Genomic DNA, 57,524 nt, shown 5'->3' with positions numbered 1-57,524 from the left:
ACAAAGATTATGCTGTTCTCGGTTACTTTGCCGGCCGGATAGCGGGAAGGGATGTTCCCGTCTTTGAGGGGATCAAATGGCGACCCACGTTGGAAAACCTCAAGGCCTTGAGTGCAGCCATCGCTTCATCTGGTGCAGTAGCCCTTTATCACATAGTGGGAGTCACACCGGAAGCACCGACTGCGGATGCGGTTATCGGGAAGCAGGAGCCCATTATATTCGGGCGCAAGGAATATCGAGAAGTCGTTGAAAAATTCACCATTAACGGTGATGTGGACTTTGTGGTTATCGGTTGCCCTCACTGTTCGATAGTGGAAATCGGTAAGGTGGCCCGGCTCCTTGAGGGGAAAAAAGTGAAGGCGGAGTTCTGGGTTTGTACGGCCAGGCAGACCAAGGTCCTGGCAGACAAAATGGGGTTGACGGAGATAATTGAAAAAGCCGGAGCGAGAATTATTTGCGATACCTGTCCGGTGCTGGCGCCGACGAGCACCAAAGGCTATAAGAAGCTGCTGACGAATTCTGGAAAGCTTGCCCATTACGCTCCGGGGCTTTGGAACTTGAAGACGGGGCTTCTGGAGATCGAAGAGTGTGTTGATGCGGCGATTAAGGGATACTGGAGTGGTAAGGCATGATCACAAAGGTCTTGACAGGTCGTAAAATCGTTGAAGGCACAGCCGAAGGTGAAGCGCTGGTGACCAGAGATCCCATCTCCTTCATGGGCAGTATCAACCCCAAAACCGGTTATGTGATTGAGAGAGGCCATGAAATTGAGGGGCAGTGCCTGAAAGGGAAGATCCTGGTCTTTCCGTCGGCGAAGGGTTCCACAGGCGGTTCCTATATGCTCTATGACCTTGTCAGAAACGGGGTTGGTCCTACAGGTATCGTTAATGCCGAAGCTGATTCGGTCGTGGTGATCGGGGCTATAGTTGCCGATTTGCCGATGGTCGATCGCATCAACATCGCAGAAATAGAGACCGGAGACCACCTGATAATTGACGGAGAAAGGGGTATTGTGAAGGTTATCAGAGAGAAATGAGGCAATAAAGCTATTTGTTGGGCCAGGTTGCCGGGTAGCGGTAAGCTTGTGGCAATTGGAAAATGACGCTTGAGATGGCGACCGGCCGGATGTAACAGCCTGTTGGGGGGAGCTCAATATGGGTTAAAAGTGAGTTTGCTGAGCAGGAAATTAATAAAAAACGATGTAAATCATTAAATGATAATCACTTATTAACAATTTTTCATGAGTTATGCCTACTCGGCAGTAACAAGCTTAAGGCTTGTCATTACGTCACAAGCGCAGGTGAAAGAGGATGGTTGTTAGAGATACTCGGCAGCAGAAGGCTTATGAATACCTGTACAACGCCATCGTTACCAACAAGTTGCCACCGGGGGTGGCGATAGCCGAACAGGAGATCTCCAATGTACTGGGGATCAGCAGGACTCCCGTACGGGAGGCCCTGAAGCAGTTGGAGGCGGAGGGATTGGTCCGGCACATTCCGCTGCGGGGTACTTTTGTTGAGGAAATTACCACACAGGACCTGGAGGAGATCTTTGCGCTGCGGGAGACGCTGGAAGTCCTGGCGTTGAAGACGGCGATCAACGATATTACCGACGAGGAGCTATATGAAATAGAGATCCTGTTGCGTTCATTAGAGTACGATAGTTCCAATGAAAAGTTTTACGACAGCGATCGCAGACTGCATGACCTGATCGTCAAGCACGGAGGCAACCGCCGCCTGGCTCAAATTCTCAATAACCTTAATTCCCAAATGGAAAGGCTGCGCCATATCGCCGCCATGAAACCGCACAGGCTCCAGCAGTCCAAGCAGGAGCACCTAGAAATTGTAGCTGCTCTCAAGATGCGTGATCTCGAAGAGGCCGAGCGGCTGTTGAGGCAGCACCTTAGGAATGTTAAGGAGAGCACAATTGAGGTGTGTAGAAAGACGTCGGAGGTATTCCGCTAGGGGGCAGGATTTTTTACTTCCAATTGTATACAAGGGGTATGTTGGCAGTATATACATAGTATAACTGCTGTATTATTGTCGTACCCCTGCAGATAAATTCAGCTGTGGAGGTGGTAGCAGGAGAGCAAAGGGTCGTCGGAGGGATGAGTTCTTATTACAAAGCTATCCAATTTTAAGTTTAGATTTTTAATAAGGAGGAAGAGACATGGCGGATCTGAGTGTAGAAGTAGCGGGAGTAAAGTTTAAGAATCCGGTGATATTGGCATCGGCGACACCGACGATGGACAGGTATGGGATGAAGAGGGGTATTGACGGAGGTGCGGCGGGAGCCATAGCGAAGTCGCTGTTTGGCGAGAGTGGTAAACTGGGGCGGAAATTTCCGCGGCCGCGGTTCAAACTGTTTGACTACAAAGATTACCCGGGGTATCCGAACGAACTGCCGCACGCCTTCACCCTGCACTCGCTGGAAGAGTGCTCGCACTATGGGTACGAAGAGTACATGGACGACATCAACAAAGCGAAGGACATGGTAGGAGACGAAGGGGTAATCATGGCCAGCCTATCGGGTGCGACCATGGACGAATGGGAGGCCATGTGCAAGATGGTCAATGAGACCAAAGCGGACTGGGTAGAACTGAACGTCTCCTGCCCCTTTGCGGCGGACATGGGAGTGAAGATGGGAGCTGGGGCGGTAGAACTCTGTCCTGAGATCACCAAACTGTGTGCCGGGATACTGAAGAAACCGTTCAGCGTGAAGATTTCGCCGCAGGCAGCGGATCCGGTAGCGATAGCGGAAGAAGTGGAGAAAGCGGGAGCGATGGCGGTCAATCTTTCGGCCCGCTTATCGGGGATCATGATTGACATTGAGACGGCCAGGCCGATTGGTCCCGGAGCCATGGGAGGCTGGGGAGGGCCCTACCTCATCGGCTACGGGCTGAAGATAGTGAGCCAGGCGGCGAGGAGGCTGAACATTCCGATCATAGCCGGATTGGGAGTATGGGACTGGCAGGACATCATCCGCTACACAATGGTAGGGGCCAGTCTGGTGCAGTCTGGTGCGGGGATCATGCTGCAGGGTTACAACATCAGCAAGAAGTGGGTAGAGAACATCAACGCCTGGCTGGACAGCAAGGGCTACAGCTCGCTGGACGAGATTCGGGGGGTGGCGCTGCCGAACATACTGAAGACGAGAGACATCGAGAGGGAGCCGGAAGGGGTACATGCGGTAGTAGACTTCAAGAAGTGCAACAAATGCGGTACCTGCATCAGGAGCTGCTTCTATGCTGCCATCAAGCTGACGAAAGCGGGAGCGATAGTCAACCCCGAGGTATGCGATGGCTGCGGAATGTGCATGGAAGTCTGCCCGCAGAACGCCGTCTCCATGAGCAAGGGCAAATAGTTAAACTGTTAATGTCGTGCAACCCAATATTAGTTAGGGTAGTACCAATTATATAAGGAGGATTAATGGATGTACGATCTCAGGTCATTTTTGAAGTCACTGGAAAATAATAGTGAGCATCTGGTCAGGGTGAAAAAAGAGGTCGCTCCGAAGTTCGAGGCTACCGGTGTGCTCCAGAAGCTGGAGGAGCAGCGGAAGTATCCTGCAGTTTTATTCGAAAAAGTTAAGGATTCAGATATCCCCGTGGTCAGCAACCTTTTTGCGGACCGTGAGCGCATTGCCATGGCCTTCGGCACGACAGGGGAAGACCTGAACAGGGTGCTGCGGGAAAGGGAAGCCAATCCCCTGGAGCCGGTAATGGTTGAAGATGCCCCTGTGCAGGAAGTCGTCTGGACCGGGGATCAGGTCGATTTGACCAAACTGCCGCTGTTCACCCATAACGAAAAGGACGCCGGGCCGTACATCACCGCCGGTATGCTGGTTGGCAAGGACCCGGAGACGGGTATCCGCAACGTGGGTATTTACAGGCATATGCTGCAGGGTAAAAACCAGATCGGCATTCACCTGGCTGAGACCGGTCATGGACGCCTGATCTTCGACAAGTACATGGACAGGGGAGAGCCGGAGCCTGTGGCCATAACCATAGGCCATCACCCCCTTGTCTACATGGGAGCGCTCAGTTTTGTGCCGTACGGTGTGGACGAGTACACCATTATGGGCGGTTATATGCAGGAGCCGCTGCGCCTGGTAAAATGCAAGACCGTTGATTTAGAGGTTCCGGCGGATGCCGAGATTGTTCTCGAGGGAATGATCTACCCGGGAGATACGGCGATGGACGGGCCCTTCGGGGAATACACCACCGTTTACGGCAAGGTCAGGGAAAACCCGTTTATCAGGATCACTGCCATAACCATGCGCAAGAACCCGATCTACCTGGATGTTTTCTCCGGCCACATCGATCACCAACTCCTCGGTGGGACGCCGCGGTTGAGCACCATCTACCGGACCGTCCGGGCCGCCTGCCCAACGGTGAAGGATGTTTATATGCCTCCGTCCGGCTGCTGCCGTTTCACCTGCTATATCAGCATCAAGAAGCGGCATGAAGGGGAAGCCAAGAACGCTATCGCCGCAGCTATCGGCGCCGATCCGTTCATTAAGTTGTGTGTGGTTGTCGACGATGATGTGGACATCTTCAATGATTCCGCCGTGCTGCTGGCGCTAAGCACCCGTTTAAGACCGCAGGGCAACGTCTTCGTCATCCCGAACGCCAAGACCAATGCTCTCGACCCGACCTGCACCAATGAGCTGCTGGTGACCAAGATCGGCATCGACGCCACCAAGCCGCTCGAGGGGTGGCCGGAAACCGTCAATGTGCCCGGAGCAAAGGATCTGGATCTGTCGCAGTATCTGTAATAAGAGCCGTTCAACCCGGGAAGAGCGACCTTTGGCCGCTGCTTCCCTCCCCTTTTATAGGGGGGCTGCAATAGGAGCACTGAGTGGGATAGGGGTGCAAGAGTTGCCTGCCAACAGGTAAAGCATTTTATAAAAATAAAAAAAGAAGGGGGTTAACCCAGTGCCGAAAAAGGTGTTTACCTGGTTCGTCTTTCCTGTCCTGTTGATCTTTGCCGTAGTTGTTTTTCTCGGCGGTTGCAGTCAGGGTCAGAACGAGTCAAAAGGCGGAACGAATGACGGCGGTAAAAAGGTTGTAATGAGGGTTGCCACTCCGACGACCAATGATCCGCAAACTCACGAGATGGAACTATTCAAGGAAGTTGTTGAGAAGAAGAGCAACGGCAGGATAGAGGTGCAGCTTTACCCGTCTTGTCAGTTGGGAAGCAACGCCCAGATGCTGCAGGGGCTGCAGGCCGGGACCATTCACGGTCTGTTGGAACCCACGGCTTTCCTGGGAGGCTTTTGTGATGTTTTGACTGTCGTCGACCTGCCCTACTTTTTCCCCGACGTCTGGACGGCGACGGAAATGCTCAACGGGCCGGCAGGCGATGATTTGCGCAGTTACCTGGAGGAACGCGGTCTGGTGGCCGCCAGTTTTTACTCCTACGGTGACCGCGTTTTACTCCTGAAATTCCCCGTCGACAGCATGGATTCGTTTAAAGGGAAAAAGGTCCGCATCATGGGAGCAAAGGTGCTGATCGATGAAATCAACAGCTGGGGTGGTACCGGGGTTCCGATGGATGTGCCGGAATTGTACACGGCACTGCAGCAGGGAGCTATTGACGGATTGGAAAGCGCTCCACAGTTCTTCTGGATGGGGAAATACTACGAAGTGGCCAAATACATCTTTTACGAACCGAAAGGTGCCGAGGTTACAATATTTATGATGAACAAGAAGTGGCTTGAAGGGCTTCCCTCCGACTTAAGGGAGATCATCCTGGAGAGCGCCAAGGAAATCCAGCCCAATGCTGAGAAGTTTGCCAGGGAGCTGCAGCAGAAAGCCCTCGATGATATGAAGGCGGCAGGAGTGCAGGTAATCGAAGCCTCTCCCCAGCTGAGAGCCCAGCTTGAAGAAGCAAGCAAGGTGGTCCACGAGACGTTTTTGAAGGATAACCCGGACGCCAAACCGATCTATGAGAGTCTCAAGAAAGCGATAGGTAGTTAATTTCAGCCGCGGGGTGGCCGGTCTCCAAAGCCGGCCACCCCGCAGGCAGTCAGCGGATGGCAATTTACTTTAAAGGAGCGAAGAAATCTGTGGTCCAGCTGCGAAAGCATCTCCGAAGGATATTAACATGCCTGGATAGCATTTCTGGCGTCTTACTGCTGGTATGTACCGCAAGCGCTTTTATTAATGTTGTCGCCCGCTATGTCTTCAGCAGGCCTTTCGTCTGGGGGGAAGAGGTCAGCGTTTTGGCCCTGGTCTGGATGGTCTATCTCTCCCAGGGGCTGCTGGAAAATGACAATGAACAGCTGGCGATGACCGCCCTATACCGGGCATTGGGGGAAAAGGTCAGACGTGCCGTTGACGTGTTGAGGTGTGCGGTAACCGTTTTTCTGAGCGGGTATCTCCTCTACGCCGGAATGGTCATCGTGATGCGCAACGGGGAATTAAATATGACCACCCAAGCGATCGGTTTCCCCTTGTGGATCGCCTACCTGGTCATCCCTCTGGCGCTCGCCTGCATGATAATGGCGAGACTGGTGCATCCCATCACTGATGCCCCTGCAGCGGAGGTCGTCGGGATGAAGGAGGATGAGGGCACATGTTCTGGGGTATAGCCATCCTCATAATCTGCATTGTTATGGGCCTGCCCATTTATGTCGGTCTTCTGGGAGCCGGGCTGTACATCCTGCTGATAGTGCAGCAGATCCCGATCGATATGGTCATCACAGGGCTGTACGACGGTGTCGCCAAGTTCACTTTGACGGCGGTCCCCTTTTTCCTGTTGGCCGGGTCCTTCATGGAAAAGAGTTCTTTTGCGGACAGGCTGGTGAAGAGTTTTACGCCCTGGCTGGTTAAGGTAAGGGGCGGGATTCCGATCGCCGCCATTCTTGCCAACGAGCTTTTCGGTGCCATGTCCGGTTCGGCTCCGGCGGCTGCGGGTACTATAGGAAGGGTTATGTTTCCTGTTGTTTCGAAGAGCAACAGCGAAAAGTTCGCGCTTGGTATGTTCGCCTCTGCAGGCGCCCTGGCCATCGTCATGCCGCCGAGCATTAATATGATCCTGTTCGCGACGGCAACCAATGCCTCCATCGGAGCCCTGTTTCTGGCCGGGGTGGTGCCCGCTATCATTATCGGCGTCTGCCTGTGCAGTTACATCTGGTTTGTGAGCAAGCCCGCAGGTCAAGATGTCAAGTTTGATCTCAAATACGCTGCCAAAATGACATTAAAGGGACTGCCGGTGTTGATACTCCCCGTTATCGTGCTGGGCGGGATCTACAAAGGGGCATTTACCCCGACCGAGGCGGGAGCGGTCTCGGCAGTTTACGCTTTCCTGCTGCCGTTCCTCTTTTACAAGGAGCTGAAACCTCCTGTGATAAAGGAATGTATCAAGGACACAACCAAACTAACCGGGCAGATCTTTATTCTGATAGCTGCCAGCACGGTCTTCTCCCAGGCGCTGGCGATGGCCCAGGTGCCGGAGATGCTGAAGCAGGCCTTAAACGGGCTGAGCCCGCTTATGTTCCTGATGCTTCTGAACGTTATTTTGATAATCGTCGGCTGCTTTTTCGATCCCACGTCGGCAGTGCTGGTCCTGGCGCCTGTCGTGGCACCGGTAGCGGCTTCACTGGGGATCGATCTCCTGCATCTCGGGATCGTCTTTACGGTGAACCTGGCCATCGGTATGTTCACGCCGCCGTTCGGCTTGAATTTGTATGTAATCCAAAGTATTTTCAAGAGGCGTTTGGAGGATATTGCCAGGGCGGTCCCGCCCTTCTTTGTCGTGTTTATTATAGCCTTGATCATCATCACATACTTCCCGCAGCTGTACCTCTGGCTGCCGAAGATGTCGATGGTGCAGTAGGGATGCTATTAGCAACCTGCTTTGAATTTGAGGTACAATAATATCTGTTTTAGGGGGTACACTCGTGGCGCCGGCTTTTGGATGTACATGATCAGCGAGATCTAGCCAGGCCCAAGTCGATTCGAGTTTTTGAGGGCGCAGATGGTAAATTCTCACTAGCTGAGTAACTTAACTAATAACAGAGGTAAAGGGGAGCTACTCGTGCTTGGTGCCTATCTCATGCTGTTGGGTGTATCCCTTATCTGGAGTACAAACTTTATTATCGGAAAGGCCCTGGCGGCATCCGTACCCCCGTTTACCATAATGGCCTGCCGTGCCTTGCTGGCGTCCATAATTTTGGGCGGCTGGCTGCTGTCCAGGCGCAGGAAGCTCCCTCCTGCAGGTAGTTTTGTGCAGTTTTTGATTTTAGGCTTAACCGGTGTGTTTTTGTTCAACAGCCTTATCTATACCAGTTTGCGCTACACCAGCGCCGTTAATGCCACAATTATCAATGCTTTTTGCCCGATTGTGACGATATTTATGGGCGTTCTTATGCTGAGCGAAAAGGTTTCTATGCAACAGTATCTGGGAGCTTTGATATCCTTAGCCGGCATTTTTTTGATAGCCAGTCACGGCTCCTGGGCAAACATCGTTAATCTGTCGTTCAACAATGGAGACCTGATCGTCCTGGCGGATACCGTTATCTGGGCGTTTTTTTCGGTTTACGGGAAAAAGGTGATGCAAACAACAGGCCCGATGGAAACCGTTGCTTACAGCACGCTGGCGGCGCTGCCATTTTGTCTGATTGCCGCTGCTCTGGAATTGAGGGACTATAATTTTGCCGCTTTAACCTGGCCTGTGGTTTCAGGGATGCTGTATCTCGGACTGTTTGCTTCTGTTATCGCTTTAATCTGGTGGTACACGGGGATCCACCGTCTCGGAGTTGCCGTTGCCGCAATTTTCTACAACCTGATACCTGTTTTCGCCATGGTTATCGCGGCTCTGTTCCTCCGGGAAGAGATTCACTATTATCAGTTGATCGGGTGTTTTTTCGTGCTCATCGGCATCGTCCTTTCCTCTCAGAATAAGAAAGAGCAATTGCCGGAGAGGGTGGATGGTGCCGGGGCAAAATCATAGTATGCCGGTATCAATGGGTGGGCAAAAGATATCACTTTCAAAAGGAGAGGCGAGATGGCAAAAAAAAGGTTGATCGTTGCCATAACCGGCGCTACCGGAGCGATCTACGGGATCAGAACGCTCGAGGCTCTGCGCGATAGCGAAGGGGTGGAGACCCATCTCGTTATGAGCCGCTGGGCCGAGAAGACGATATCCCTGGAAACGCCTTATCAACCGGAGCAGGTTATGAAGATGGCCGACTACTGCTATGATGTGGAGGATGTCGGAGCACGCATTGCAAGCGGTTCCTTTCCTGTTTCCGGAATGGTGATCGTCCCCTGCAGTATGAAAACCGTCGCCGCCGTTGCGCACGGCTATACGGATAACCTGGTGGCCCGGGCTGCCGATGTCATTTTGAAGGAGCGGCGCCGCCTTATCCTCGTAGCCAGGGAGACCCCGTTGAACGAGATCCATCTTGAGAACCTGCTCAAGCTGACCAGGGCCGGCGCGATCATTGTTCCCCCGGTGCCGGCTTTCTATAACAGGCCGCAAACCATTGATGATCTGGTCATGCATCTCGTAAGCAGGATTCTGGATCTTCTGGAGATACCCAACAACTACACGCGGCGCTGGGGTGAATTGGTGGAAATCAAGTCCGAACAGGGACTGTGATAGATTTCGGATGGAGCACCGCAGTGAGTGCAGGTTGCATGAATTAAAAAGCTCTATCTGACCCTTGTTGTTCTTCTCTATTCCAAGTACAAAGAGGTGGATTCTTTATGGATTCCAAACCTGTCGAAGGGGAGCGCAAGGTCTTTATGACCGGGAACGAGGCGGTGGCCTGGGCTGCCCTGGCCGCCGGAGCCGAGATCATGTACGGCTACCCGATCACCCCGCAAAACGAGATCATGCAGTACTGGACGAGGCTCGCCCCGCGCTACAAGAGGAAGTTTCTGCAGACTGAGGACGAGCTGTCTGCCGGGTTCACCACGATTGGCGGTGTGCTCTCGGGCAAGCGCGCCTTCACCGCCACCGCCGGGCCGGGGAACGTGCTGATGCAGGAACCGATGTCGATGGCGGAAGCCATGCGCATCCCTACAGTCGTTGTCATTCAGCAGCGCGGTGGCCCATCCACCGCTACGGTGATCTACTCCCAGCAGGAGGTTACCCTCACCTGCTACGGCGGCAACGGGGAGGGGCTGCGGGTTGTCTATTCAACATCGTCGCACCAGGAGCTTTATGACTACACGATTAAGGCCTTCAACACGGCCTGGAAGTACCGTTTTCCCACATTCGTGCTTTCCGACGGCTACCAGGCCAAGATGAGGGAATCGTTGTATATCTACGATCCCGTCGCCCGCGGCATAGAGATGGTTCCTACGGAACCCTTTCTCGGCCGATCCGGGACCCCCGGGGTGGACAGGCCCCCGGCCCATCTCCGCAACACCTACAACGTCGAGGAGGAGCTGCTGGAGGTCCTGGAACGGGATATAGAGGAGTATGAAAAAGCCGCTCCTGAGATAATGGAATATGACACCTTTAATACCGACGGTGCCGATCTGCTGGTCATAGCCCACGGCGTTGTCTTCCGTTCCGCCGCCATGGCAGTTCAAGAAATGGCTGCAGAGGGCAAGAAAATCGGCTACTTCCGGCCGATTACTTTAAGGCCTTTTCCTAAAGAGCAGCTGCGTCAGGCGGCCGCCCAGGCGAAGCAGCTGTTGGTTGTGGAATCTGCCTACGGCCAGCTCCTGAAAATCGTCCGGGATAACCTCTACGGCATGGATGTGCCCATCAAGACCCTGCTCAAGCCCGGTGTCGGCCTGACTCCCGAGGAAATCGGCGAGCTTGCCGTTGTGCTCTTGAGCGGAAAGGAGTGCGACTAGGAGTGCAGGTAACGGAGAAGCTGATCGTAGAGCCTAAGATGCCTAAAAGCTGGAACCGGGCATCCAAGCCCCACAAGTTCTGCCCCGGATGCGGCCACGGGCTGGTTCTCAAAGCGCTCGGTGAGGCAATAGACGAGCTGGGGATCCAGGACCGGGTGGTGTTTGGATGCGATATCGGATGCTCCCTTTTGTCCTGGGACTTTTTCAATGTCGATACCGTCCAGACCCATCACGGGAGAACAACACCCGTTATGGTCGGGATCAAGCGGGCCAATCCGGAGCTTATCACCATCGCCTACATGGGGGACGGAGGCGGCTACGCCATCGGTTCCCAGCACCTGGTCAACGCCGCCAACCGGAATGATCTGATAACGGTGATCCTGGTCAACAACACCGTCTACGCCATGACCGGTGGACAGATGGCACCTACCACCATGCCCGATCAGAAGACGGAGACCACTCCCTACGGGCGGGATATCAAGGATGCCGGCTACCCGATGCTCGGCCCCGAGATGGTGGCGGCCATTTCCCATGAGGGGGCGTATGTCGCCAGGGGGACCATCGCCAGGTTCCGCCAGCTGAAGAAATACATCATGAAGGCCCTGGTGAACCAGATGACCGGCAGAGGTTTCTCCTTCGTCGAGGCCCTCTCCACCTGCCCCACCAACTGGCGCACCAATGCTGAGAAGACCTGGGACTTCGTGGAAAACGTCATGCCCCGGTATTTCCCTACCGGCGAATTCCGGGTCACCGGCGGGAGGGAGGAGTAAGAGATGGGTAAGACAGTCAAGATCGTCCTTGCCGGGGAAGGCGGTCAGGGTGTGCAGTCGGTAGCCCAGATCCTCACGGATGCCGCCGCTCTGGAAGGCAAAGAGATCCTCTATATCCCCAACTTTGGAGTCGAGCAGAGGGGTGGCGTCTCCATCGCCTATGTCCAGATCGGAGATGAGAGGATCGGTGCGCCCAAGTTCAAGACCGGGGATATCGTCATCGCCCTCAGCGATCGGGCGGTGCGCCGGATCAGGATGCATTCCGGCCCCTCGACTCTCTTTGTCTATGATTCCAGCATCCAAGGCGTAGAGAACGACCTCCCCCAAAATGCCAGGAAGATCCTGGTGATCCCCGCTCTGGAGACCGCCAACAAGGAACTGCACCCGCGGGTGTTTAACGTCCTGATCATGGGCGCCGTCATCGGAGCAACGGGAGTAACCACGGTGGAGAAGGCCAAAGAGGCCATCGAGAACAGGCTCGGTTACAAGTTCGAAAAAGACCCCGACCTCCGGGAGCTCAACTTCCGCGCCCTGGAGAAGGGTGTCGCCATGGTGGCGGAAATGGGGGTGCAATAAATGGAGCAGCAGACAGCGGCCGGCTACTCGCATAAGGCTTTCAGCACCGAAGTAGGCAAGGGAAAGGCGTTGTTTACCATCTTTGCGGGGCTCTGTAAGGGGTGCGGCCTCTGCAGGGAAAAGTGCCCTGAGCGCGCCCTGGAGTGGTCGCATAACCTGGGTGTGTACGGGACGCCGACGGTTGCTCCCACTGCCGAACTCTGTAAGGCCTGCCGCATCTGTGAGCAGGTCTGCCCCGACTGTGCGATTGCTATTACGAGGTTAAAAAGGGATTGAGTTTTGACGCAGAAGACGCCGCTGAGGCGTGAGATTTTAAAAAAATTCTCCCGGGGTGTTGACCTTGAACGGTTCAAAAGATGTGGAAAAGATCATTGCCAGGCGTAAAAGCCAGCATGTAGAAATTGCTCTCCGAGAGGACGTAGAATACCGCTTTCCAGGCTCCGGTTTTGATGATTTTCAGCTTGAGCATTGTGCCCTTCCGGAGATTGCCCTCTCGGAAATCGACACCTCGGGAGTATTTCTCAACAAAACCATTTCCATGCCCCTGCTCATCTCTCCCATTACCGGAGGCACCGAGGATACCTTTCCGATCGTTAAGGCCCTGGCGGAGATCGCCCAGGAAAAGAAGTTGGCCCTTAGTGTGGGCTCCCAGCGCATCGCTCTGGAACACGCCTCCTGTGAGAATTATTTTGGCATCAGAAAATCCGCTCCCGATGTGCCTCTGCTCGCCAATCTCGGGGCGGTTCAGTTGAACTACGGCCTCAATGCCGGGCATTGCCAGAAAGCGGTGGACATGCTGGAAGCCGATGCCCTGGTCCTCCATTTGAATCCCCTTCACGAATGCCTGCAGCAGGAGGGGAACACGGATTTTGGAAACCTTCTCCCCAAAATAGAGGAGGTCGTCAAGTCGCTGTCCGTGCCGGTGATCGTCAAAGAGGTGGGTTTCGGCATCTCCGCGGAGGTTGCCCGGAAGCTGGCGGCGATTGGTGTTTACGCTGTTGACATTGCCGGATCGGGAGGAACCTGCTGGCCGCTGATCGAGGCCCGCAGGGCGCAGTCTGAAGAAGGGAAACAACTGGCCGCTGCCTTTGTTTCCTGGGGATTGCCGACCGCCCATTTGCTCCATGAGTACAGGAAGAACCGACACCTGGTGCAGGTTCCGGTTATTGCCAGCGGTGGCATCCGGAGCGGCATCGATATCGCCAAATCCATTGCCATGGGGGCCTCGCTGGCCGGTATCGGACTGCCTTTCTTGAGAGCTGCGGCGGCCGGAGTCGAGGAACTGGCTGCGCTCGTTGAGCGGCTGAGAAGGGAACTGGTTGTGGCGATGTTCTGCGCCGGGGCCAGGAATATCCGGGAATTGAGCCGCACCAGGGTTATCCCTGTCAACAGGGGACTGCGGGAGGATCCCGCGACAGGTGGTAACCCCGGCGGAGGCGGCTTAAAAGGTGATGGGGAGCTTTCATAGCTCCCCATCACCTTATATATTCTTCTCCGCTGCATCAAAGTCCACTGCATCAAAGCCCCCGTTTGTTCCTTGTCTATTGGGGCAGGGTGATCCTCTCCTTCCTTTCTTGCACGGCCAGCTCGAGCTCCTGCAGTTCCTTATCCTCGCATTCTGCGGATCGATGGTATTGAGCGGCACCAGGGGGTTGCGGTAGTTGGGGAGGCGCAGTTCCCGGTTCCCCTGGAACAATCCGCAGTCCACCACCAGCCTCAACCGCTCCGTTTCCAAAAGGAAACAGGAGCCCGTTACGGTGCAGGCTTTAACGATTTTCCGGGCCAATACCTTTAAAATCTAGGAAAAATTAATCCGGAGTTCGACAGTCCATAGACAAACAGAAGGCCGGAAGCCGCATGGGACACAGAATTCAGTGAATATGTTTTTAAAGGTGTGTTACTAGGCGTTTTTCTTAGCTGTGGGGTTAATGGAGAAGAGAAGTGGCGGTTCTTTGACGGCTAACGCCTTGAATATCTGCTTCTGAGCAGGGGTGGTTTCGGTCCGCTGCCGTACCTGACCGGCTGTTCCGCTGAACTCTCCCAGCTGCATTCTCTGCAGGGTGGCCCTGAGGCTGCACCAGGTTTGCCCCGTTCTGTTCTCGGCAATCCTGATCAGCAAGAGCGCCAGCCAGCAGAGGAGCACATGGGAGCGGATGCGGTCTTCCAGGCGGTGGTAGACCGGGCGCAGCTCCAACCGGGACTTAAGGGTACGAAAGGCGTCTTCCACCAGCAGCAGCTGTTTGTAGCCCAGGGCGACATCTTCGGCGGAGAGGGTGTCGTCCGAGGTGCGCAGCAGGTATTTGCCGTCGAGTTTTTCTTCTTCCCTGATCTTGGCCCGGTCGATCTTCGGCAGGCTGCGGGAGTCCAGCTTCAGGTAGCGGCCGTAGACCGGATGGGCCATGAGTTCGCAGACTGCTTTGGCATGTGTCTTAATATGGGGAAGCTGTTCCTCCAGTTCCTTGATAATTTTTTCCCGCCTGGCTTTGTCCCGGGCAGCCTCTTCGGGGTTGCGCACCAGGATGTAGCGCTCCCTGGCCTCGCCGTTTCCGACGACGATCTCCTTGACTTCCAGGTTGTCCCGCACCGTCTGGTAGCGGCCTCCCCGCTTTAAGGCTTGCACGGTATTTTCCTTGCCGCTGCGCAGCTTCTCCCCGGCTATGTAGTGACCTCCCGCCCGCTGCAGGCAGCGCAGGTTGTCTTCGGAGTTGAACCCCCGGTCCAGCACGGTGATGACCCGGCCCAGCTTCCAGCCTATGAGGTCCTTCTTTACCTGTTCGACCACAGAGATGTCGGCGGTGTTGCCCGGCCACACCCAGCAGCGCACCGGGATGCCGTCCCTGGTGACGGCCAGGCCGATCACGGCCTGCGGCAGATCCGGCCGGTGGTCCTTGGAGTGCCCCCGGCGCCGCAGTCCGCCATCCTCATCTTCGTCCTCGATCTCAAAGTAGGTGGAGGTGGTGTCGAAGTAAAGGATGTCTACTTCCAGGTTGAGCAGGTTGGCCACGGAGTAATAAACCTGCTTCTGCAGTTCGGCTTCGTTCTCCAGAAGAAAGTCCATCGCCCGGTAGAGCTGCTGCAGGGGTATTTCCTCTACGCCCGGGATCACGGCGTCCTCTTTCACCCATTCTTCCACTCCGCGCTTGGACATGGGATCAAGGGCGCGGTTCGCTGCCATGGCAAAGATGGCTCTTTCTACCGGGGTCTTGTACTGCCGCTTCTTGAGCAGGGTTTCAAGTACGCCTTTGATCCCCAGCTCTTCCCAGAGCCTGTCCAGGACCCAGGCTCCTCCCAGTGGACGGCTGGTGATAAATTTGAGGGGTGCTGCACCTGTTTCCGCTTCATAACGCAGGGTCTCCCCGGGCCCCAGGAACCGGTTGATGCTCTTTACTAGACGCTTTAATGCCTCCCGGTCGACCTCCTCTTCACGCCCGAAGTTGAAGAGCACTTTGGCCTTGGCGCACCTGGCCTGGGGGTCCCATTGATTATGGGCAAGCTGGATGTAGCGGACGACGGAGCCGTCTTTGTTCTTGCGCTGGATGGTTCGGATGTACATGCCCACATTATACCACACATACCATCCATACAACAAGAGATATAACACAAAACGTGTGCCTATGCATTTTTCGCTTTTTCTCCACTCCCAAACCCGCTAACCCTTGATATTAAAGGATCGCTCTTCAAAAATTTCGCTCTGAATGCCTCGGTACTGTCGAACTCCGGTAATAGAAGGGGATTTTGAGAGGCCGGTTGCCGTTAAGGGGGCGGAGCTGCTCCGGGGCAGATAAGAAAGAGGTTTCCCGCGCAAAATAAGCACAAAATAAGAGAGTTTAAGGGGGTACAGCTATGAACGCGGAGATGAACCGGAACGAAATGATCGGCAGGATCGTGGATTTTGTGAGAGAACACGGGGAATCCCAGGCCACCGTGGCCGTTTGTCGCAGGGTTCTCGGCTACTACCCGGAGCAATTCGACTCCAAGACGCTGTCTCAGCTGCGTGCAAGCCTGGCAAAAGCCGGGCAGGAGGAGGTCGAATCCTGTTATTACCTGATCATGTAGGGAAACCCATTGACAGGAAAGCCTGGTTCATGCTATAAAGGAAAAAAATGAACAGCGCAGCTTGAGACGAGGGGAGAGCAGTTGAGGAGAGCTGAGCAAAGCTTCGAGTGGAGTTTCAGCGGACGGATGAGCCGGGCTTTGCAGGCCCGGTTTTATTTTGTCAGGGGAGAGGAGGTGCCCGGGCCGGCCGCAGTTCGGTCCGGTGTCAGGATGGCCAAAAGTCTAACGGAACGTACTCTGATCGATTTTGAGAAGCTCCAGAACTCCCAGTTTCCGGCCCTGCGGAAGGTGCTGGAGCTCGTCTACGACAAGAGCAGCTTTTACAGGGATAAGCTGTCGGCGGCGGGGATCAGGCCGGAGGACATTCGCACCCCGGAGGATTTTGCCCGTGTACCCTTTACGGTGAAGCAGGAGCTGCGTCAGTACCCCATCGAGTACCTGCGGTCGGCCGACGAGGAGGAGATCGTCAGGATCCACGCCTCATCAGGTACCACCGGCAAGCCCATCATCATCCCCTATACGAGAAATGATGTGGATACCTTTGCCGAGTTGATGGCCCGCTGTCTGCGCTATGCTGGTGTGGGAAGGCGCGACCGCGTTCAGATAACCCCGGGCTACGGGCTCTGGACTGCCGGGATCGGCTTTCAGGCAGGTACGGAGAGGCTCGGGGCGATGGCCATTCCCATGGGGCCGGGGAACACCGAGAAGCAGCTGGAGATGATGGTGGACCTGAAGTCCACGGTCATCATCGGCACGGCATCTTACGGGCTCCTGCTGGCAGAGGAGATCGCCAAAAGGGGTTTAAGGGACCGCATCTCTCTGCGGATCGGCATCTTCGGTTCGGAGCGCTGGGGGGAGAAGATGCGGCAGCGCATTTCATCCATCCTGAACATCGATATCTTCGATATTTACGGGTTAACCGAGATCTACGGCCCCGGCATCGGCATCGACTGCCCCTGCCACGCCGGTATTCACTACTGGAGCGATTGCCTTTACTTTGAGATCATCGACCCGGATACCGGGGAGGTCCTCCCCCCCGGTAGGGAAGGCGAACTGGTCATCACTACCCTGACTAAAGAAGGGATGCCGTTGGTGCGTTACCGCACCAGGGATATCACCCGCATCCTCCCGGAGGCCTGCCCCTGCGGCAGCCCCTACCCCATGATCGACCGGATCCTGGGGCGCAGCGACGAGTCCTTCAAGGTCAAAGGGGTGCTGGTCTTCCCCGGGCAGATTGATGACGCCTTAAAACTCACCCCGGGAGCAAGTAGCGAGTACCAGGTGATTCTTTCCCGCCGGAACGGGAAGGATGCCATCCTCATCCGGGTGGAGGGGGAGCCGGGGGCGGACCCGGTAGAAACGGCGGCAGCCTGCAGGAGGAACATCAAGAGGGTGATCGGGATCCAGGCCGACGTCGAGATCGTTCCCTGCGGCAGCCTCCCCAGAAGTGAGAAGAAGACGAAGAGGGTCTTCGACCGGAGAGAGGTCTGATCCTTTGGGAGTTACCCTTCTTCTCTAAAGTGCCCGAGGGGGGCGAAGGGTAAGAAAAACGATTGGTTTTCCTCTCAGGACCCGGACGGGTAAGTCCGGGTCTTGATTCATTTAGGGGGAAGATACCGGTTACCCTGGCCGGCCGCTGTTAAAGCATACTTAACAAATGCTACGGGGGGCGGAGCTTTAAGGTAGAGGCGGGAGCACATTCACAAAGCGGGTTAAAGGATTCCGCCTCTTCGATGGAGAATTGGTTATTGATGAGGCAGGAAATAAGGAGGGAAGTAGTGAGTTGCAGCAGAAGGTGATTTTATCGGGAAATGAAGCCGTCGCCCGGGGTGCCTGGGAGGCGGGTGTCGGCCTGGGAATCGGCTATCCGGGGACTCCCAGCACGGAGATCGTGGAAGCCCTGGCGGAAATCAAGGGGCCCGAGGTGGCCTGGACGGTCAATGAAAAGGTAGCCCTGGAAGAGGCGTACGGGGCCTGCGTCAGCGGCTGGCGCGCCCTGGTGACCATGAAGCACGTTGGTCTCAATGTGGCCGCAGACCCCCTCTTTACGATAGCCTACATGGGTGTCAACGGCGGCCTGGTGATCGCCGTTGCCGATGACCCGGGGATGCACAGCTCTCAAAACGAACAGGACAACAGGTGGTATGCCCTGCATGCCAAGGTTCCCATGCTGGAGCCGGGCGACAGCCGGGAGTGCCTCCACTTTGCCAGGTTGGCCTTTGAGTTGAGCGAGCGCTATGACGTGCCCTTTCTCCTGCGCCTGGTGACGCGGGTCAGCCACTCCCGGGGGCTTGTGGATATCGATCCGGAGATGGAATACCGGAGGGCACAGCGGCCCTATGAGCGCAATGTTCCGAAATTTGTGGTTCTGCCGGCCCATGCCCGCCAGAGGCGGCTGGTATTGGAGAAAAACCTTGCCAGCCTCTTACGGGATCAGGACGCCCGTTCCGTCAACGTCATGGAGATCACCGGCTCTGAAGTGGGGATCATCACCTCAGGCGCTTCTTACAACTACGTCAAGGAGGCTTACGGGGACAGGTACTCCGTCCTCAAACTGGGGCTCGTCTACCCCCTTGACCGGGAGGTGATCCTGGAGTTTGCCCGCAGGGTGAAAAGGGTTTATGTTGTGGAGGAGCTCGACCCTTATCTGGAGGAGAGCGTCCGCGCCCTCGGGGTTAGCTGCGAAGGCAAGAAGTACATCTCTCCGTTCTTTGAGCTGAACCCCCAGCTGGTGGCCGCCTCCCTCTCCGCAGCCGGGCTGGAACCGGTTGAACCCCTGGATCCTGCAGCGACAGAACCCGCCCCCGGCGTTCCGGCACGCCCGCCCATCCTCTGCGCCGGCTGCCCCCACAGGGCCTTCTTTTACCTGGCCAAGAAGGAAAAGGTGATGGTGGTCGGGGACATCGGCTGTTATACCCTGGGTGCCGCGCCGCCACTGGACGGCATCGACGTTTCCGCCTGTATGGGGGGCGGTTTTTCCATCGCCCTCGGTCTGAGCATGAACTGCCCCGAAGGGGAGAAGGTATTCGGGGTTTTGGGGGATTCCACCTTTTATCATTCCGGGATCACCGGAGCCGTAGACGCCATATTCAACAAGAGGGCAATCGTCCCGGTTGTTCTGGATAACCGGATAACGGCCATGACCGGGCATCAGGAGAACCCGGGGACCGGCCGCAACCTGAGCGGGGAATCGGTCTTCGTTCAGGAACCGGAGCGCATCTTCCGGGCGGTGGGCTTCGACCGGGTGCTAACCGTCAATGCCTACGACCTGAGGGGGATCCGGGAGGCCATCAGGGATGCCAAAACCTCTGCGGACAGTGTGGCCATTGTGATCAAGGCTCCCTGCTGGCTGATCAGGGGTGTCCGGAAAGGCAGCTGCCGGGAGGTTGCGGTGGATTCCTGCAAGAAGTGCAAGAGCTGCCTGCGCCTGGGGTGTCCGGCCATTTCCCTGGACGAAGAGGGGTTCCCGTCCATCGATCCCCTCAGCTGTGCCGGGTGCGGTGTCTGCGAACAGGTCTGCAAGCACGATGCCATCAAAACCAGGGATGAGGAGGGGATGCGGTAATGGGACGGGACACGAGAAGGATCATGTTTGCCGGCGTCGGCGGCCAGGGGATCATTCTGGCCACCAGGGTGCTGGCAGGAGGCTTGATTGCCGCCGGTTATGATGTGAAGAGCTCCGAGGTGCACGGAATGGCCCAGCGGGGGGGAAGCGTCGTCACCCAGCTCAGTTTCGGCACTAAGGTTTACTCCCCCCTGGTGGGAGCGGGTGCCGTTGATATTCTGGTGAGCATGGAGAGGCTGGAGGCCCTGCGCTACGTCCACTTTTTAAAAAGAAACGGCACCCTGCTGGTGAATTTGAAGAAGATCCCCTCCCTGCCGGTCCTGACCGGGTCTGTTGCCTACCCGGAGGATCTGGTCGATCGCCTGAAGGCCTATCCGGTATCCCTTTATCTGGTAGACGCCGATCGGGAGGCGGAAAAGCTGGGGAATATCAGGGTGATGAATATCGTCCTGTTGGGCGGCCTGGTGAAACTGGCCGGCCTGGAGGGCGTCGTCGACTGGCCGGAGGTTATCGCCCGCTCGGTGAAGCCGCAGTACCGGGAGATCAACGTGAGGGCCTTCGAAGCCGGCAAGAGGCTGGTTTAAGCTTATCTCTGGGATTCATTACCGTCACAATTTCCCGCCGACGGGATCCAAAGGGGCGCCTGTGCTGTGCCCCTACCTGTCATCCCTGCGACTCCGTAAAAGGTGTAGCGGCGACAACCGGGGACGGCTGTTCTTTGGTCCGTGGCGTTTGGGCATCTTCCGGGATGGAAGCGGAGGGTACGGCACATAATATGGCAAACAGGGGGGAACTCTCTTGTTTGTTCACTACGATCCGGGCAAACAGCAAAAACCCATCAAAATCTGGCTGGAGGATCTGAGCCAGGTGGATGAGGGGTGCCTGCAGCAGGCGGTCAACCTCTCCAATTTGCCCTTCGTCTATAAGTGGCCGGCCCTGATGCCCGACTGCCATGAGGGGTACGGGATGCCCATCGGGGGGGTCATCGCTACCGAGGGGGTGATTATCCCCAATGCCGTGGGGGTGGACATCGGCTGCGGGATCTGCTTCGTGAGGACCGGTGTCCCCGCATCCATCCTTAAAGAGGTGGATACCGGCGGTAGGGGGAAGCTGATCCAGGCCGTTGTCGAGGAGATCTTGCGCGCCGTTCCTACTGGGTTCGCCCACCACAAGAGGAAGATGCCCTGCTCCGTCCTCGACCGCGTCGGTGACTACCTTTCCGGGGACCTCATGGTGCCGGAGCTGGAGCCGGAGATCGATTCCGGCTATTACCAGGTGGGCACTCTTGGAGGGGGGAACCACTTTATCGAGATCCAGGAGGACGAGCACGGCCGGGCCGGACTGATGGTGCACTCGGGCAGCAGGAACTTCGGCTACAAGATCTGCAACCACTTCAATAAGGTGGCCAGGAACCTCAATGCCCGGATGGGATCGCCGATCCCCCCTTCTTACGATCTGGCCTACCTCCCCGTTGACTCCAGGGAGGGGCGTCAGTACCTGGCCTGGATGCAGCTGGCTCAGGATTTTGCGAAGGAGAACCGCTCTCTCATCATGAAGCGGGTGCAGGAGATCTTCAGCGACTACCTGAGCAGGTATGCCGGGATCCAGGAGGTATCGCTGGAGCCCCCGGTGAACTGCCATCACAACTATGCCTCCCGTGAGCGCCACTACGGGAAGGATCTCTGGGTGCACCGCAAGGGGGCGATCCGTGCCGGACGGGGAGAGATGGGAGTGATCCCCGGAGCGATGGGGAGCTCTTCCTACGTCGTTGAGGGGTTGGGAAACCCGGAGAGCTTTTGTTCCTGCTCCCACGGGGCGGGAAGGCTCTGCTCCCGGAAGAAGGCCAAGGAGACCTACCCGGTCCAGCAGGTCATTGAAGACCTCAAGCAAAGAGGGGTCACCCTGGGGAAGCATAAAAAAGGGGATGTCGCTGAGGAGTGCCGGATGGCCTACAAGGACATCGATTCTGTGCTGGAGCAGGAACGCGACTTGGTGCGCCCGGTTCTGAAGCTTGTCACCATCGGGGTGGTCAAAGGGTGAGGGGTGGTCAAAGCCGGCCTTTTAGCCCACCTCCTTACCCAGATAGGCCTCAATGACGTCCGGGTTGTGCTGTACCTCTTGAGGTGTTCCTGAGGCGATCTTCTGTCCGTAGTTGAGGACGTCCACGTGATCGGAGATGTTCATGACGAAGCTCATGTCGTGCTCCACGAGCATGATGGTGATCCCCATGTCTCTGATGTTCTGTACCACCTCCATCAGAGTTTGTTTTTCCTGGGGGTTCATCCCGGCCGCCGGTTCGTCCAGGAGCAGGAGGACTGGGTCCGCTGCCAGCGCCCGGGCGATCTCCAGGCGGCGCTGCTCTCCGTAGGGAAGATTTTTGGCCAACTCCTCCCTTTTATCCAGCAGGTCGACCGCCCGCAGGGCTTCGCACGCCCTTTCCTCTATCTCCTTTTCCTCTTTTTTAACACCGGGAAGGCGGGTGATCGCCCCGAGCATTCCGGTGCGCCCGCGGCAGTGGCGCCCGATCCGGGTGTTGTCGAGTACGGAGAGATTCTTGAAGAGGCGGATGTTCTGAAAGGTGCGGGCAATTCCCAGGGCGGTGATCCTGTAAGGCTTGAGCCCGGTGATGTCCCGGCCCTGGAAATAGACCTTCCCTGCTGACGGCTTGTAGAGCCCGGTGATCATGTTGAAAATGGTGCTCTTCCCGGCTCCGTTGGGGCCGATGAGGGCGCTGATCCACCCTTTTTCCACCCTCAGGCTGACGTGGTCGACGGCCATCAGCCCGCCGAACTGAATGGTGATATCCTTAAGCTCCAGCAGTGCGGTCATTGTTGCCGTACCCCTCCTGCATCCTTAATCCGTACAGCTTTTGCCAGCCTGCGGCGGTAGATGTCCAGCAGCAGCTTCCTGAAGTCAACGCCGCCCAGCAGCCCGTGGGGGCGGAAGATCATCATGCAGACCATCAGGGCGCTGTAGATGAGCATCCGGTATTCCTTGACGAAGCGCAGGAATTCGGGGGCCAGGGTGAGCACCGTGGTGCCCAGAATCGTCCCCGGGACACTTCCCAGCCCTCCCAGCACCACGAAGTTTAACAGTTCGAAGGACCTGGATACCCCGAAGTCGGCTGGGTTCAGGTACTGGATCAGGTGGGCATAGAGCCCTCCGCCGATTCCGGCAAAAAAGGTGCCTGTGGCGAAGGCCTTAACCTTATAGAGCAGGGTGTTGACCCCCATGGCCTCCGCGGCCAGCTCATCCTCTCTGATGGCCATCAGGGCGCGCCCGAAGCGGGAGTTGTGAATCCTGTACATGCAGGCGATCGACAGAACGGCGATCACCAGCACCACGGCCAAACTGGTATTCCTGGGGATTCCGGCGAGCCCGCGGGCACCCCCGGTGATCTTCAGGTTGATGAAGACGATCCTGATGATTTCGGCAAAGCCCAGGGTGGTGATCCCCAGGTAATCGCCGGTCAGGCGCAGGGATGGGAACCCCAGCAGGAGCCCCACCAGCCCTGCAGCGAGCCCTCCCAGAATCACGTTGAGGAGGAAAGGGGTCTGCAGGTGAAGGCTCAGCAGGGCAGCCGTATACGCCCCGATGCTCATAAACCCGGCGTGTCCGAAGGAAAACTGGCCGGTAATGCCTGTGATCAGGTGGAGGCCGAGAGCTGTGATCAGGTAGACCCCGGTGAGGGTGAGGACCTGGTTGATGTAAGGGTCGTTGAAAAATCCGGTTATTGCTTCCATGATCTGCCTACACCTTCCTTTGGATTGGGCGTCCCAGGATTCCCGTGGGTTTTACCAGAAGCACCAGGATCAACAGCGCAAAGGCAATGGCATCGCGGTAGGTGCCGAATCCCACCGCTACCCCCATCACTTCTGCCACTCCCAGGAAAATTCCACCGAGCATGGCTCCGGGGATGCTCCCGATGCCCCCGAGAACGGCGGCACAGAAGCACTTCAGCCCGACGATAACCCCCATCAGGGGATGGACGGAGTTGAAGTACATTCCGACCAGGACGCCGCCTGCACCGGCCAGGGCGGCGCCGATGGCGAAGGTGAAGGAGATGATCCGGTTGACGTTGATCCCCATCAGATTGGCCGTTTCGTAACTTTCCGATGTCGCCCGCATGGCCTTGCCCACTTTAGTAAACTTGACGGTCAGGTGCAGGGCTACCATGAGGATGCTGGAGACCAGCAGGATGACTATCTGCACCAGAGAGAACTTCACCGTGGCCACGGTGTAGATGGTGTCCTTGACGATCTCCGGGAATCCCTGGGCGTTGGGCCCCATAATCAGGGTCATCAGTGTCTGCAGGAAGAGAGAAACACCCAGGGCAGAAATCAGCGGGGCAAGGCGCGTCGATCCTCGCAGAGGACGGTAGGCCACCCTTTCGATCAGGACGGCCAGAGGAACGCAGACCAGGATCGCCGAGAGCATGGCGATAAAAAAGTTCACCTTGTAATAGAGTACCATGAGGAGGCCGGTGAAGGCGCCGATCATATAGACTTCTCCGTGGGCGAAGTTGATGAGCTGGATAATCCCGTAAACCATGGTGTAGCCCAGAGCGATCAGGGCATAGGTCGCCCCCAAAGTGATGCCGTTTATGAGCTGCTGCGGCAGTAACTGTAAAAAGGTTTGGACCTGTTCCATATTCAAGAAGCCGCCTTCCAAATATAGGTTAAAGCACAGGCAAGGGGAATGGCTCCCCTGCCTGCACCGAAATTGAAATTAGGATTCTGGTTCACTCTGTGTCCGCTCCTGACACGGAGTGTGTGGCTGCCGGACAACGGCAGCACCGGCCGTCGGGCGTTGAACTAAAAGATGAAATTCGAATCCGGCCGCCTGCGTCGACCGCCCGGCGGCCTTTAAGTGGTGAGCTACCCGAATCAACTGTTGACATCGATGGCCGCCTTAACCACAAACTGACCGTTTTTAACCTCCAGGATGTATACGGGGCTCTTGATGGGTTCCCTGTTCTCATCCAGGGTGATGGTGCCGGTCACTCCCTCCCAGTTCTTGGTTTTGGCAAGCGCATCCCGGAATTTGGTGGGATCGCTGCTGTTGGCTTCCTTCATGGCGTCCGCCAGCCACATCACCGCGTCGTAGCCCTGAGCGGCGAACATGTCCGGGAGTTTGTTGTTGTTTCTGGCTTTATATTTCTCGATGAAAGCCTTGGTTTTTTCGTTGGCTCGCTCCATGTCCACGGCAAAGCCGGTGTAAACCATGCTGCCTTCGGCAGCAGCGCCGCCCAGCTCATACAGCTCCTTGCCCAGCAGTCCGTCACCGCCGGCTATTACCTGTTTCAACCCCTGCTTGCGCATCTCCTTCAAGAAGAGCGCTCCTTCGGTATAGTAACCGGTGAAGATGACCCCGTCGAAGTCTTTTTTAGAAAGGGAGGTTACCACGGCGCTGAAGTTGGTGTCACCCTCCATGATCGTCTCTTCCGCTACGATTTCGATCCCGTATTTGGCCAGTGCGGGGCGGAAGATCTCCGTCAGGGACTCGCTGTAGTCCAGTCCGGTGGTCGTCACCAGGGCGATCTTCTTCCAGCCCAGCTCCTCGGCCAGGTACTTTACCATACCGGGAGCCGCTACCACATCGGGGAGGCAGTCCCGGAAGATGTAGTCGCCGATTTCCAGCACCCCCGTCCCCACGGCGCCGGCGGACATGAGGACGATCTTGTTTTCCTGGCAGATGGGGGCTACCGACTTGGTGATCCCCGTCGTCGGATCACCGACGATGGCTACGACCCCCTGGGTGATCAGCTTCTGAGTAACGCTGACCGCCTGCGAGATGTTGCTGCCGTGGTCGCCTTCGACGATTACCAGCTTTTTCCCTAAGACCCCACCTGCTTCATTGATCTCTTCAACGGCCATTTCCATGCCCTTCAAGGTTTCAATACCGTAATGGGCGTGGTTGCCGGTTTTACCTCCAAGAAAACCGATCTTTATGGTGTCCCCGGTCTCTGAGGATGTCTGGGAGCTGCCGCATCCCGCCACCAGCAGGGCCAGGGAACATAAAGCCACTAAAAATGTTAAAATAAATCCCTTCTTCAACGTCTTACCTCCTTTTCCTTAAAGACGGTAAAGTAATTAAATACCAGATTCATTCTTGCCCTCCCTCTATCAATAATCACTCCCTTCCAGGCAAAAATAAAAAGACCTTTAAAAAGGATAAATTCAACAAAAATTCAGAAAAACCTTTCTTATTTGCGAATTTTGAGACCGTTATTTTCTCGCCTCTTCATCCCGTGCTGTAGCGAGAAAGAGATAAATCCCGCTTATAATGACCAGGCCTCCGAGCAGCTGTAGTGAGCCGGGTATTTCCCCGAAGATCAGGTAGGCGAGGATGCTGGCTCCGACCGGTTCCCCCAGGATGCTGACGGAAACCACCATCGTTTTGACATAGCGCAAAGCCCAGTTGGAAACCGTGTGGCCGCCGATGGTGGGGATGACCGCCAGAGCGAGAAACCACAGCCAGTCCAGGGGGGGATAGGGATAAAGGGGAATGCGGGCGCAGAGAGTGAAGACCAAAAGAAAGGCCGCCGCCGTGCCGTAAACCAGGAAGACGTAGGGGAAGAGAGAGAGCTTCCCCCGCAGGTTACGGCCGAGGAGGAAGTAAAAGGCTATAAAAAAGGCTCCCGAAAAGGCCAGGATATCACCCAGCAGGGCCTCTCCCCCGATCCGGAAGTCTCCCATCCCCACCAGCACGCTCCCGGTCAGGGCCAGGGCCGCTCCGGTCAGGGTCTTCGGACCGAACTTTTCTTTAAGAAAGAGGAAGCCCAGCGTCACTACGAAGAGTGGCTGCATGGTAACAAGCACCGTGGAGCTGGCAATGGATGTGTACTCCAGTGAAGTGATCCATGACCAGAAGTGGAGGGCCAGAAACAGGCCGGCGGTTAACGCCGCAACCAGGTCGCGTCCGGCAACCCGGCGGAGTTCGGCGCGCCCGGAGCGGGAGAGAGCGAAAGGGGCGATGATGAGCAGGGTGAAGCCCATGCGGTAAAAGGCGATAACCAGCGGCGGGGCGCTGGCCAGCCTCGTAAATATCGACCCAAAGGAAATGGCCCCTACCGACAGGATAACTGCCAGATAGGGGTTTATCGGCGGTTTTTCGCTGTTTTCCAAGCCGGTCGCCTCCCGCTTGCGAATCTGACAAAAAAATAAAAAACCTCTTCTTAATAACGGATTCCGTATCTTTTTCTCTTCTGCTCTCTTTCTTGAAAATCGAGCCGCCTGTTAACTTGCCGCAGAGGGCTGCCGACCGCTCTTTAGGCTTTTCCAGAAGGTGCCTTTTGACATCCCTTTTGATTCGGCCGCTTGCCTGTGCTCCTTCGTCCAGGGCGGCAGAAGCAACCTTCAAGGTTGTGCTGTGCCGGCAAAAAAGCTTTTCTGCCGGCACTGCCGGAGGCATGGCGTCCTGCGGCCTCCTGCAGCGGTCTTCTGCTTTGTAGCAGGGTAGCTGGATGGGTACCTGTTTTCTATTCGAGGGCGTGGTGCCGTTTTCCTCTTGGTGAGCAGGGCGCAAAAAGCTCCTTCTGACGCTCTCTCCTCATCGGTGAAAAGGCTCTCGAGGGTTAAAGGCATATCGAAAGCGGCTTTAGGCCAGGCTTTAAATTTTAGAATTCGGGAGGGAAATACACTCCGGGATGTGTAGCGATTGGAATATCCGGGTTGGCTCAATGGGGTTGTGGAGAGGCTTAACAGGACATACGGAGAAGAGTTTTGAGAGTGCTATGAGGGCGAGACAAATCTAGGAGAAATGCGGCCGTGCAACTCTTGACAAGAGGGGTTTCAGCGTTTAAAATGTTAACTGCTAAGCTACTTACCGTGATGGTGGGTGTAGCTCAGTCGGCTAGAGCATCAGGTTGTGGCCCTGAGGGTCGTGGGTTCGAGTCCCATCACCCACCCCATTTCTGCGGTGGGGCGTAGCCAAGTGGTAAGGCACGGGACTTTGGATCCTGGATGCGAAGGTTCGAATCCTTCCGCCCCAGCCAATCGAGCGCAAAGGAATTTAAATATTAAATAAAAGTTAAATAGCAATATCTGCGCCATTAGCTCAACTGGTAGAGCAGCTGACTCTTAATCAGAAGGTTGGGGGTTCGACTCCCTCATGGCGCACCAAATAAGGCCTCCGAAACCCGGAGGCCTTATTTAAATGTGCGCCCGGCATGGGCGTTAACTTGGTGGTGAAAGTCCACTGCAGGCGAGGCAGCACGAGTCTGCTAGCCAAGGGCAAGGGTGTCCATCGCGAGGTGGAATCCGAAGGAAGCCGGCGGCAAAACCACGGCCTGATGAACAAGAACCCCATAAGAGGCTACGCCGTTCGGATGAGCTGGCGTTACACAGCGAAATCCCAGGCAGACATAAGGACGGCGGGGTATATGGGGCGGGCGCGGGGTGAAGGTTAACGCTCTTACCCGGGGAGGCCTGCCGGATAAGCCAGGCAAAGCTGGTAACCCGTGTCGAAAGGCGCGGCTGAGCCGGCAGGAGTCAGCAGAGGGCATAGTACCCTGGGGGACATGAACTCCAGGGGAAGGCCCGAACATCAAGACAGAGGTGAGACCGATGAGTTCGCGAGAAGGTCGAAGACTCTAGATTTCCCCGAGAGGGGCCTGCCTGCGGGAGGAAGTGGTGAAGCCAGGGGGGACCGCAGGAGGGCCGAGCTCTTCTCCGGCACGAGGCGGGGCGGCACCTCGCGGAGGACAAGGTAGCGGCCTGAACGCTATTCTCTTCTTCGTCAAGCTTGGTGAACCGCCGGATGCGGACCCGCATGTCCGGTGGTGTGAGAGGACGGGGGCTAGCCGCCCCCTCCTACTCGATGTTTATTTGACCACAATTTTTCCGATTATTCCGCGGGAGGGCCGGACGCCTCCCTGTAAAGGTCATAACCTATGGTAACCGGGCCGTCTTCGCTTTCCCAGACGGCTTCTTAGGAAGATAACTCCCCAATTCTCCTGCACCAAATGCCAGTCGGATGATCGTAAGATAACCAAAGCCTCTGCCATGAAGATACATCAAGTTCACCCGCCGGTCTACCGCTCGACTCCCGATTCCAGGCCGGACAGGACGATGGCTCGCTTCGGGACAGCTCTGGGATGCTGTGTAACAAGTTGCGAACTGCTTCTGCCAATCGCAGCGTTTGGCCTCGCTACAAATCCATTCCATCGAAACTCATAAGGTGTCTGTACTCGCATCCCGACCTGTCATCCTTGCTTCGCCTGTCCTGTTACCCGGCCTTCCATAGGCCGCTCGCCGGTAGACCCGTCGGGTATTTTCATGCTCTGTTGGTGCCGCCGGTTGCGGCATGGTGGTCTACGATGTAAAACAACCGACCAAAGCCGCAGACGATTGGCAAGTAAGCCGATTTTATAGCCAGCTCTCTGCACGTCATTAACCGGTTGCTCCGTCGGACATCCCCGTAATTGACGGCAATTTTTCGAATTGATGGGATTTTCCCCATAAAGGACTTTTTTTGTCTATCTTGAATTAGTATTTAGAAAAAGCCTTTGGGGGTGTCGCTGGTGTTATCGAGACTGCAGGAGGCAATCTACCTCAAGAACCATCCGGTGGCCGTCCTCTGGTCTGATGAGCTTCCCTCCGGTGCAATTACTCCAGGCAAAGGACATGAGGAAGGTTGCGTTGTCGCTCTGGCCCGCCGGGTGGCCTACGAGGGTGTCGTTGCCGCTATCGGGCGGGATAATTACGGGTGCCGTGGTGCCGGATATCATCTGGGTTTTGTTGAGAAGCTCTTCCCGAACTTCCGCTACTTCCTTTCCTGCGGCCTGCCCGGCAAAGTGCGGGGTGAAGGCTATAAAAAAACGCCGGAACTGGTGGATGCCTGGCTGAGTGGATTCAAACCGCTTCCCGCTGCGGCGGACTACTGCATTATGAAGCCGGTTGGCCTTCTGTCGGCAGAGGAGAAGCCGGAGTCGGTGTTTTTCCTGGTCAAACCGGATCAGCTGGCGGCGCTCATCGTGCTTGCCAATTACGACCTGCCGGGAAATGACGGAGTGATCGCTCCCTTCGGGTCCGGATGTGACAGTATTATCCTGTTTCCCCGCCTGGAACGGAGAGGCAGTAAAAGAGGGATCGTTGCCCTTACCGATATCTCCGTGCGCGGTATTCTACCCCCGGATGTTCTGGGGTTTGCGGTTCCTTTCGAGAGGGCACTGGAAATGGAGAACAATGTGCCCGGGAGCTTCCTGGAGCGGGAGGATTGGCTGGAGGTCAGTAGAAGGCTGTAAGCGGCGTTGTAATGGCAGCCCTTCGGGAACCTGATGCCCGAAGAGGTCTAATAATTCCACAATTAGGTAAAATACCCCTGATTTGACGGCGTAATCTTATATTAAGGGGGATAGAGCCGTTGCCGCAAGAGGTTTTGTTGAGCCTTAAAAACATCAGTAAAACTTACACCATGGGTGAAGTCCAAGTAGAGGCACTCAAAGAAACCTCTTTGGATATTTACAAGGGGGAGCTGCTGGTAATCCTGGGCCCCAGCGGCTCGGGCAAGAGCACCCTGTTGAATCTGATGGGGGGTATAGATAGGCCCGACGGCGGGGAGATAATTTTTGATACCCGCCCCCTGACCAATGCCCGGGAAAAAGAGCTGACTCTGTACCGCAGGAGGGATGTCGGCTTTGTATTCCAGTTTTACAACCTGATCCCCGATCTGACCGCAGCCGAAAACGTAGCACTGGCCGCCGAGCTGGTGGCAGAGCCGTTGGCCGTTGACGAAGTGCTGCGGGATGTCGGCCTCTTCGAGCGGAGGGATCACTTTCCTTCCCAGTTGAGCGGCGGTGAACAGCAGAGGGTGGCCATTGCCCGGGCGATCGTGAAGCGCCCCAGGCTCCTGCTGTGCGATGAACCCACCGGTGCCCTGGATTACGAAACCGGGAAGATGATTTTAAAGCTCTTGTCCGGGGTCCGGGAAAAGTATGCCGGTACGGTAGTGATTGTTACCCATAACACCGCCATCGGCGGTATGGCCGAGCGGGTGGCGCGCATGCGCAGCGGACAGGTGGTGGACGTCTCTGTGAATGCCTGCCCGCTGCCGCCGGAAAGGATTGACTGGTAATGAGCATCCTTGCCCGCAAACTGCTGCGAACCATTGGGAGAACCCGCGGCCAGTTTTTTGCCCTGGTGCTCGTCATCAGTCTCGGGGTCATGATCTATATCAGTATGAACATGGCGTATTTAAACCTGAGCCGCTCCCAACAGCGGTTTTATCAGGAGAACCGCTTCGCCGATTACACTTTTGTGGTGGCCAGAGCACCGGAATCGGTGGTGGCCAGGGTGGAGGCCGTACCCGGAGTGGTTAAGGCCACCGGGCGTATTCAGAAGGACGTACACATTGTGAAAGAAGGGAACCGGTGGGCAACAGGACGCATGACGGGTTACCCGCTCCCCCTTGAGGGTGAGGTGAACAGCCTGCAGCTGTTATCTGGGAGCTGGTTTGACCTGGAAAGTCCGGATCGGATCGGGGTGCTTGTGGATCCCCAGTACGCCCAGGCGAACGGCATCACCCCCGGCCGGGAGATCGAGGTGATCGCCAACGGAAGGAAGATTGCCCTCACGGTGACCGGCGTTGCTACGAGTCCGGAATTCGTCTATCCCTTGAAAGATGCCGGATCGCTTATTCCGGAACCCGAGCGCTTTGGGATTATCATGGTCCCCCAAGCCCATGCCCAGCAGATTCTGGGGCTGTCGGGGCAGATCAACCAGATCCTGGTGGATCTGGCGCCGGGGGCGGATGAGGAGAGGATTAAGGGGCAGATTGAAGACATTTTAGAACCCTATGGCAATCTGGCCAGTTATCCGCGCCGGGACCAACAGAGCCATGCCATGCTGCAGGCGGAGCTGGATGGACTGCAGCTGATTGCCGGTTCGATCCCCTTCATCTTTTTCCTGATCGCGGCAGGGATTCAGTTTATCATTCTCATCCGTCTGATTCGCTCCCAGCGGGTGCCGATAGGGGTTATGAAGGCGCTGGGATATGATAACAACCGGATTATGTGGCACTACACGGGCTATGCCCTGGCGGTCAGTTTGACGGGCGCCGCTGCAGGAACCGCTTTAGGGGTGGGGCTGGCCGCCCTGATGACCGGTATCTATGTTCAGTATTTCAACCTGCCTGATATCACCAGCCGGGTTGACATTCGAGTGATATTATACAGCTTCTTGATAACCTCCCTGGTAGGTATTTCCTCCGGCCTGCTGGCATCCCGGTCGGTGATTGCCGTTAATCCGGCAGAGGCGATGCGGCCACAGCCTCCTGCTGCCGGCAGGCGTACCCCTATCGAGGGATGGGCTTGGCTGTGGAGGCGGTTGAACGGCAGCTGGAAGATGAGCCTGCGCTCCATCTTCAGAAACCGGGTTCGCTTTGCGGTTACCGTTTTGGGAGTCATGGTCTCGGCGATTTTGCTGGTTTTTTCCTGCTTCACCAACGATGCCATCGATTTTCTCATCGATCAGAATTTTCGACAGGTCAACCGCTACGATTATCAGGTTCGCTTTAGCGGTCCGGTTAAATATGCGGAGCTTTCGGACTGGACCCGGTGGGATGAAGTCCAGCGTATGGAGCCAGTGCTGGAGCTGCCGGTCAAGATTCGTGTGCGGGGGCGAACGGAGGATGAGCTGCTTATGGGTCTGGAACCTTCCGGGCGGCTGAAACGGGTTTACGATAAGTACGGGCGAGAGCACCGTATTCCCGAAGAAGGCATCCTGATCAGCAGCCAGGTGGCCGAAAAGCTGGGATTGAAGGTGGGGGATGAAGTTACCGTAGAAGCCACCCTGGAGCAGGGATTCTCCCGCGCCTCCCAGCTGAACGTAATCGGGATATACCATCCCATGACCGGGAGCGGTTCTTTTGTCTCCCTTACGACTGCCAACCGCCTCTTGGGTGAGAAGGATGTAGTAAGCTCCGTTTTGTTGAAGCTGGATGCCGCGGAGATGAGTTCGGTTGAAGAGCGTATAAGAGATATGGGACGGGTGGCTTCTCTGACCAGTCTCTCCCAGGAAAGGGAAGCATTTGAACAGTTGCTGGGGACAGCAGCGGCTTCTATCGCCTTTATGATGTTGTTTGCCGGGCTCTTGGGGCTGGCGATCGTCTATAACACGTCGGTCATGGCCTTTAACGAGCGGCAGCGGGAGCTGGCTTCGATGCGGATTCTCGGATATTCTCAAAGGGATGTGGCGGGATTGCTGCAAAAAGAGACCTGGATCCAGGCATTGCTGGGAATTGCGCTGGGGTTACCTGCAGGAAAAGCTACCGGTGCGGCGTATGTATCCAGTTTCAGTACAGAGCTATACAGCTTTCCGGCCATTATTTACCCACGCACCTATTTGATAGCCGCCGCGGCTGCCCTGTTTTTCGTCTGGATCGGGCAGCGGTTGGCACTGCGCAGGTTAGGCAAGCTGGATATGACGGAAGCGCTGAAAGGCTTTGATTAAGGGGGAGGGCAAAGATGAAGAAAAAAGCCCTGGTTGTGGGGGTAGTTGTGCTGGCCGTCCTCGCAGCAGCTGCAGCCTTAGTTCTGGCCGGCGGAGGACAGCAGGTTGAGGTGGTCAAGGCGACCAGAGGGGTTCTTACTCTGACGGTGGAGGAGACCGGGTACGTTCGGGCGGTCGACGAAAGCAGGGTGCAGGCGTCTCAGGCCGCCCGGGTGATTGAGGTGCTGGTTGAACCGGGAGATACTGTGGAGCCGGGGGAAACTTTGATGCGCCTTGCCAGTCCGGAACTGCTGGCCGCTGTGGAAGAGACGCGCTCTCAGCTGTTACGGTGTGAAGCGGAACTGCAGGATGCCGAATTGAACGCCGAGCAGCTGCGGGCGGAGCTGGAGCAGGCGGAGGAAGACCTGGCCAGAAAGAAAAGCCTGCTGGATTCGGGGGCGCTTACCCGGGTGGAGTATGAGCAGGCCGAGCTGGAGGTGACCAGGTTAAGAAACAGCCTGCTGCGGCAGGAAGCGGCTAGAGAAGGATTAAACAATGAGCTTGCCGGTCTTCGTAAGATGCTGGCGAGCCAGGAGGAAAGGGTTCGGGAATTGCAGGTGGTCAGCCCGATCGGGGGGACGGTGCTGGATCTACCGGTAAAAACCGGGCAGGTAGTGTCGCCGGGCACTTTGCTCGCCCAGGTAGGTTCGGAGAACCGCCTGGAGGTCGAGGTCGAGCTGTTGAGCGACGACCTGCGGATGGTGAAGGAAGGCCAGACCGCCCGGATTACCGCTCCGGTGCTGGGTGAGCGCACCCTCACCGGGAAGGTCAGCAAGATTCATCCCCGTGCCTATGAAAGGACTTCGGCCCTGGGGGTGGTTCAGCGCAGGGTTCCGGTGACGATTGCTCTGGATGAGAGCGGCAACTTAAAGCCGGGTTATGAGGTCAGGGTGTCCATAGAAACCCTTCGCAAGGAGGGAGTTCTCCTGCTTCCTCGGGAGTCCGTGCGGTTGGCCGCCGACGGCAGCTACCGGGTTCTCGCCCTGGTGAACGGCCGTCTTGAGGAGCGGGTCATTCAGGTGGGGGAGAAGAACCAGCAGGTGGTGGAGGTAATCAAAGGGATTAAACCCGGCGAGAGCGTGGTCAGGGACGGAAGCCAGGAGTTGAAGGAGGGGACGCGGGTCAAGCCGGTGCCGGCCGGGAGTTAGCCGGCAGGTATCCCTTTGATTGCGGTCGGCCTTTTGAGTCCGCTTTTCTCCACATAATTGCTGTGTTTACCCCAAATGGGCAAAGGAAGACGGCTCACTTCGGGACAGCTCTGGGATGCTGCGTAACAAGTTGCCTGTCCTGTTACCCGGCCTTCCATAGGTCGCTCGCCGGTAGACCCGTCGGGTATTTTCATGCTCTGTTGGTGCCGCCCCAGGCGGCGTGAGGGTCTGCCCTATTATTCCTTCTGGACTCACCAACCAACTAAAGAACCTTAACGTTTTGCCTTCGTCCAGGAGAACTGACAAGCCCAATTCACATGATGAGCGATTTTAAAATTTAGGTATTTGGAGCGACGGGGATTTCTAAGTAAAAGGAAACGCCCCTTTTTTCTTCATTGACAGCCCATATTTTGGCATTATGCAAAGCAGCAACACGCTGGACAACAGCCAAGCCGAGCCCAAACTCGCCGTTGGGCCCTTTTTTGAATTTTTGAAACAGTGTCTCAATGACTTTCTTATCAATATGTGGCCCGTCGTTCCAGATGCGCAGTAGAGCATTTTTGTTACCATTGGTGGGACAGGATAGAGAAACTGTGATTTGTTCTTTGGCATAGCGGATCTGGTTATCAAACAAATTTTCCAAAGCTACCTGCCATTGCTGCGGATCTCCTTTAATCTTGGTGGGAGAAAGCTTCAACGACCAATTCACTTCACTGCGAAGCCAGCGCATCTTTTCTACCACTTCTTTGATCAATTCGCTTAATTCAAATACTTCCCCTTCCGTTCGGTGTGTAGCCAGGTAATCGAGCTTAGTCAAATAAAGAAGATTACGAATAAGCGTTTCCAGCCTTTTCGCTTCTTCTTCGATCACCTGAACTGTGCTTGTTAAATCCCCTTTGGGATAAATTCCGTCCAAGATCGACTGGACATAACTCCGAATCACCATCACAGGGGTTTTCAGCTCATGGGACACGTGCTGGAGAAACGACTGCTGAAGTTCATCTTGCTGAATTAGCTGTTTTCGCAATTGCTCTATGGATTCCCCTAACCTGCCGATCTCGTCTTTGCGCTGCAATAAGATGGGTTCCTGCCACTCGCGATTGGCAAGCTTTTTCACCCGCTTTTCTAAAGCAACCAGCGGGTTTGACAAGTATCTTGCCAATCCAAGAGCAGGGAACCAACTAAGCATGAAAACCAAACTCATTATTAATAGTAACTTCCTAAAAAGGGTTTGAACCAAATCTTGGCGATACGAGTCCCACATGTAGGAGACAAGAAAAATCTCTTCTCCCCAAATTTGGCTCCTTGTCACCACATAAAAGAGTTTCCTGCCGGCAACTTGTCCGCTGTCTCTCTGGCTATCTTTGGTCTGCTCTCTTATCTGATCCCTTAGTTCATTTAGAAATTCTTGGGGAAGCTGAGGACCGCGAAAAAAAATGAAACTTTCTCTTTCAGGGACAAATATCAAATGATTGACTGCACGAATGTCATCCAGCGGTTGGCCTTGGTTGGCGAAAAGACTCGCCTCCCAAATCTCTCTGTTAAGCTCGGTTCTGGTAAACAAAAATCGTTGGGCGCTTTCGATAGTAGCATAAATTTCTTTGGTAAAAAAGTCCCGCAAGATCCAGGGGAAGAGAACAGACAGCAATACGGAAATGCTCAAGGTAATAGCTGCAAAGACTAACCAGATTTGCAATGACAACGGAAGATTTTTCATGATCTCACCATCCGGTAACCGTAGCCGTAGATCGTTTCGATGCGCAGTTCGGGCATTTTCTTGCGCAGCCGTCTGACCAAATCGTCAACCACGCGTTCTGTTCCGAAATAGTCTGCACCCCAGATATGATCGAGTATTTGTTCCCTTGACAATGCTTGTCCTTGATTTTTGGCAAAGAAAAGCAAGAGGGCGAATTCCTTGGAGGTCAACTCGACGATCTCTTCACCTAGCTTAACTGTTCTGCTGGCTTCATCAATGTAGTAGGGTGGAATTGTGAGGACTGGGTTTCCGGTCTGTTTCCCGGGAGGCATGTACACGCGCTCCAATAATTTCCGGGTGCGGATCACCAACTCGCGGGGTAGAAAAGGTTTCGGCAGATAATCGTCACTTCCCATTTCCAGACCAACGACACGGTCGATATCAGCGTCGCGGGCAGAGATGAAAATTATGGGAACATGCGGGGAAAAAGCTTTAATTTCTTTGATAAGGTGGTAGCCGTCGATATCAGGGAGCATAATATCCAATATCCACAAATGGGGAGGATCGCTGATGGCCTGTCTTGCTGCTTCTCCGGTTAAAAAGGGAAAAACCTGCCACCCTTCTCTTTGTAAATAGGTAGTAAGCACAGAATTAAGATTTTCATCATCCTCCACCAAATAAATTCGAAAAGTCATCTTCTGACCACCTCAACTTAGATTATAACAAAAAGGACGTGCTTTTCTTGACACGTCCTTTTTGATGAAATCCGAAGAGTTGGATTGAGGGGAGGCACTAAATTTTTAACTGTCGAGCTCTTTTTAGGTGCACTCCAAGCAATTAGATGATAGAGGAGGCATTAATTTAAGTTTCTAATTGAGACTGCTCCTGCCGCAATTGCTGGATCTCTTCCCGGAACTGCTCACGTGTTATCTCTCCGTTCTTCAGTTTTTCTCTCAGCTCTGCGATCTTCTCCTTGACTTCGTCGGGAAGATCCGCAGGGATTCCTCTTCCTCTGAACTGGAACCCTTCAGGCAGGATCTGTTGCATCTCTTCACAGAACTGCTCGCGTGTTATCTCTCCATTCTTCAGCTTCTCTCTTAGTTCTGCAACCTTTTCCTTGACCTCGTCGGGAAGATCCGCAGGGATTCCTCTTCCTCTGAACTGGAACCCTTCAGGCAGGATCTGTTGCATCTCTTCACAGAACTGCTCGCGTGTTATCTCTCCGTTTTTGAGCTTCTCTCTCAGTTCTTCGATTTTGGCCTTCACCTCATCAGGAAGTTCACTTATTTTTTCGAGCCACCCGTTTCTAGATTGCTTCTGTTCGGCAACTGCTGCTCCCCTCGAGCTTTTCCCAGCATCTCCACTAGTAGCTGCGAACGCTACCGTAGACATCGAAAGTGCAAGGATAAGGGTTATTGGGATGATGGTTTTTTTCCAGTTAATTTGAAACCACCCCTTTCACAATTATTATTTTCGAGTGCCTCCCGCATCGATAGTATGTGACAGAAATGCGGAAGAATTATAAAAAGTTTATGGGAAATTGTTAAATCCTTATCTCAGACAAGATATCCGTGTTCACTTTCACGTTTCATAATTTCCCATAATTTTTTCATAGTTTTTCCACATTTCACCGGTAGAATTTCTCAAGAGCGTGTTCTTCTGAAGCTGTTCTAGATCACGGTACCCGTTTAGGGAATTATTACCAAAAGGGGGTTTAGCACCATTAGAGGTAGCAGAAAGGACTCTAAAAGGCTTGTATTGCCTAAATCTGAGTAATGAGGTGGTGATATGAAGAACAACAGAATTGCCAGTTTCAATAGTTTGCTGTTAATCCTGATTTTCTTACTTTTTTCTATGTCAACCATGAGCTGTAGCAGTGGCACGGAAAACCAACAAACAGAAGGCCAAACACAGAGCAAAGCCGAAAGTCTCGTTACCAGTGAAAACATCGATGTTCCAAGAGAAAAACCGGACCTGATAGGGAAGGTAAAAGATATTGTTGGTAATGAAGTGACAGTTTACAAAGTTGAAATAGCAGAGGCGACAGAGCAAGAGACTCAAGAAAACAGCCAAGGAACAGTAGCAGACGAAACGAACCAAAACAGCCAAGACCTCAGGAGAGCAAACAGATCCTTCGACCTGAAGGTAACTGAAGAAACCGAAACGTTTATCATCCCTGTAGGCACTCCTATAGTCACAATGCAAAGGGGAACCAACGAAATCAAGACAGTTGCCCTAACTGAAATAAAGAAGGACGAGTTACTGCGCGTCTGGAAAAAGAACAACACAGTTATATTTGTGCAGGTAATGAGCGGAAGTAGTGAAAGGTCAACGAACCAAAATGGAGAAGCGACAGATAGAAAGGGTGGAGCAGAAGGCCCTCCAGGAGGCCCACCGTTAGGTCTTCCCTTGGGAGGTCCACAATGAGCAAAAGTCCTAATAAGTGGATCATTGATGCCCGGAATATTGTTAAAGTATACCAGAGTGGCTCTGAAGAATTGAAGGTTCTTGATAATATCAGTTTAACCGTACAAGAAAACGACTTTGTCGCCATTCTAGGACCTTCCGGATCAGGAAAATCCACTTTACTAAACATACTAGGATGCCTGGATCTTCCGACTTCTGGACAGTATTTTTTGGACGGAATTGATGTCCTTAAAGCCAGGGACAATCAATTAGCTGAGATCCGCAACAAGAAAGTCGGGTTTGTTTTTCAGCAGTTTAACCTTTTACCCAGGTTAACCGTACTTCAGAACGTTACCCTTCCCTTGCTCTATCGGGGAGTGAACGAAGACGAAGCTGTTGCTTCAGCCAAGGAGAAGTTGAAACAACTGGGGCTAGATCATAGACTAGATCACCGACCCTCTCAACTATCAGGAGGAGAGCAACAAAGGGTAGCCATTGCCAGGGCAATCATAGGTAGCCCTCGTTTGATTCTGGCAGATGAGCCAACCGGAAACCTGGATAGCAAGTCAAGAGAAAATGTCATGGAAATATTTCAAGAACTTGATGGACAGGGGAACACGATAGTAATGATTACCCATGATCCTGAAGTGGCAGAACGGGCGAAAAAGGTGCTTTACATCCGTGATGGTAAAATCCTTGAGAGTGATCGGAAGTCTGGGGGTTAAAAATGTGGTTCAGCTAAAAGGCAACAAGCGCCTGTGGGCCCTTGTAATTGTGATTGTGTTAGCGGTAGTCTCAACAATTCTGTGGTTATTACAACAGAGTAAAAGCGAGAAAGAAACAGTCCGATATGAGCAAACGAGAGTAAAAAGGGGTGATATCCTCGTCGGGTTCGATTCTGATGGCAGCATCGAATTTTCCAAAGTTAACCTAAGGTTCAATGTCAGTGGCACAATTTCTGAGATATTGGTTACTGAGGGAGATAAGGTTAAGAAAGGTGACCCGATCGCCAGACTGGACAGTCAGGATTACCAGAACCAATACCAGTTGGCCTTAGCCAACCTCCAAAAAGCTCAGGAGGATAAAACAAAAAGCCTTTTAGATTACGAACTCAAGATCAAAAACCTCGAAAACGAATTGCAGCAACTAAAAGATGAATACCAGGAGATGGAAGCTCTACCTGAGGCGTACTCTGCTAATGAGGTCAAAATAAAGAAAGCAGAGATAGAAACCAAAGAGTTGGAATATCAAAAACTGCTCAAGGAATATGAAATGCTGAAGAACCAGGAGTCAAGCGAATACGAACTCCAAGTAAAAATGGCCAGAGATAATTTGGGAAATACAATCTTGTATGCACCGGTTTCAGGTGTTGTCTTAGATTTGTCAAAAAAGGTGGGGGAACGCATCACCGAGGACCAGGACTTCGTTACGATCCACGAAAATAACAAAGTCCAAGCAACGACAGATGTGATCGAGTACGATATCAGTCAAATCGAAGTCGGACAGAAAGTATATGTGACAGTCGAAGCCCTGCCTGACCAAAAGTTTGTGGGCAGAGTAAGCAAAATAAACTTTCTGGCATCTGATGATTCTTCTGGTTTAGTAAATTACAGTGTTGTTGTCGATATTGAGAACCCCAGTCCTGAATTGAAAGACGGGATGACCTGCGTGATTACCTTTGTCAGAAAAGAAGTGCAAAACTGCTTGATAGTGCCGTACGAGGCCGTTAAGATGGTCAATGGAAAACAGGTTGTGCTGGTCGTTGATGAAAATGGTCAAATGAGTGAAAGAGAGATCAAGACAGGTTTTACAGATGGTAACAGTGTCGAGGTTCTAGAAGGCCTTAAGGAAGGCGAAATTGTGGCTTACCCGAAGAGGGGTTGATTGATTTGAGGATGAAACACCTGGTCAAGTTGGCCTTGGTTAACATTTACCAAAACAAAACCCGGACCTTCCTGAGCACACTGGGAGTGATTGTCGGGACAGCAACGATCTTTTTGGTGATCGCCATCGGCAAAGGTGGAGAGGCTCAGGTAAGTGAACAGTTTTCCAAACTGAATGTTGGGACAATTATAGTTCGGTCCGCCATGAGAGGAAAAGTGGTGGACCCCTTAACCGAAAAAGATGCCGAGTTGTTCGCCCAGAGTGAGTACATCGCCAGTGCTTTTCCGGTTTTGTTCGGAAACGGAGACATCAGCTATGCCAATTATTCTCAACAAAGCGGTTTTATCGCGATTTATCCTGAGTTCCAGGAAAAAAACAATTTAACAGTTTGGCAGGGAAGGCCGCTTGGTGATGAAGATGAAGAAAACAGAAACAAGTGCGTGGTCTTAGGGGGCGAGTTGGCGTATGTGCTCACTGATGGCAATCCTTCGGAAATACTTGGGCAAACCATAACCATTAATCACCGAAAATTTGAAGTAGTGGGGATATACAACAGGGTAGGGGATTCTGGCTCAGGGATGAGTTACGATGATTCTGCGTTTTTGCCCTACACGGTGGGAAAAAGGTATCTGTTGGGTAAAAGCGCTAATCCCACCATTTTCGTCCAGGCAACAGAGCTGGAGGCAGTACAGTTGGCCGTAGAGGATATAACAAGTGTCCTTAATGAGACCCATCGGGGGGGAGGAGCGGAACAATTTCGCATCTTAGATGCAGGGAGCAGACTGGCGGCAGCTCAAGAATCAGCCAGAACCATGTCTTTGCTGTTGTTGGCAGTAGCGACAGTGGTCTTGATCGTAAGCGGAATCGGGATCATGAATGTAATGTTTGTAACAGTTAAGGAAAGAACCAAGGAAATCGGGATCTTGAAAGCTATTGGTGCCAGGAAAAGGGAAATATTAAGCCAGTTTCTTCTGGAGGCAGTGATTATCAGCTTGGTAGGGGGGTTACTAGGAGTTGTCTTCGGTTATTTTGCTGTTCCTCTGCTCGAGTTTCTTGACCTCCCTGCTCTCCCTTCAGTAACCGGTGTTTTATTAGGATTGCTCTTCTCTGTAATTACAGGCATCTTCTTTGGGTTTTATCCAGCCTTACAGGCTGCTGGTTTGAATCCAATAGAGGCTTTAAGATATGAGTGAGGGAGAATATATGAAAGTAAAATTGATTTTGGTGTTGACGCTACTGTTTGTGTTGAGTGGTTATGCTTTCGGATACGCTTCAGAGGATATTACTTCGAATGGTTCAGAGAACGTAATTACCTTAGAGCAAGCCAAGGAACTGGCCAGGAAAAACGGCAGAAACCTCAAAAAGTACGAAATCAACACCGAAAAAGCGAGATATCAACTATACCAGATCGATGAAGAATATGGAGATGCCGAGGATGAATATGACTATCTAGTGTACAGGATAAACAGTCTGAGTGAGGAATACTCTGAACTTCGCTCTAAATTAGCAGAATTAAATGAAGGCGACACATCTGGTGACATTAGTGTGGAAGATATCGAAAAAAGGATGGACGAAATCCAAAAAGAAAGGGATTCTCTTTGGGATAGGATAGATCAGCAGGCCGATGTTGTAGAGTCTTTATCAGACCAAAAAGAGAATGCAGAGAACCAGTACGAGGATGCAGTTGTCGAAGAAGAAAACTTTGAGAAACAGCTAGATTACATAGTTGAGGAACTATACACAACAATACTGAAACAGGAGAAAAGTTTGAATTCCTTAAGCAAAGAGTACGAGATAAAACAAGTTTTGCTTGAAATGGAGAAGACAAAATTGGAAATCGGCAGGAGCACCCAATACAGGGTAGGCGAGTTATCGGCCGAGTTGGCAACTGTAAGCAACAGGATAGAGGAATTGCAAGACTCGATTAATGCATCAAAGGGAAAACTGAATGACATCATGGGGAGAGATTATGATGCTGAGTTAACCCTGACTCCTTTTGAAGTTCCCGACAGCAATGAAATCCCTGATGTCGGAACATTATTATCAAGGGCTTCTCAAGAGTATTACCAGATGCCCCAGCTCGAAAGGGAGATTGAGCAGAAAAAAGAAGACCTGGATGATGTTGACGAAGATACTTACCAAGATGAATTATTGGAACTGGAAATTGAAGAATTAAAACTCCAGTTGGAAGAGGAGAAGTACAAGGTGATAGAAGCTGTTAAGAGTCTGGTGGCAGGGTTCGAAGCCAAACAGAAAAACTATCAACTGTCTCTGGCTAATTATGAAAAGGCGAAGAAGAATTATGAGTGGGACCAGAAGAGATTCGAGATGGGGCGAATTTCTAAAATGGAGTTGCTCCAGAGTGAGCTCAATTTGTTGAACAGTGAAAGTGAAAAAATTGCTGCTGAGTATGCTCTCTATTTAGCCAGGCGCCTTTTAGAGTTAGCAGAAGATGGAATACTATTATAAGTGTTCTTCTTTTACAAGAACGTCGGCGTCATAACTGCACGGATACTGGTATCGGGTGTCGATCAGATGGAGAGAGAGGTCATCGATGTAGCACGGACTCTGGGGGATAACACTGCTCAGGCCTATTTCCGTGTTGTTTTGCCGACGATGGGGGAAGCCCTGTTTTCCGGTTTTATCCTGGGTTTTTCCCGCTCTATTAGTGAGTTTGCCGCAGTTATTATGTTCGGTGGTAACCTGCCCGGTTCCACTCAGGTGCTGGCGTCTTATGTCTTTACCAAAGTAGAAGTAGGGGAGCTGGACATGGCGGTAACAGCAGCTGTTTTTTGTGTTTTACTCTCCCTGTTAATTGTGTCATTGCTCGGTTTCAGGAGGGTTAAACATGCTTAAACTAGAAGGTATCAAGAAGAGTTACGGCAGGGAACGAGCACAGCTATCAAAGCAGATGCAGTTTGGCCCGCTTCCTTGTTCCTCGCCCCCGGGTTATGCTCCTGGACGAGCCGTTAAATGGAATGGATACGGCGCTCAAGGAGAAAATGCTCCCTGAGTTCAGAAAGGCGCTGAAGGCAGCAGGTGTCCCGGTTCTCTTCGTAACCCATGATGCAGGAGAAGCAGAATTGATAGCAGACAGTTTTGCGGTGATCACCGGCGGTCGGGTGTATTCAGTGAACGGCTGCCGGGAAGCCTTCGAGCTGATGCGCAACCACAGCTGAGCTTGCAGGGAGAACTGTTTTTAAGCCCGGCTGCTCTTGTCTAGACGGCCGGGCTTGCTTTTAGGAAAACTTCCAGACCGGGAGTTGATCCGGAGTTCAAAGCTGCATCTTTTTTGGGTCGCTTCGGATAAGTTGAATATGAGATAATACCACTAGAGAAGAAAAGGAAATCGGGAAGAATTGGGCGAAAATTGGGTATAGCTTTGTTTATTTTGAGGGGGATTTATCGTGAATATCGAAAGGTTAAGAGAGAAGAGGGAGGCATACAGGAAAGCTGTATTACGGCTCAAAGAGGCTTTGGATGAGGATAGCTCCAATCCTTTGCTTTATGACGGAGTGATTCAGCGCTTTGAATTTACTTATGAATTGGCTTGGAAGTTGATGAAGGCTTATCTTGAATATGAAGGTATTGCGGAGGTTAGTTCGCCGCGGGCGGCTTTTAAAGAAGCATTCGCAGCGGGGTTGATCTTTGAGGGAGATGTCTGGATTGATATGATAGGCGATCGTAATTTGGCGGCCCATACATATAACGAAGAGATGGCAAAGGAAATTTACGGCAGGATTAAAGAGAAGTATTTTAAACAGTTCGTTGCTTTTGGCGCCAGGATGGCGGAGGTGACCAAATGAATTTCGGACTGCCGGAGCATATCCTGCAGGCAATTCTCAAAGAACTGAAGAAGAGGGAAAACATAACCCGTGCGGTCATCTTCGGATCCCGGGCGGCGAATAATTATCAATACAATTCTGATATCGATCTGGCCGTCTACTGTGAGGGGAAGCTGCCCTCCGGGCTGTGGGTGGATTTGGACGAGGCGGCGGGGATCTACAAAGTCGATTTGGTGGACATGGACAGCCACCTGGATGAAAAGCTGCGTCGGCGCATCGAGGAGCAAGGGGTGGAGATTTACAGGCGCCGCTAGCCGGGCTTTTCTAAAAAGTTTTTCATCTGATTTACGGTTTGTTTACAATTTTATTATAATTGCCGGTTATACTGTGGGCGGGAAAGGAAGGCCGGTGAATAGAGATAAGAAAGGAGGGAAGGCTGCCTCCCGAGATGACCGGCAGACTTTCTAAAAATAGGGACAAAAGGGGATGATGCCGTGAAGAGGAAGAAATTGCTTATTATGGCAGCTGTTTTGGTTCTGGTGCTGGGGATAGCGGGGGGAGCATTTGCGGCCGCTTCCAATGACAGTACGCTTCCCGGGAATGATGACCAGTGGAAACCGCCGGTATTGAGCGTAAACCCCACCGACGAACAGTTGAACAAACTGCGGGAACTCAGAACCGAGTGCTTCAACGAGACTCAGAATATCCGCAGCGAACTGCAGAAAAAGGTTTTCGAATTGAGGAACCTTTATCTTGACAACAATCCGGATCAGGATGAGATAGCGTCCAAGAGGGCCGAGATAGATGAGCTCCGCAGCCAGCTCCAGGATACCAGGGAAGAATACCGCCGGCAGATGAGCGAGATCTTCACCCAGGAGCAGCTCGACCAGCTTGGTCAAATGAGAGGATGCGGCGGCTGCCTGGGTGTGGGCTGCGGTATGGGCTTTGGAGGTAAAGGGGGACGTGGTCCCGGCTGCCCGTGGAGGGCACAATCACAGTCAAACACGCAATAGGATAACTCCCGGCGGGATAACCTTCGGCTTTGCAGAGGGATGGTTTCGCCTTCCCTCTTTTTCCTGCTCCTTTTCTTTGCCTGTCAGATTTTTTACCCGCCTGATGCTTATGGTAATTCCGGCTCATATCCGTATGCAGGCCAGATTTCTGCCGCCAGGCTCCGCAGGCGCTCCCGATAGCAATAAGGGGCGCGGCAGGCTGCCTCAAAAAGGAGGCGCGCTTCCGGTCGGTGCCTGCGGATCACGGCCCTGAGATTGGATACGGCCGCTGGGTAAAAATTTAAGGGGTCGTAGCTGACTTCGGGGACGCCGGCCGCTTTTGCTTTTTTGAGAATGGTGGCCAGGTTTTCCTCGGTATCGGCCAGACCGGGCACTACCGGAGAGATGAAGATCCACGTCCTGATCCCCGCTGCGGCAAGACGGGCGAGCGCCTGGAAGCGGCGCTCGGGGGGAGCTGCTCCCGGCTCCAGCAGTCTGGCCAGCCGGGGGTCGGTGGTGGTGATCGTCAGTCCTACCTCTATCCGGGGGAGCTTTTTTAAAAGGTCGAGATCCCGGAGCACCAGGTCGGATTTGGTGAGGATCTCGACGGCCAGGTCCGTCCCTGAGAGCAGTTCCAGGCAGGAGCGTGTCAGGCGGTATTTTCTTTCTACAGGCTGATAGGGATCGGTAACACTGGAGAGGATGACACGCCCGCGTTTGCCCTTGCGCAGCTCCGCGTTAAGACGATCTGCGAAATTCACCTTGACCTGCACGAAGGAACCCCATTCCTCCGGGATGTCACAAAATCTTTTCATAAAACTGGCGTAACAGTAGAGACAACCGTGACCGCACCCCGTATAAGGATTGAGACAGTAATCGATGCCGGGAATACCACAGCGGCTCAAAGCGCTGCGGCATTCCTTTTCGGTAACCAGCACGGCCTCCCGCTCCCTTTCCCGATAAAGTAAAGCCGTTTTCTCTCCTTCTATGTTAGCATAATGGTTGGAGGTTTACCCGATTTCTAAAAGGAGACGCAGGGGCGTGACCTGCGGCCTCCTGCCTTACAGAAAAACGGAAAGGGGCGGTGAGAGAATGATTGGGGGAAGGCCAAAAATCGGCCGGGAAGAGGCCTTGTCGCCGCCGAAGAAATTATTTCTTTATTCAGTACTGCAGCGGTTATAATATACGAAAAGTCTGTCGGCACGGGGGAAGCGGTTTGAGAAAAAAGAAAGAAAAAACAGCCGTTGCTATAACGACTATCACCGGTTACAGCCATGCCGGGGAGGGGGTGGGCAGATATCAGGGGAAGCCGGTCTTCATACCCCAGGCGGCCAGAGGGGAGAGGGTACGCTTTGCAATAACCGAAAATAAGAAGGATTTCGCAAGAGGAGTGCTTCTGGAAGTCCTTGAACCGGTTGCATGGAGGGAAAGGGCGCACTGCCCGGCATATCAGAACTGCGGTGGCTGCCAGCTGCTGCATCTCAATTACGAGGAACAGCTGTATTTCAAACAGGAGCGCGTCACCTCGGCCTTAAGGCGGATCGGCGGGTTAAGGGGTGTTTCCGTTAAGCCCGTCTTGGGAATGGATAGCCCCTGGCACTACCGCCATACGGCGCGTTTTCACGTCGGCCAGATCGTCGGCCGCAGGGCGGAACTGGGGTTTTACCGCTTCCAAAGCCACACCCTGGAGCAGATAAAAGCCTGTCCTCTGTTGCCAGCCGACTTCTTTCCTCTGCTGGACGCCGTTGCCCGCTTTTTAGGAGGTCTCGAAGGTGCTTTTAGGATTCAGGTCCGTCAGGTGGTGCTGCGCAAAGGGAGGGCGACGGGTGAATTCCTGGTGCAGCTGCTTGCCGACGCTTTTCCGAAAGAAATCGATCGGCTGCATCTGAACTCCCTGGTGGCCGGGTTTCCGCATTTAAAGGGGATTGTCATCAGCTTGCTCCGGCAGTCGCAAGCCGGGAGAGGAAAAGCGGCGGAGATGGTCATCCACGGTCGGGATTACTACACAGAGGAGATATCCGGCACCAGCTTTCGCGTACCGGCCGGAGCCTTCTTTCAGAACAACCCTTCCCAAACGGAAGTTCTGGTCAGAACTGTTTCCTCCTTTTTAGACCCGCAGCCGCAGCAAACCCTTCTCGACCTCTACTGCGGTGTGGGGCTTTTTGCACACTCACTTGCTCCCGGGGTGAAGGAAGTTTGCGGTATCGAAGAGAACGAGAAAGCTGTGTCCGCTGCCGTCGAAAATGCCGCCATCAATGGCCGTAAAAATGTCCGCTTTATCAGGGGGAAAGTGGAAACCGCTCTGCCGCGGCTCTTCCGGCAAGGCATCAGGCCCGATGCGGTGATCCTCGATCCACCCCGCCAGGGGAGTGACCGGCAGACCTTGGCCGAAATCTGCGGCATGTCTCCGGAGAAAATAGTGTATGTTTCCTGTGACCCCGCCACCCTGGCCAGGGATCTGGCCCTGTTAGTGGAGTGGGGCTACGAAGTCAGAGAGGTTCAGCCGATTGATATGTTTCCCCATACCCATCACGTTGAGTGCGTGGTATTGATGTCACGTATAAAAGATTGACTTTGCTGAAAACCCTTATATATCAAGGGTTTTAGCACACATGGGTATGAAACTCATTGTGTGAAAAACATGAAAATATCGCTTCGTGGAAACAAGTCTATAAAGGCAGTATTTGATAGTCAAGTGGTCAGGTTAGATGTCATAGCCCCGCGAGTGGTCGGGTTAGATGTCAGCTTTCGCGAGTGGACGATTTAGATGTTTTTTTAGAATTTTTTGAGGTTGTGTGGTCAGGATAGATGTATTTATAAACGAAGTGTCACGTTTAAATACCGGATCATATGAATTTAGTCACTTTATTGACTGCCCCCAAGGCTTAATTTCTTGGGTGGCAGTCTTTTTAAATTTTTAATGAAATTACTCAAAAGTTATTGACATATGCCATAAACGGAGTATAATAAGAATAGATGGCATATGCCAGAAACTAAAAGGAGGTGAAAAACATGCCGAGAAGAGACGGAACCGGTCCAATGGGTGCGGGATCAATGACTGGAAGAGGATTAGGGCTTTGCACAGGTGCTAATGCAGTTAAGTACGGAGCTGGTCTCGGAATGGGATTAGGTCTTGGACTTGCTTGCAGACGTGGTTTCGGTCGTGGCTTTGGTAGAGGATTTGCATTTAACCATACCTCCTCAAAAACACAAAAAGAGCTGCTGAACGAACAGAAAACCATTTTGCAGGATCGACTCGAAGTTATTGATAAGCAATTGGAGAACCTATAATGAGCATCAGAAATAACCGGAGGACGCTCTGGTTATTTCTGATTAGAATGGAGGTGATGAATTATGGCGAGACCGATGAAGTGGAGAAAAGTTTGCTGTTTGCCTGAAAGTAATAGATTTGGGCCTCTTGATTCACCTGCCGACGCAGAAAACCATGTAAATATGACTGTTGACGAATATGAAACCATAAGACTTATCGATTTGGAAGGCTTCACTCAAGAAGAGTGCGCCAAGCAAATGAATATTGCTCGTAGCACCGTTCAAGGCATTTATATCGAGGCCAGAAAAAAGCTGGCTGAATCTTTAGTAAATGGAAAGGTGCTTTTGATTGAGGGTGGCGAATACCGGCTTTGCGAAGGATTAGGGAATGGTTGTGGTCGTGGCTGTCATAGGCATAGGCGTGGAGGGCGCTTTACTGTTGATGAGGATAGAGGTGGTTGATCATATATTCAGAAAAAGTAATCGAGCATTTTATGTGTCCGCAAAATGCCCATAGTATGCCCGATGCAGATGCTGAAGGAAGCTACGGTGATCCTTCCTGCGGAGATTATCTGACCGTTTATTTAAAGGTGAAAGATAACCGCATAGAAGAAATCAGCTATCTTGTATTTGGTTGTTGTGCTTCAATTGCAACATCCAGTATGACATCGGTATTAGCAAAGGGTAAAACCTTAGAGGAAGCATTTAATATTACGGAAGAAGATATTATCCAGGCTTTAGATGGACTTCCTGAAAATAAGGTTCATTGCTCAAATTTAGGTGTGAGTGCGCTACGCAGCGCAATTGAGAATTATTTAAACAAAAATAGAACGGAGGATTCTTATGAAAATAGCAATTCCAGTAGATGAGAAAACTTTGGAGTCGAATGTATGTGTATCCTTTGGACGTACTCCCTATTTTCTTATTTATGATGTAGAAACTAAGGAAAGTATATTTATTGACAACAGTGCGGCAACAAGCACAGGAGGTGCCGGGATTAAAGCTGCACAAATAATAGTAGATAACAAAGCAAGTGCTTTACTCACTCCCCGCTTAGGTGCAAATGCTGCTGACGTGCTAAAACCCGCTGAAATCAAAATCTATAAAACGGCAACTACTTCAGCCAAAAATAATATTGATGCTTTTATCGATGGGAAATTACCTTTGTTGGATGAATTTCATGCCGGATTTCACGGGCACGGGGGCAATTAATATGAGAATAGCTGTGCTAAGCGGCAAGGGCGGCACAGGAAAAACACTGGTATCGGTGAATTTAGCAGCGATAGCGAAAGCATCCACATATATAGACTGTGATGTAGAAGAGCCGAATGGACATCTGTTTTTTAAGCCTGAAGGAATTCAAGAAGAAGAAATATCAGTAAAGATTCCAGAAGTTGATCATGAGTTATGCAATGGATGTCGAAAGTGCGTTGATTTTTGCAACTTTAACGCCCTTGCCTATATTAAAAACAAACTGATTGTCTTTGACGATGTGTGCCACTCCTGCGGTGGCTGTATCTTGGTTTGTCCTGCAAGGGCACTATCAGAGAAAGCAAAGGTTATTGGCAAAATTAAAAAAGGTGTTTCTGGCGAAGTGGCGGTATGGACAGGAGTATTGAACACCGGTGAAGCTACGGGTATTCCTATCATAAAAAAGCTACTTGAGGAAAGTTCGGAAGTAAATAAGCAGACATTTATCGACTGTCCACCAGGAAGCGCTTGTATCGTGATGGAGAGCATCAAAGATGCGGACTATTGCATACTGGTGGCTGAGCCGACATTGTTTGGTGTTCATAACCTCAATATGGTATACGATCTGGTCAAGTTATTTAATAAGCCATTTGGGGTGCTTCTTAACAAATGTTTGGAAGGAGAAAATCCTGCTGAGAAGTTTTGCTTGGAAAAAAATATCAAGATTTTAGGCAGGATTCCATTTGACAATGAACTTGGAACCTTGAACTCAAATGCGGAAATCGCCGTTAATAAAAATGAGGAATACCGGGAATTGTTTTCTTCTCTGCTTAACAATGTGACAAAGGAGGTGCAGCATGAAACAACTACTAATCCTTAGTGGTAAAGGCGGCACCGGAAAAACGACAATAGCAAGTGCGTTTATAAAGCTTGCTGATGCCAAAGCATATGCGGATTGTGATGTAGATGCGCCTAACCTGCACCTCATTACCGGATGGAGTGTTAAACCTGCAAAAAAAGATTATTATGGGCTACCAAAAGCAGTGATAGATCCGGAACTTTGCATTAAATGCGATCAGTGTAGGCAAAACTGCCGATTTGATGCTATTTCAATAGATGAAAAATACAAAGTGGATCATTTCGCATGTGAAGGCTGCGGCGTTTGTGAGTATGTTTGTCCTGTGGAAGCGATAACTATGAAACCGGCAGTGGCCGGGGAATTGATGCTGTATTCTGATGGAGAAAAAGTTTTTTCAACAGCGCAACTAAAAATGGGCAGTGGTACCTCCGGAATGCTTGTAACTGAGGTGAAAAAGCAAATGAAGGCTGCGGCAGCCGATGCGGAACTTGCCATTATTGATGGATCTCCCGGAATAGGCTGTCCTGTCATCGCATCACTTAGTGGTGTGGATATGGTTTTGATAGTCGCAGAACCTTCTATATCAGGTATCAGCGATATGGAGCGCATTATAAATACAGCAGCGAAATTCGGGACGAAGACAGCGGTATGTATCAACAAATATGATACCAGCATTGAAAACACAGAAAAGATTGAACGGTTTTGTAAAAAACAAGGGCTGCCTTTTATCGGTAGGATACCTTTCGACTCCAATGCCGTGAAAGCGATTAATAATGGTCAAACCGTTGTAGATATAGACTGCATATCGGGGACGGCGGTTAAAGAGGTTTATCACAAAACAATGAATCTACTCTTTGAAAAAGGTGGTGGCTAAAGTCATGCTTATTAAAACGTTGGTTGAAAACACCTCGATATCAAAAGACTTTGGCAGCGAGCATGGCCTTAGCCTGTATATAGAAACAAAGAAACATAAAATATTGTTTGATGTGGGCGCAAGCGAGCTGTTTCTTCAAAATGCAAAAAAGCTTAATGTGAATATTGCTGATGTTGACTTTCTTGTGATTTCGCATGGACACTATGACCACGGCGGGGGGGCTAAAAACCTTTTTGAAAGAAAACAAAAAAGCCGAGGTATTTCTACATCGACTCGCTTTTGAAAAGCACTATGCTATTCGTCCAAATGATGAATTGGAATTTATCGGTCTTGATGAAGAACTGAATCAAAACAAACAAATTATTCTCACATCAGACCGTTTCTTTATTAACAGTGGAATCCAAGTATTCTCTAATATCGTCCAAAAAGAGCCACGCCCAAAATCAAACAGTGGTTTGCTCAAGGAATATAAGGGGCAAACGATAGCTGATATCTTTGCACATGAACAAAACCTCGTGGTAGAGGAAGACGGGAAAACCCTATTAGTAACAGGCTGCGCTCATAATGGTATCATAAATATACTTGAGCATTTTCACACGCTAAAAGGTAGAATGCCGGGCTATGTGATAGGTGGATTTCATCTTTCCAGCCGCTCAGGCGGAAACGAGGACTCTGAAATGATAGATAGAATTGGTAAATACCTAATGGGTACAAAAGCAAAGTTTTACACCTGCCATTGTACAGATGTCGAGCCTTATAAAAGGCTGAAAGCTATTATGGGTGATAGCATCGATTATCTGTCAGCAGGCAGTGAAATTGAAATCTAAATAAAAGGAGCAAGATTATGAGCGAAAATTGCAATCAAAGCTGTAGCAGTTGTTCGGAGGACTGCGCAGAAAGAAAAGAACAAAAAACAGATTTCTCCGAGAAGCTGCATGAGATGAGCAGTGTAAAAAAGGTCATCGGTGTTGTCAGCGGTAAAGGCGGAGTTGGAAAATCACTTGTCACTTCCATGCTTGCGGTTACCATGAACAGGATGAACTATCATACTGCCATTCTTGATGCGGACATTACCGGGCCTTCTATCCCAAAAGCCTTTGGTATCAGGGAGAAAGCCTCGGGCAGCGAATTTGGCCTATTCCCTGTTAAAACAAAGACTGGGATTGATATTATGTCTGTAAATTTGCTTTTGGAAAATGATACGGATCCGGTTGTCTGGAGAGGGCCGATTATTGCCGGTACAGTAAAGCAGTTTTGGACAGATGTTATTTGGAGCGATGTAGATTTTATGTTCATCGATATGCCGCCGGGCACCGGCGATGTTCCCCTTACGGTATTTCAGTCCATTGCTGTTGACGGGATTATCGTTGTGACCTCACCGCAGGAACTTGTATCCATGATTGTTTCAAAGGCTGTTAATATGGCTGAGATGATGAATATCCCTATTATCGGTCTGGTAGAAAACATGTCCTATTTTAGATGTCCCGATAACGGCAAGGACTATCAGATATTTGGCGAAAGTCACATTGAAGAAATTGCAGATAAACATAATTTAAAAGTTCTTGCAAAATTACCTATTGACCCCAAAATTTCAACCGCTTGTGACAAGGGTATGATAGAGCTTTTCGATGGCAATTGGCTTGAGTCGGTTGCAAAAATATTAGAAAAAATGGAGGAAAAGTAAAATGAAAATTGCAGTAGCGAGCGAAAATGGAATGGTGACAGAGCACTTTGGACATTGCGAGAGTTTTATGATTTTTGATACTGAAAACAATCAAATCGTCAAGAGCGAAACCGTTGCTAACCCCGGACATAAGCCTGGATTCTTGCCTAACTTTCTTGCCGATCGTGGTGTAAATGTCATTATCAGCGGTGGTATGGGCGGAGGTGCAGTCGAGATTTTTAATGTAAGGAACGTTGAAGTTGTTGTAGGAGCTTCTGGCGACGCGAAAACTGCTGTAGAAAATTATCTGAAGGGTGAGCTTAAGACAACAGGTTCCGTCTGCCATGAACATCAGCATCACGATGAATGTGAAAATTGAGAAATATTTCATTATTATTGGTAATTTGTGTAGATAAATGTTATAATTAATGTGCAATATATTTTGTCCATGATTTAATTTAAATATAAATCCAAAAAAATAAAGGAGGTTTGAAAATGGCAAAATACATATGTTCCGTATGTGGATTTGTCTACGACGAAGCAAAAGGCATTCCCGATGCAGGCATTGCTGCGGGTACAAGGTGGGAAGACCTGCCTGAGGATTGGGTCTGTCCGCTATGTGGTGCGACAAAATCCGAATTTGAGAAACAGGGTGAATCAGATATGACCCCGAAAAAGGAGCCGATATCTGTAATTGAGTCACCTGTAGATATGAAGGAGATGTCCCCCTTAGAAGTTAGTGCACTTTGCACGAATCTTGCACGTGGGTGTGAAAAACAGTACAAGCCCGAAGAAGCAACTCTATTTAATGAACTGGCTGGTTATTTTAAATCGGTATCAGCACCGACCGAAGACCCGCATTTCAGTAAGCTACTTGACCTTATTGAAAAGGACCTTAAGCAGGGCTTCCCAAATGCCAATGCTGTGGCAACTGATGCAAAGGATAGAGGTGCGCTCCGTGCTCTTGTCTGGAGCGAGAAGGTAACTCGGATTTTGAAATCTATTATAAGTAGATATCAAAAAGAGGGCGACGCAATGTTGGAGAATACAGGCGTTTATGTCTGTACTATCTGCGGATTTGTGTACATAGGAGATAAGCTGCCGGAGGTTTGCCCTGTTTGCAAGGTACCCAATTGGAAATTTGAAAAGATTGAGGGGAGGCAATAAAAATGGCTGATAAATATGCAGTAAGAAATATACGTTTGTGTACAAAGGACTGTCTATGCCTTTATGTCTGTCCTACCGGGGCGACCGATACAGAAAACAGTATAATTGATGTTGATAAGTGCATCGGCTGCGGCGATTGTGCGGATGCCTGCCCATCCGGAGCAATTTCAATGGTACCGAAAGAGTATCCGAAGCAGCAAAATAAAACCCAGCCTGTTATCGATGCGCTGAAAGCGTTGACGCGCAGCAAGTCGGAACAGGAGAATATAGTCGCGGGACTTCCCGGGAAACTGGCTGTCGCCATCGAAAAATCTAATCATATTATGGCGGAGGATATTATCCGTGAAGCGGGATATATGCTGCCACAAAGCGAGAACGCTCAGGAATTCTTACAATCACTTCTGGGAGAAAAACAGCCGGAAGGTTTCCCAAAAGAAACTGTTAAAAAATTATTAGAAGCTTTTAATAAAAGCGAGGAGGACAAAAACATGAGTGAAAATAAGACACTTAAAAATTTGATGGCTGCATTTACTGGAGAAGCCGAAGCAAACAGAAAGTATACAGCCTATGCCAAGAAAGCCGAAAAAGACGGAAATCTCAATGCAGCGAAATTGTTTAGAGCTGCAGCTGACGCCGAAACCATTCACGCACTAAAGCATTTTGAAGTGGCCGGAAAAATTGGTTCAACGGCAGATAACTTGAAGGATGGGATTAACGGCGAAACCTATGAATATAAAGAAATGTATCCTCCTTTCGTAAAACAAGCAGAAGCTGAAGGTAATAAGGCTGCCGCTATGTCATTTACATTTGCTATGAAAGCGGAAGAGGTTCATGCCGGTCTTTACAAGGATGCACTGGAGAACCTTGATAATACAGAAGAAGTCTTTTATTATCTTTGCCCTGTCTGTGGAAATATCGAGAAGTTTCAGCCTGAAAAATGCAGTATTTGTGGCGTTCCGGGGGATAAATTTATTAAGTATTAAATCTGAGTTAATGAATAAAAAACTTATTGATATCCAATGTTAATAAGAGCAAGACACTCTATGTTTCATAGAGTGCCTTGCTCATTTTTACTCTATTCATTCACATCCACCGTTAAGCCGGACTTAAATTCCACAGTGAATTTATCCTCGTGGATGCTGACCTTTTCAATAAGCCGTCGGACAAGCTTCTCGTCATATTCGGCGAGGGCGGTGGATTGCTTTTTTAGGAATGTGCTCATATCAGCCATACGCTTTTTAAGTTCATCACGGTTGGCGTTTTCAAGAAGCAGCTTCTGCTTTTGGTCACGAAGGCGGTGAATCTCATCACCGACTTTATCATAATCGGCATTGGAGGTGGCAAGCTTCAGCAGTTCCGTTTGCAGTTCCTCAAGCCGCTTATCGATATCCGCTAAGGCCTTGTCGCTTTCTCTATTTATGACAGTGGCGATGTTGTCCCGTAGCGTAGTGAGGAAAGAGTCCTTGTCACAGAGCGTCTGATTAATAGCGGTGACCAGCACTTGCTCGATGGTGCTCTCCAATACCGTGCGGGCATCGCAGAACAAGCCTGTATTTTCTAATCGACTGACACAGCGCCAGACGATGGATTTCTTCCCGCGGTTATTCCAATGCACCCTGCGAAAAACCTCGCCACATTTGCCGCAAATGACTATCTGAGCGAAGACGTGGTTGCTGCTAAAGGTTCTGGTCTTTCCGTTCGGGCTTGTGTGTACAATACGGCGGCGGATAAGCTCTTCCTGCACCTGCATGAAAATTTCACGCGGGATAATGGCTTCATGGCTATTTTCTACATAGTATTGAGGAACAATGCCGTTGTTCTTAACGCGTTTCTTTGTTAGAAAGTCAACGGTATAAGTTTTCTGCAAAAGGGCATCCCCAATATATTTTTCGTTCCGCAGGATGTGGTTTATATTGCTGGTATGCCATCTTTCATTGCCTGCTCCGTTTAAAATTCCATCAGCTTCTAATCCACGGGCTATCTTTAGCATACTAGCGCCTTCAAGGTATTCTCGGTAGATGCGTTTTACAATTTCAGCTTCCTCGGGAACAATCACTAGATGTTTGTTTTCATCCTTGGTATAACCGAGAAACCGGGCGCAGTTGATTTGGATTTCACCTTGTTGATATCGGTATTGCAAGCCTAGCTTAACATTCTGGCTTAAGGACTGACTTTCCTGTTGGGCGAGAGAGGCCATGATCGTAATCATTACCTCACCTTTGGAATCCATGGTGTTTATGTTTTCTTTCTCAAAATAGACCGGAATGTTCTTGTCCTTAAGTTGACGGATATATTTCAAACAATCCAGTGTGTTTCGGGCAAAGCGGCTAATGGACTTTGTGATGATCATATCGATATTACCGGCCATACACTCGTCAATCATGCGGTTGAATTCTTCACGCTTCTTAGTATTGGTACCGGAAATGCCGTCATCAGCAAATATTCCTGCCAGCATCCAGTCGGGGTGCCCTTGTATGTAGGCAGTGTAATGCTCAATCTGTGTGTCATAGCTGGTAGCCTGCTCCTCGCTGTCTGTGGAAACACGGCAGTAAGCAGCAACGCGTAGTTTCGGTTTTTCCTCGTCCTTGCTCTTGCGAGTATGCTTCCTGGCCGGAATAACTGTGACATTTTTACTGACTGCCATAATTTTCCACATCCGTTTCAATTAAACTGTAGGCGTATTCCGCCTGTCCGAATGGGTCGTCGAATTCTTCTGTTCCCTCTTTCATGCGAAAGGTGGTAGGATAGACGACCTCTTTTTCTTGTTTAAACTTTTTGGTACGACCGAGTCTTTCCGCCCGCATAATTCGTTCCGCCTCGGCAGTGTTGAAAGTGTCCTGATCAATAATCGGCGGATAAAACTCATCACCGAGGTATCGGGTATTTCGTAGCATTCTGCCGATACCGGAATGGAAAGCTTTAATACCTGCTTTCTTAGCTGCTGTCACCAAGGAATCGCCGCTCAGGTAAGATTGGAACAATGTTTTTATCTGCTCTGCAGCCTCTTTATCAATTACGGCTTTTCCGTTTTCAATACGGTAGCCAAATGGTGTATGACTCATTTACCTCACCAGCCTTTCTTTTAGCGTAATGCTGCGAATGTCAATAAAATATTGAGCCAGTCGCCAGAAAAATTTTGATCCACTTTCGCCAGAAAAAAAGTGAGCCATTTACGCTCGAAACGCTGAAAAAATATTGAGCCACCTTTAATGAACCAAACCAGCGTTTATGCCGCCGAAAGCTTCTTGATAATGAGTGCATGGTATGTTAGGCTGGCCAGCCAGGCATCAACCCCCTAGCGAAGCCCGGCTCC

General features: G+C 52.0%; 60 protein-coding genes and 3 tRNA genes (1 of these 63 only partly in view). 50 read left to right on the top strand and 13 right to left on the bottom strand.

Annotation, left to right across the window (positions count from 1 at the left end; all coding sequences use genetic code 11):
- The 15 genes from TPH_RS11930 to fni all read left to right on the top strand — a co-directional run.
- On the top strand, positions 1-632 hold the 3' portion of the coding sequence (locus TPH_RS11930) for an aconitase X (protein WP_015051449.1). 589 nt of this gene lie to the left of the window's left edge; 632 of the gene's 1,221 nt are visible here — the last part of the coding sequence; its start codon lies beyond the left edge, outside the window; the stop codon is at positions 630-632.
- Positions 629-1,036, top strand: a complete 408-nt coding sequence (locus tag TPH_RS11925; RefSeq protein ID WP_015051448.1) for an aconitase X swivel domain-containing protein — start codon at positions 629-631, stop codon at positions 1,034-1,036. The genes TPH_RS11930 and TPH_RS11925 overlap by 4 nt, the downstream gene beginning before the upstream one ends.
- 274 nt (positions 1,037-1,310) lie before the next feature.
- Positions 1,311-1,964, top strand: a complete 654-nt coding sequence (locus tag TPH_RS11920) for a GntR family transcriptional regulator (RefSeq protein WP_015051447.1) — start codon at positions 1,311-1,313, stop codon at positions 1,962-1,964.
- A 205-nt stretch (positions 1,965-2,169) separates the two neighbouring features.
- Positions 2,170-3,363 carry a 4Fe-4S binding protein gene (locus TPH_RS11915; RefSeq protein WP_015051446.1) on the top strand — a complete coding sequence of 398 codons (1,194 nt, stop codon included), beginning with the start codon at positions 2,170-2,172 and terminating at the stop codon, positions 3,361-3,363.
- Positions 3,364-3,432: 69 nt separating this feature from the next.
- Positions 3,433-4,776, top strand: coding sequence for a UbiD family decarboxylase (locus tag TPH_RS11910; protein ID WP_015051445.1), 1,344 nt, complete (start codon positions 3,433-3,435; stop codon positions 4,774-4,776).
- A gap of 160 nt (positions 4,777-4,936) precedes the next feature.
- Complete coding sequence (locus TPH_RS11905) at positions 4,937-5,980, top strand: TRAP transporter substrate-binding protein (RefSeq protein WP_015051444.1); 1,044 nt, start codon at positions 4,937-4,939, stop codon at positions 5,978-5,980.
- A gap of 56 nt (positions 5,981-6,036) precedes the next feature.
- Complete coding sequence (locus TPH_RS11900) at positions 6,037-6,594, top strand: TRAP transporter small permease (protein ID WP_028991315.1); 558 nt, start codon at positions 6,037-6,039, stop codon at positions 6,592-6,594.
- Complete coding sequence (locus TPH_RS11895) at positions 6,579-7,841, top strand: TRAP transporter large permease (RefSeq protein ID WP_015051442.1); 1,263 nt, start codon at positions 6,579-6,581, stop codon at positions 7,839-7,841. The genes TPH_RS11900 and TPH_RS11895 overlap by 16 nt, the downstream gene beginning before the upstream one ends.
- Positions 7,842-8,042: 201 nt before the next feature.
- Entirely contained in the window at positions 8,043-8,957 is a 915-nt protein-coding gene (locus TPH_RS11890) for a DMT family transporter (RefSeq protein WP_015051441.1), read from the top strand.
- A gap of 54 nt (positions 8,958-9,011) precedes the next feature.
- Positions 9,012-9,608, top strand: coding sequence for a UbiX family flavin prenyltransferase (locus TPH_RS11885; RefSeq protein ID WP_015051440.1), 597 nt, complete (start codon positions 9,012-9,014; stop codon positions 9,606-9,608).
- 107 nt (positions 9,609-9,715) lie between these two features.
- Complete coding sequence (locus tag TPH_RS11880; RefSeq protein ID WP_015051439.1) at positions 9,716-10,819, top strand: transketolase C-terminal domain-containing protein; 1,104 nt, start codon at positions 9,716-9,718, stop codon at positions 10,817-10,819.
- Positions 10,820-10,821: 2 nt separating this feature from the next.
- The gene (locus TPH_RS11875) at positions 10,822-11,589 is read left to right on the top strand and encodes a thiamine pyrophosphate-dependent enzyme (RefSeq protein ID WP_015051438.1); all 768 of its coding nucleotides are present in this window, start codon (positions 10,822-10,824) and stop codon (positions 11,587-11,589) included.
- A gap of 3 nt (positions 11,590-11,592) precedes the next feature.
- Positions 11,593-12,165, top strand: coding sequence for a 2-oxoacid:acceptor oxidoreductase family protein (locus TPH_RS11870; RefSeq protein WP_015051437.1), 573 nt, complete (start codon positions 11,593-11,595; stop codon positions 12,163-12,165).
- The gene (locus TPH_RS11865) at positions 12,166-12,441 is read left to right on the top strand and encodes an ATP-binding protein (protein WP_015051436.1); all 276 of its coding nucleotides are present in this window, start codon (positions 12,166-12,168) and stop codon (positions 12,439-12,441) included.
- A 64-nt stretch (positions 12,442-12,505) separates the two neighbouring features.
- Positions 12,506-13,633: a type 2 isopentenyl-diphosphate Delta-isomerase gene (gene fni / locus TPH_RS11860; protein ID WP_049886129.1), complete on the top strand. Its 1,128-nt coding sequence runs from the start codon at positions 12,506-12,508 to the stop codon at positions 13,631-13,633.
- Positions 13,634-13,645: 12 nt separating this feature from the next.
- On the opposite strand, the gene TPH_RS11855 is transcribed toward fni, so the two are convergent.
- Both TPH_RS11855 and TPH_RS11850 read right to left on the bottom strand, forming a co-directional pair.
- The gene (locus tag TPH_RS11855) at positions 13,646-13,951 is read right to left on the bottom strand and encodes an MBL fold metallo-hydrolase (protein ID WP_028991316.1); all 306 of its coding nucleotides are present in this window, start codon (positions 13,949-13,951) and stop codon (positions 13,646-13,648) included.
- Positions 13,952-14,065: 114 nt separating this feature from the next.
- Positions 14,066-15,736 (bottom strand): IS1634 family transposase, encoded by a 1,671-nt coding sequence (locus TPH_RS11850; protein ID WP_081578674.1) that lies wholly within the window; start codon positions 15,734-15,736, stop codon positions 14,066-14,068.
- Between the two features lie 272 nt (positions 15,737-16,008).
- Between TPH_RS11850 and TPH_RS11845 the strand changes: the two genes are divergently transcribed.
- From TPH_RS11845 to TPH_RS11825, 5 genes are all read left to right on the top strand, one after another.
- Complete coding sequence (locus TPH_RS11845; RefSeq protein WP_015051433.1) at positions 16,009-16,221, top strand: hypothetical protein; 213 nt, start codon at positions 16,009-16,011, stop codon at positions 16,219-16,221.
- 81 nt (positions 16,222-16,302) lie between these two features.
- A complete protein-coding gene (locus tag TPH_RS11840; RefSeq protein ID WP_015051432.1) occupies positions 16,303-17,712 on the top strand; it encodes a phenylacetate--CoA ligase family protein in 1,410 nt (469 codons plus the stop codon).
- A 292-nt stretch (positions 17,713-18,004) separates the two neighbouring features.
- A complete protein-coding gene (locus TPH_RS11835; protein WP_015051431.1) occupies positions 18,005-19,786 on the top strand; it encodes a thiamine pyrophosphate-dependent enzyme in 1,782 nt (593 codons plus the stop codon).
- Positions 19,786-20,370 carry an indolepyruvate oxidoreductase subunit beta gene (locus TPH_RS11830; protein WP_015051430.1) on the top strand — a complete coding sequence of 195 codons (585 nt, stop codon included), beginning with the start codon at positions 19,786-19,788 and terminating at the stop codon, positions 20,368-20,370. The genes TPH_RS11835 and TPH_RS11830 overlap by 1 nt, the downstream gene beginning before the upstream one ends.
- Before the next feature lie 214 nt (positions 20,371-20,584).
- On the top strand, positions 20,585-21,826 hold the full coding sequence (locus TPH_RS11825) for an RtcB family protein (protein WP_015051429.1): 1,242 nt from the start codon (positions 20,585-20,587) through the stop codon (positions 21,824-21,826).
- Positions 21,827-21,847: 21 nt separating this feature from the next.
- Here the strand turns inward: TPH_RS11825 and TPH_RS11820 are convergent, their stop codons facing one another.
- From TPH_RS11820 to TPH_RS11800, 5 genes are all read right to left on the bottom strand, one after another.
- Positions 21,848-22,615, bottom strand: a complete 768-nt coding sequence (locus TPH_RS11820) for an ABC transporter ATP-binding protein (RefSeq protein ID WP_015051428.1) — start codon at positions 22,613-22,615, stop codon at positions 21,848-21,850.
- Positions 22,612-23,529 carry a branched-chain amino acid ABC transporter permease gene (locus TPH_RS11815; protein WP_015051427.1) on the bottom strand — a complete coding sequence of 306 codons (918 nt, stop codon included), beginning with the start codon at positions 23,527-23,529 and terminating at the stop codon, positions 22,612-22,614. Before TPH_RS11815 ends, TPH_RS11820 begins: the two co-directional genes overlap by 4 nt.
- Positions 23,530-23,536: 7 nt before the next feature.
- Entirely contained in the window at positions 23,537-24,436 is a 900-nt protein-coding gene (locus TPH_RS11810) for a branched-chain amino acid ABC transporter permease (protein WP_015051426.1), read from the bottom strand.
- 236 nt (positions 24,437-24,672) lie between these two features.
- The gene (locus TPH_RS11805; protein ID WP_015051425.1) at positions 24,673-25,842 is read right to left on the bottom strand and encodes an ABC transporter substrate-binding protein; all 1,170 of its coding nucleotides are present in this window, start codon (positions 25,840-25,842) and stop codon (positions 24,673-24,675) included.
- Between the two features lie 171 nt (positions 25,843-26,013).
- Positions 26,014-26,913, bottom strand: coding sequence for a DMT family transporter (locus TPH_RS11800; RefSeq protein ID WP_015051424.1), 900 nt, complete (start codon positions 26,911-26,913; stop codon positions 26,014-26,016).
- Between the two features lie 708 nt (positions 26,914-27,621).
- Here TPH_RS11800 and TPH_RS11790 point away from each other — a divergent pair.
- The 7 genes from TPH_RS11790 (at position 27,622) to TPH_RS11750 (ending at position 34,424) form a co-directional block, all read left to right on the top strand.
- Positions 27,622-27,698, top strand: a tRNA-His gene (locus TPH_RS11790).
- Positions 27,699-27,707: 9 nt separating this feature from the next.
- A tRNA-Gln gene (locus TPH_RS11785) sits at positions 27,708-27,782 on the top strand.
- 51 nt (positions 27,783-27,833) lie between these two features.
- Positions 27,834-27,909 (top strand) — tRNA-Lys (locus TPH_RS11780).
- Between the two features lie 1,400 nt (positions 27,910-29,309).
- Entirely contained in the window at positions 29,310-30,032 is a 723-nt protein-coding gene (locus TPH_RS11765) for a DUF169 domain-containing protein (protein ID WP_015051423.1), read from the top strand.
- Between the two features lie 119 nt (positions 30,033-30,151).
- Entirely contained in the window at positions 30,152-30,862 is a 711-nt protein-coding gene (locus TPH_RS11760) for an ABC transporter ATP-binding protein (protein ID WP_015051422.1), read from the top strand.
- Positions 30,862-33,237, top strand: coding sequence for an ABC transporter permease (locus TPH_RS11755; RefSeq protein ID WP_015051421.1), 2,376 nt, complete (start codon positions 30,862-30,864; stop codon positions 33,235-33,237). Before TPH_RS11760 ends, TPH_RS11755 begins: the two co-directional genes overlap by 1 nt.
- 14 nt (positions 33,238-33,251) lie before the next feature.
- Positions 33,252-34,424, top strand: a complete 1,173-nt coding sequence (locus TPH_RS11750; RefSeq protein WP_015051420.1) for an efflux RND transporter periplasmic adaptor subunit — start codon at positions 33,252-33,254, stop codon at positions 34,422-34,424.
- Between the two features lie 337 nt (positions 34,425-34,761).
- Here the strand turns inward: TPH_RS11750 and TPH_RS11745 are convergent, their stop codons facing one another.
- From TPH_RS11745 to TPH_RS11735, 3 genes are all read right to left on the bottom strand, one after another.
- Positions 34,762-36,141, bottom strand: coding sequence for a HAMP domain-containing sensor histidine kinase (locus tag TPH_RS11745; protein WP_015051419.1), 1,380 nt, complete (start codon positions 36,139-36,141; stop codon positions 34,762-34,764).
- A complete protein-coding gene (locus TPH_RS11740) occupies positions 36,138-36,815 on the bottom strand; it encodes a response regulator transcription factor (protein WP_015051418.1) in 678 nt (225 codons plus the stop codon). Before TPH_RS11740 ends, TPH_RS11745 begins: the two co-directional genes overlap by 4 nt.
- A 166-nt stretch (positions 36,816-36,981) precedes the next feature.
- Positions 36,982-37,386: an SHOCT domain-containing protein gene (locus tag TPH_RS11735; protein ID WP_049886128.1), complete on the bottom strand. Its 405-nt coding sequence runs from the start codon at positions 37,384-37,386 to the stop codon at positions 36,982-36,984.
- A gap of 522 nt (positions 37,387-37,908) precedes the next feature.
- Between TPH_RS11735 and TPH_RS11730 the strand changes: the two genes are divergently transcribed.
- The 10 genes from TPH_RS11730 (at position 37,909) to TPH_RS11685 (ending at position 45,208) form a co-directional block, all read left to right on the top strand.
- Complete coding sequence (locus tag TPH_RS11730) at positions 37,909-38,547, top strand: hypothetical protein (RefSeq protein ID WP_015051416.1); 639 nt, start codon at positions 37,909-37,911, stop codon at positions 38,545-38,547.
- Complete coding sequence (locus tag TPH_RS11725; RefSeq protein WP_015051415.1) at positions 38,544-39,251, top strand: ABC transporter ATP-binding protein; 708 nt, start codon at positions 38,544-38,546, stop codon at positions 39,249-39,251. Before TPH_RS11730 ends, TPH_RS11725 begins: the two co-directional genes overlap by 4 nt.
- On the top strand, positions 39,229-40,410 hold the full coding sequence (locus TPH_RS11720) for an efflux RND transporter periplasmic adaptor subunit (RefSeq protein ID WP_236608882.1): 1,182 nt from the start codon (positions 39,229-39,231) through the stop codon (positions 40,408-40,410). The genes TPH_RS11725 and TPH_RS11720 overlap by 23 nt, the downstream gene beginning before the upstream one ends.
- Complete coding sequence (locus TPH_RS11715) at positions 40,407-41,603, top strand: ABC transporter permease (protein WP_201764452.1); 1,197 nt, start codon at positions 40,407-40,409, stop codon at positions 41,601-41,603. The genes TPH_RS11720 and TPH_RS11715 overlap by 4 nt, the downstream gene beginning before the upstream one ends.
- 10 nt (positions 41,604-41,613) lie before the next feature.
- On the top strand, positions 41,614-42,879 hold the full coding sequence (locus TPH_RS11710; protein WP_015051412.1) for a TolC family protein: 1,266 nt from the start codon (positions 41,614-41,616) through the stop codon (positions 42,877-42,879).
- Positions 42,880-43,266 carry an ABC transporter permease subunit gene (locus TPH_RS11705; RefSeq protein WP_015051411.1) on the top strand — a complete coding sequence of 129 codons (387 nt, stop codon included), beginning with the start codon at positions 42,880-42,882 and terminating at the stop codon, positions 43,264-43,266.
- Positions 43,267-43,328: 62 nt separating this feature from the next.
- The gene (locus TPH_RS11700) at positions 43,329-43,589 is read left to right on the top strand and encodes a P-loop NTPase family protein (protein ID WP_049886126.1); all 261 of its coding nucleotides are present in this window, start codon (positions 43,329-43,331) and stop codon (positions 43,587-43,589) included.
- 228 nt (positions 43,590-43,817) lie between these two features.
- A complete protein-coding gene (locus TPH_RS11695) occupies positions 43,818-44,216 on the top strand; it encodes a nucleotidyltransferase substrate binding protein (RefSeq protein WP_015051409.1) in 399 nt (132 codons plus the stop codon).
- Complete coding sequence (locus tag TPH_RS11690; protein WP_015051408.1) at positions 44,213-44,509, top strand: nucleotidyltransferase family protein; 297 nt, start codon at positions 44,213-44,215, stop codon at positions 44,507-44,509. Before TPH_RS11695 ends, TPH_RS11690 begins: the two co-directional genes overlap by 4 nt.
- Before the next feature lie 180 nt (positions 44,510-44,689).
- A complete protein-coding gene (locus tag TPH_RS11685; RefSeq protein ID WP_028990820.1) occupies positions 44,690-45,208 on the top strand; it encodes a Spy/CpxP family protein refolding chaperone in 519 nt (172 codons plus the stop codon).
- Between the two features lie 107 nt (positions 45,209-45,315).
- On the opposite strand, the gene TPH_RS11680 is transcribed toward TPH_RS11685, so the two are convergent.
- Positions 45,316-46,125, bottom strand: a complete 810-nt coding sequence (locus TPH_RS11680; RefSeq protein WP_015051406.1) for an SPL family radical SAM protein — start codon at positions 46,123-46,125, stop codon at positions 45,316-45,318.
- A gap of 278 nt (positions 46,126-46,403) precedes the next feature.
- On the opposite strand from TPH_RS11680, the gene rlmD reads away from it, so the two are divergent.
- The 13 genes from rlmD to TPH_RS16735 all read left to right on the top strand — a co-directional run bounded on the left by rlmD (position 46,404) and on the right by TPH_RS16735 (position 55,194).
- Complete coding sequence (gene rlmD / locus TPH_RS11675) at positions 46,404-47,759, top strand: 23S rRNA (uracil(1939)-C(5))-methyltransferase RlmD (RefSeq protein WP_015051405.1); 1,356 nt, start codon at positions 46,404-46,406, stop codon at positions 47,757-47,759.
- 440 nt (positions 47,760-48,199) lie between these two features.
- Positions 48,200-48,478, top strand: coding sequence for a DUF5320 domain-containing protein (locus TPH_RS11670; protein ID WP_015051404.1), 279 nt, complete (start codon positions 48,200-48,202; stop codon positions 48,476-48,478).
- A 63-nt stretch (positions 48,479-48,541) separates the two neighbouring features.
- Positions 48,542-48,919, top strand: a complete 378-nt coding sequence (locus TPH_RS11665; RefSeq protein WP_015051402.1) for a DUF134 domain-containing protein — start codon at positions 48,542-48,544, stop codon at positions 48,917-48,919.
- The gene (locus TPH_RS11660) at positions 48,916-49,326 is read left to right on the top strand and encodes an iron-sulfur cluster assembly scaffold protein (protein ID WP_015051401.1); all 411 of its coding nucleotides are present in this window, start codon (positions 48,916-48,918) and stop codon (positions 49,324-49,326) included. The genes TPH_RS11665 and TPH_RS11660 overlap by 4 nt, the downstream gene beginning before the upstream one ends.
- Complete coding sequence (locus TPH_RS11655; RefSeq protein ID WP_015051400.1) at positions 49,301-49,669, top strand: NifB/NifX family molybdenum-iron cluster-binding protein; 369 nt, start codon at positions 49,301-49,303, stop codon at positions 49,667-49,669. The genes TPH_RS11660 and TPH_RS11655 overlap by 26 nt, the downstream gene beginning before the upstream one ends.
- A 1-nt stretch (position 49,670) precedes the next feature.
- Positions 49,671-50,528: a nucleotide-binding protein gene (locus tag TPH_RS11650; protein WP_015051399.1), complete on the top strand. Its 858-nt coding sequence runs from the start codon at positions 49,671-49,673 to the stop codon at positions 50,526-50,528.
- Positions 50,506-51,381 (top strand): ATP-binding protein, encoded by an 876-nt coding sequence (locus tag TPH_RS11645; protein WP_015051398.1) that lies wholly within the window; start codon positions 50,506-50,508, stop codon positions 51,379-51,381. Before TPH_RS11650 ends, TPH_RS11645 begins: the two co-directional genes overlap by 23 nt.
- Positions 51,371-51,664, top strand: a complete 294-nt coding sequence (locus TPH_RS15760) for an MBL fold metallo-hydrolase (protein WP_236608881.1) — start codon at positions 51,371-51,373, stop codon at positions 51,662-51,664. The genes TPH_RS11645 and TPH_RS15760 overlap by 11 nt, the downstream gene beginning before the upstream one ends.
- Positions 51,615-52,208, top strand: coding sequence for an MBL fold metallo-hydrolase (locus TPH_RS11640; protein ID WP_201764450.1), 594 nt, complete (start codon positions 51,615-51,617; stop codon positions 52,206-52,208). Before TPH_RS15760 ends, TPH_RS11640 begins: the two co-directional genes overlap by 50 nt.
- Positions 52,209-52,225: 17 nt before the next feature.
- Positions 52,226-53,065: an Mrp/NBP35 family ATP-binding protein gene (locus tag TPH_RS11635; RefSeq protein ID WP_015051396.1), complete on the top strand. Its 840-nt coding sequence runs from the start codon at positions 52,226-52,228 to the stop codon at positions 53,063-53,065.
- Between the two features lies 1 nt (position 53,066).
- Positions 53,067-53,423, top strand: coding sequence for a NifB/NifX family molybdenum-iron cluster-binding protein (locus TPH_RS11630; RefSeq protein ID WP_015051395.1), 357 nt, complete (start codon positions 53,067-53,069; stop codon positions 53,421-53,423).
- Positions 53,424-53,539: 116 nt separating this feature from the next.
- Positions 53,540-54,211, top strand: coding sequence for a rubredoxin (locus TPH_RS16330; protein WP_015051394.1), 672 nt, complete (start codon positions 53,540-53,542; stop codon positions 54,209-54,211).
- Positions 54,212-54,213: 2 nt separating this feature from the next.
- On the top strand, positions 54,214-55,194 hold the full coding sequence (locus TPH_RS16735; protein ID WP_015051393.1) for a ferritin family protein: 981 nt from the start codon (positions 54,214-54,216) through the stop codon (positions 55,192-55,194).
- 92 nt (positions 55,195-55,286) lie between these two features.
- On the opposite strand, the gene TPH_RS11615 is transcribed toward TPH_RS16735, so the two are convergent.
- Both TPH_RS11615 and TPH_RS11610 read right to left on the bottom strand, forming a co-directional pair.
- Positions 55,287-56,855 carry a recombinase family protein gene (locus TPH_RS11615; protein WP_015051392.1) on the bottom strand — a complete coding sequence of 523 codons (1,569 nt, stop codon included), beginning with the start codon at positions 56,853-56,855 and terminating at the stop codon, positions 55,287-55,289.
- On the bottom strand, positions 56,842-57,273 hold the full coding sequence (locus TPH_RS11610) for a serine integrase family protein (RefSeq protein ID WP_015051391.1): 432 nt from the start codon (positions 57,271-57,273) through the stop codon (positions 56,842-56,844). The genes TPH_RS11615 and TPH_RS11610 overlap by 14 nt, the downstream gene beginning before the upstream one ends.
- Between the last annotated feature and the right edge of the window lie 251 nt (positions 57,274-57,524).

It is taken from the genome of Thermacetogenium phaeum DSM 12270, from assembly GCF_000305935.1.
Taxonomy (GTDB): Bacteria; Bacillota; DSM-12270; order Thermacetogeniales; family Thermacetogeniaceae; genus Thermacetogenium; species Thermacetogenium phaeum.
This window is presented reverse-complemented; position numbering and strand designations above follow the sequence as displayed.

What these genes read in the sequence shown, in the direction of transcription:
- TPH_RS11925 (WP_015051448.1), top strand. Translation starts at nt 629, where the DNA reads ATGATCACAAAGGTCTTGACAGGTCGTAAAATCGTTGAAGGCACAGCC.
- TPH_RS11920 (WP_015051447.1), top strand. Translation starts at nt 1,311, where the DNA reads ATGGTTGTTAGAGATACTCGGCAGCAGAAGGCTTATGAATACCTGTAC.
- TPH_RS11915 (WP_015051446.1), top strand. Translation starts at nt 2,170, where the DNA reads ATGGCGGATCTGAGTGTAGAAGTAGCGGGAGTAAAGTTTAAGAATCCG.
- TPH_RS11910 (WP_015051445.1), top strand. Translation starts at nt 3,433, where the DNA reads ATGTACGATCTCAGGTCATTTTTGAAGTCACTGGAAAATAATAGTGAG.
- TPH_RS11900 (WP_028991315.1), top strand. Translation starts at nt 6,037, where the DNA reads ATGGCAATTTACTTTAAAGGAGCGAAGAAATCTGTGGTCCAGCTGCGA.
- TPH_RS11895 (WP_015051442.1), top strand. Translation starts at nt 6,579, where the DNA reads ATGTTCTGGGGTATAGCCATCCTCATAATCTGCATTGTTATGGGCCTG.
- TPH_RS11885 (WP_015051440.1), top strand. Translation starts at nt 9,012, where the DNA reads ATGGCAAAAAAAAGGTTGATCGTTGCCATAACCGGCGCTACCGGAGCG.
- TPH_RS11880 (WP_015051439.1), top strand. Translation starts at nt 9,716, where the DNA reads ATGGATTCCAAACCTGTCGAAGGGGAGCGCAAGGTCTTTATGACCGGG.
- TPH_RS11870 (WP_015051437.1), top strand. Translation starts at nt 11,593, where the DNA reads ATGGGTAAGACAGTCAAGATCGTCCTTGCCGGGGAAGGCGGTCAGGGT.
- TPH_RS11865 (WP_015051436.1), top strand. Translation starts at nt 12,166, where the DNA reads ATGGAGCAGCAGACAGCGGCCGGCTACTCGCATAAGGCTTTCAGCACC.
- TPH_RS11845 (WP_015051433.1), top strand. Translation starts at nt 16,009, where the DNA reads ATGAACGCGGAGATGAACCGGAACGAAATGATCGGCAGGATCGTGGAT.
- TPH_RS11830 (WP_015051430.1), top strand. Translation starts at nt 19,786, where the DNA reads ATGGGACGGGACACGAGAAGGATCATGTTTGCCGGCGTCGGCGGCCAG.
- TPH_RS11820 (WP_015051428.1), bottom strand. Translation starts at nt 22,615, where the DNA reads ATGACCGCACTGCTGGAGCTTAAGGATATCACCATTCAGTTCGGCGGG.
- TPH_RS11815 (WP_015051427.1), bottom strand. Translation starts at nt 23,529, where the DNA reads ATGGAAGCAATAACCGGATTTTTCAACGACCCTTACATCAACCAGGTC.
- TPH_RS11810 (WP_015051426.1), bottom strand. Translation starts at nt 24,436, where the DNA reads ATGGAACAGGTCCAAACCTTTTTACAGTTACTGCCGCAGCAGCTCATA.
- TPH_RS11755 (WP_015051421.1), top strand. Translation starts at nt 30,862, where the DNA reads ATGAGCATCCTTGCCCGCAAACTGCTGCGAACCATTGGGAGAACCCGC.
- TPH_RS11750 (WP_015051420.1), top strand. Translation starts at nt 33,252, where the DNA reads ATGAAGAAAAAAGCCCTGGTTGTGGGGGTAGTTGTGCTGGCCGTCCTC.
- TPH_RS11745 (WP_015051419.1), bottom strand. Translation starts at nt 36,141, where the DNA reads ATGAAAAATCTTCCGTTGTCATTGCAAATCTGGTTAGTCTTTGCAGCT.
- TPH_RS11740 (WP_015051418.1), bottom strand. Translation starts at nt 36,815, where the DNA reads ATGACTTTTCGAATTTATTTGGTGGAGGATGATGAAAATCTTAATTCT.
- TPH_RS11730 (WP_015051416.1), top strand. Translation starts at nt 37,909, where the DNA reads ATGAAGAACAACAGAATTGCCAGTTTCAATAGTTTGCTGTTAATCCTG.
- TPH_RS11725 (WP_015051415.1), top strand. Translation starts at nt 38,544, where the DNA reads ATGAGCAAAAGTCCTAATAAGTGGATCATTGATGCCCGGAATATTGTT.
- TPH_RS11710 (WP_015051412.1), top strand. Translation starts at nt 41,614, where the DNA reads ATGAAAGTAAAATTGATTTTGGTGTTGACGCTACTGTTTGTGTTGAGT.
- TPH_RS11690 (WP_015051408.1), top strand. Translation starts at nt 44,213, where the DNA reads ATGAATTTCGGACTGCCGGAGCATATCCTGCAGGCAATTCTCAAAGAA.
- TPH_RS11670 (WP_015051404.1), top strand. Translation starts at nt 48,200, where the DNA reads ATGCCGAGAAGAGACGGAACCGGTCCAATGGGTGCGGGATCAATGACT.
- TPH_RS11665 (WP_015051402.1), top strand. Translation starts at nt 48,542, where the DNA reads ATGGCGAGACCGATGAAGTGGAGAAAAGTTTGCTGTTTGCCTGAAAGT.
- TPH_RS11655 (WP_015051400.1), top strand. Translation starts at nt 49,301, where the DNA reads ATGAAAATAGCAATTCCAGTAGATGAGAAAACTTTGGAGTCGAATGTA.
- TPH_RS11650 (WP_015051399.1), top strand. Translation starts at nt 49,671, where the DNA reads ATGAGAATAGCTGTGCTAAGCGGCAAGGGCGGCACAGGAAAAACACTG.
- TPH_RS11645 (WP_015051398.1), top strand. Translation starts at nt 50,506, where the DNA reads ATGAAACAACTACTAATCCTTAGTGGTAAAGGCGGCACCGGAAAAACG.
- TPH_RS11635 (WP_015051396.1), top strand. Translation starts at nt 52,226, where the DNA reads ATGAGCGAAAATTGCAATCAAAGCTGTAGCAGTTGTTCGGAGGACTGC.
- TPH_RS11630 (WP_015051395.1), top strand. Translation starts at nt 53,067, where the DNA reads ATGAAAATTGCAGTAGCGAGCGAAAATGGAATGGTGACAGAGCACTTT.
- TPH_RS16330 (WP_015051394.1), top strand. Translation starts at nt 53,540, where the DNA reads ATGGCAAAATACATATGTTCCGTATGTGGATTTGTCTACGACGAAGCA.
- TPH_RS16735 (WP_015051393.1), top strand. Translation starts at nt 54,214, where the DNA reads ATGGCTGATAAATATGCAGTAAGAAATATACGTTTGTGTACAAAGGAC.
- TPH_RS11615 (WP_015051392.1), bottom strand. Translation starts at nt 56,855, where the DNA reads ATGGCAGTCAGTAAAAATGTCACAGTTATTCCGGCCAGGAAGCATACT.
- TPH_RS11610 (WP_015051391.1), bottom strand. Translation starts at nt 57,273, where the DNA reads ATGAGTCATACACCATTTGGCTACCGTATTGAAAACGGAAAAGCCGTA.